The 56,277-nt window shown below is 66.4% G+C and carries 62 protein-coding genes (2 of these 62 only partly in view); 57 read left to right on the forward strand and 5 right to left on the reverse strand.

Annotated features, from left to right (window positions below; translation table 11 throughout):
* From IH45_RS1000000144970 to IH45_RS0103155, 6 genes are all read left to right on the forward strand, one after another.
* Window positions 1–89, forward strand: the end of a protein-coding gene (locus tag IH45_RS1000000144970; protein ID WP_050514485.1) for a tyrosine-type recombinase/integrase. Its footprint begins 901 nt before the window's first position; only the last 89 of its 990 coding nucleotides appear in the window; its start codon lies beyond the left edge, outside the window; its stop codon occupies window positions 87–89.
* A 117-nt stretch (window positions 90–206) separates the two neighbouring features.
* On the forward strand, window positions 207–650 hold the full coding sequence (locus IH45_RS0103125; protein WP_032916691.1) for a pyrophosphohydrolase domain-containing protein: 444 nt from the start codon (window positions 207–209) through the stop codon (window positions 648–650).
* A 327-nt stretch (window positions 651–977) separates the two neighbouring features.
* Window positions 978–1,415 carry a KTSC domain-containing protein gene (locus tag IH45_RS0103135; RefSeq protein ID WP_050514486.1) on the forward strand — a complete coding sequence of 146 codons (438 nt, stop codon included), beginning with the start codon at window positions 978–980 and terminating at the stop codon, window positions 1,413–1,415.
* 7 nt (window positions 1,416–1,422) lie between these two features.
* Entirely contained in the window at window positions 1,423–1,713 is a 291-nt protein-coding gene (locus IH45_RS0103140) for a hypothetical protein (RefSeq protein WP_030660869.1), read from the forward strand.
* Window positions 1,714–1,747: 34 nt separating this feature from the next.
* A complete protein-coding gene (locus IH45_RS0103145) occupies window positions 1,748–1,978 on the forward strand; it encodes a hypothetical protein (RefSeq protein ID WP_158812893.1) in 231 nt (76 codons plus the stop codon).
* 105 nt (window positions 1,979–2,083) lie between these two features.
* Window positions 2,084–2,362, forward strand: a complete 279-nt coding sequence (locus IH45_RS0103155) for a hypothetical protein (protein ID WP_158812894.1) — start codon at window positions 2,084–2,086, stop codon at window positions 2,360–2,362.
* Here the strand turns inward: IH45_RS0103155 and IH45_RS0103160 are convergent.
* Window positions 2,346–2,933 (reverse strand): hypothetical protein, encoded by a 588-nt coding sequence (locus IH45_RS0103160; RefSeq protein ID WP_030660875.1) that lies wholly within the window; start codon window positions 2,931–2,933, stop codon window positions 2,346–2,348. The genes IH45_RS0103155 and IH45_RS0103160 overlap by 17 nt on opposite strands.
* A 182-nt stretch (window positions 2,934–3,115) precedes the next feature.
* On the opposite strand from IH45_RS0103160, the gene IH45_RS0103165 reads away from it, so the two are divergent.
* From IH45_RS0103165 to IH45_RS0103210, 9 genes are all read left to right on the forward strand, one after another.
* Window positions 3,116–4,657, forward strand: coding sequence for a phage terminase large subunit family protein (locus IH45_RS0103165; protein ID WP_050514487.1), 1,542 nt, complete (start codon window positions 3,116–3,118; stop codon window positions 4,655–4,657).
* Window positions 4,658–4,705: 48 nt separating this feature from the next.
* Window positions 4,706–5,248 carry a coiled-coil domain-containing protein gene (locus IH45_RS0103170; RefSeq protein ID WP_030660879.1) on the forward strand — a complete coding sequence of 181 codons (543 nt, stop codon included), beginning with the start codon at window positions 4,706–4,708 and terminating at the stop codon, window positions 5,246–5,248.
* Window positions 5,249–5,252: 4 nt separating this feature from the next.
* Complete coding sequence (locus tag IH45_RS0103175) at window positions 5,253–5,762, forward strand: hypothetical protein (protein WP_030660883.1); 510 nt, start codon at window positions 5,253–5,255, stop codon at window positions 5,760–5,762.
* Between the two features lie 32 nt (window positions 5,763–5,794).
* A complete protein-coding gene (locus IH45_RS0103180; RefSeq protein ID WP_030660891.1) occupies window positions 5,795–6,409 on the forward strand; it encodes a GNAT family N-acetyltransferase in 615 nt (204 codons plus the stop codon).
* Between the two features lie 66 nt (window positions 6,410–6,475).
* Window positions 6,476–6,877 (forward strand): hypothetical protein, encoded by a 402-nt coding sequence (locus IH45_RS0103185; RefSeq protein ID WP_030660893.1) that lies wholly within the window; start codon window positions 6,476–6,478, stop codon window positions 6,875–6,877.
* Window positions 6,878–7,121: 244 nt separating this feature from the next.
* On the forward strand, window positions 7,122–8,723 hold the full coding sequence (locus tag IH45_RS0103195) for a phage portal protein (RefSeq protein ID WP_267885123.1): 1,602 nt from the start codon (window positions 7,122–7,124) through the stop codon (window positions 8,721–8,723).
* Window positions 8,713–9,495, forward strand: coding sequence for a hypothetical protein (locus IH45_RS0103200; RefSeq protein ID WP_030660898.1), 783 nt, complete (start codon window positions 8,713–8,715; stop codon window positions 9,493–9,495). The genes IH45_RS0103195 and IH45_RS0103200 overlap by 11 nt, the downstream gene beginning before the upstream one ends.
* A gap of 168 nt (window positions 9,496–9,663) precedes the next feature.
* Window positions 9,664–9,822 carry a hypothetical protein gene (locus IH45_RS1000000147680; RefSeq protein WP_199810609.1) on the forward strand — a complete coding sequence of 53 codons (159 nt, stop codon included), beginning with the start codon at window positions 9,664–9,666 and terminating at the stop codon, window positions 9,820–9,822.
* 312 nt (window positions 9,823–10,134) lie between these two features.
* Window positions 10,135–10,929, forward strand: coding sequence for a N4-gp56 family major capsid protein (locus IH45_RS0103210; RefSeq protein WP_199810610.1), 795 nt, complete (start codon window positions 10,135–10,137; stop codon window positions 10,927–10,929).
* 416 nt (window positions 10,930–11,345) lie between these two features.
* Here the strand turns inward: IH45_RS0103210 and IH45_RS0103215 are convergent, their stop codons facing one another.
* Complete coding sequence (locus IH45_RS0103215; protein ID WP_032916694.1) at window positions 11,346–12,218, reverse strand: methyltransferase domain-containing protein; 873 nt, start codon at window positions 12,216–12,218, stop codon at window positions 11,346–11,348.
* Window positions 12,219–12,399: 181 nt separating this feature from the next.
* Complete coding sequence (locus IH45_RS0103220) at window positions 12,400–13,686, reverse strand: helix-turn-helix domain-containing protein (protein ID WP_030660906.1); 1,287 nt, start codon at window positions 13,684–13,686, stop codon at window positions 12,400–12,402.
* Between the two features lie 192 nt (window positions 13,687–13,878).
* Here IH45_RS0103220 and IH45_RS0103225 point away from each other — a divergent pair, with 192 nt between their 5' ends.
* Both IH45_RS0103225 and IH45_RS0103230 read left to right on the forward strand, forming a co-directional pair.
* Entirely contained in the window at window positions 13,879–14,325 is a 447-nt protein-coding gene (locus IH45_RS0103225) for a glycine-rich domain-containing protein (protein WP_030660908.1), read from the forward strand.
* Between the two features lie 142 nt (window positions 14,326–14,467).
* On the forward strand, window positions 14,468–15,136 hold the full coding sequence (locus IH45_RS0103230; RefSeq protein ID WP_030660911.1) for a class I SAM-dependent methyltransferase: 669 nt from the start codon (window positions 14,468–14,470) through the stop codon (window positions 15,134–15,136).
* A gap of 63 nt (window positions 15,137–15,199) precedes the next feature.
* Here IH45_RS0103230 and IH45_RS0103235 read toward each other — a convergent pair whose 3' ends face one another.
* Together IH45_RS0103235 and IH45_RS0103240 are read right to left on the reverse strand one after the other, a co-directional pair.
* Complete coding sequence (locus IH45_RS0103235; protein WP_030660914.1) at window positions 15,200–16,039, reverse strand: DUF1932 domain-containing protein; 840 nt, start codon at window positions 16,037–16,039, stop codon at window positions 15,200–15,202.
* A complete protein-coding gene (locus IH45_RS0103240) occupies window positions 16,039–17,406 on the reverse strand; it encodes a tetratricopeptide repeat protein (RefSeq protein ID WP_030660916.1) in 1,368 nt (455 codons plus the stop codon). The genes IH45_RS0103235 and IH45_RS0103240 overlap by 1 nt, the downstream gene beginning before the upstream one ends.
* A gap of 277 nt (window positions 17,407–17,683) precedes the next feature.
* On the opposite strand from IH45_RS0103240, the gene IH45_RS1000000144975 reads away from it, so the two are divergent.
* The 40 genes from IH45_RS1000000144975 to IH45_RS01000000143075 form a co-directional block, all read left to right on the forward strand.
* Window positions 17,684–18,202 (forward strand): ATP-binding protein, encoded by a 519-nt coding sequence (locus tag IH45_RS1000000144975; protein ID WP_050514490.1) that lies wholly within the window; start codon window positions 17,684–17,686, stop codon window positions 18,200–18,202.
* Window positions 18,202–18,735, forward strand: a complete 534-nt coding sequence (locus tag IH45_RS0103250) for a hypothetical protein (protein WP_158812896.1) — start codon at window positions 18,202–18,204, stop codon at window positions 18,733–18,735. Before IH45_RS1000000144975 ends, IH45_RS0103250 begins: the two co-directional genes overlap by 1 nt.
* Window positions 18,732–19,184, forward strand: coding sequence for a hypothetical protein (locus IH45_RS0103255; protein ID WP_158812898.1), 453 nt, complete (start codon window positions 18,732–18,734; stop codon window positions 19,182–19,184). The genes IH45_RS0103250 and IH45_RS0103255 overlap by 4 nt, the downstream gene beginning before the upstream one ends.
* Window positions 19,185–19,257: 73 nt before the next feature.
* Entirely contained in the window at window positions 19,258–19,689 is a 432-nt protein-coding gene (locus tag IH45_RS0103260; protein WP_030660946.1) for a hypothetical protein, read from the forward strand.
* A 2-nt stretch (window positions 19,690–19,691) separates the two neighbouring features.
* A complete protein-coding gene (locus IH45_RS0103265; RefSeq protein ID WP_030660948.1) occupies window positions 19,692–20,306 on the forward strand; it encodes a hypothetical protein in 615 nt (204 codons plus the stop codon).
* 604 nt (window positions 20,307–20,910) lie between these two features.
* A complete protein-coding gene (locus IH45_RS0103270) occupies window positions 20,911–21,555 on the forward strand; it encodes a hypothetical protein (protein WP_050514491.1) in 645 nt (214 codons plus the stop codon).
* 60 nt (window positions 21,556–21,615) lie between these two features.
* Window positions 21,616–22,044, forward strand: coding sequence for a helix-turn-helix domain-containing protein (locus IH45_RS0103275; RefSeq protein ID WP_078897179.1), 429 nt, complete (start codon window positions 21,616–21,618; stop codon window positions 22,042–22,044).
* 336 nt (window positions 22,045–22,380) lie between these two features.
* Window positions 22,381–23,259, forward strand: a complete 879-nt coding sequence (locus IH45_RS0103280; protein WP_030660955.1) for a hypothetical protein — start codon at window positions 22,381–22,383, stop codon at window positions 23,257–23,259.
* Window positions 23,260–23,393: 134 nt separating this feature from the next.
* Window positions 23,394–24,065, forward strand: coding sequence for a hypothetical protein (locus tag IH45_RS1000000144980; protein ID WP_158812900.1), 672 nt, complete (start codon window positions 23,394–23,396; stop codon window positions 24,063–24,065).
* Window positions 24,066–24,167: 102 nt separating this feature from the next.
* Window positions 24,168–24,524, forward strand: a complete 357-nt coding sequence (locus IH45_RS0103290; RefSeq protein WP_030660963.1) for a hypothetical protein — start codon at window positions 24,168–24,170, stop codon at window positions 24,522–24,524.
* Window positions 24,525–24,607: 83 nt separating this feature from the next.
* The gene (locus tag IH45_RS0103295; RefSeq protein ID WP_030660965.1) at window positions 24,608–24,835 is read left to right on the forward strand and encodes a hypothetical protein; all 228 of its coding nucleotides are present in this window, start codon (window positions 24,608–24,610) and stop codon (window positions 24,833–24,835) included.
* The gene (locus IH45_RS0103300; protein WP_030660968.1) at window positions 24,832–25,437 is read left to right on the forward strand and encodes a hypothetical protein; all 606 of its coding nucleotides are present in this window, start codon (window positions 24,832–24,834) and stop codon (window positions 25,435–25,437) included. Before IH45_RS0103295 ends, IH45_RS0103300 begins: the two co-directional genes overlap by 4 nt.
* A complete protein-coding gene (locus tag IH45_RS0103305; protein ID WP_030660971.1) occupies window positions 25,437–26,255 on the forward strand; it encodes a hypothetical protein in 819 nt (272 codons plus the stop codon). Before IH45_RS0103300 ends, IH45_RS0103305 begins: the two co-directional genes overlap by 1 nt.
* Window positions 26,252–26,791 carry a hypothetical protein gene (locus IH45_RS1000000148550; RefSeq protein WP_158812902.1) on the forward strand — a complete coding sequence of 180 codons (540 nt, stop codon included), beginning with the start codon at window positions 26,252–26,254 and terminating at the stop codon, window positions 26,789–26,791. Before IH45_RS0103305 ends, IH45_RS1000000148550 begins: the two co-directional genes overlap by 4 nt.
* A gap of 64 nt (window positions 26,792–26,855) precedes the next feature.
* Window positions 26,856–27,464, forward strand: coding sequence for a hypothetical protein (locus tag IH45_RS01000000143060; protein WP_032916698.1), 609 nt, complete (start codon window positions 26,856–26,858; stop codon window positions 27,462–27,464).
* A gap of 8 nt (window positions 27,465–27,472) precedes the next feature.
* Complete coding sequence (locus IH45_RS0103320; RefSeq protein ID WP_030660978.1) at window positions 27,473–29,044, forward strand: phage tail sheath subtilisin-like domain-containing protein; 1,572 nt, start codon at window positions 27,473–27,475, stop codon at window positions 29,042–29,044.
* 12 nt (window positions 29,045–29,056) lie between these two features.
* Window positions 29,057–29,635, forward strand: a complete 579-nt coding sequence (locus tag IH45_RS0103325; RefSeq protein ID WP_030660981.1) for a phage tail protein — start codon at window positions 29,057–29,059, stop codon at window positions 29,633–29,635.
* Between the two features lie 9 nt (window positions 29,636–29,644).
* Entirely contained in the window at window positions 29,645–30,511 is an 867-nt protein-coding gene (locus IH45_RS0103330) for a T4 family baseplate hub assembly chaperone (protein WP_030660983.1), read from the forward strand.
* A gap of 34 nt (window positions 30,512–30,545) precedes the next feature.
* A complete protein-coding gene (locus IH45_RS1000000150575) occupies window positions 30,546–30,668 on the forward strand; it encodes a hypothetical protein (protein WP_267885122.1) in 123 nt (40 codons plus the stop codon).
* Window positions 30,655–33,834, forward strand: a complete 3,180-nt coding sequence (locus IH45_RS1000000150580) for an NlpC/P60 family protein (RefSeq protein WP_050514493.1) — start codon at window positions 30,655–30,657, stop codon at window positions 33,832–33,834. Before IH45_RS1000000150575 ends, IH45_RS1000000150580 begins: the two co-directional genes overlap by 14 nt.
* A gap of 1 nt (window position 33,835) precedes the next feature.
* Complete coding sequence (locus IH45_RS0103345) at window positions 33,836–34,549, forward strand: hypothetical protein (protein ID WP_030660989.1); 714 nt, start codon at window positions 33,836–33,838, stop codon at window positions 34,547–34,549.
* Window positions 34,550–34,556: 7 nt separating this feature from the next.
* Window positions 34,557–34,835: a LysM peptidoglycan-binding domain-containing protein gene (locus tag IH45_RS0103350; RefSeq protein WP_050514494.1), complete on the forward strand. Its 279-nt coding sequence runs from the start codon at window positions 34,557–34,559 to the stop codon at window positions 34,833–34,835.
* Complete coding sequence (locus IH45_RS0103355; protein WP_030660994.1) at window positions 34,825–36,003, forward strand: hypothetical protein; 1,179 nt, start codon at window positions 34,825–34,827, stop codon at window positions 36,001–36,003. Before IH45_RS0103350 ends, IH45_RS0103355 begins: the two co-directional genes overlap by 11 nt.
* The gene (locus tag IH45_RS01000000143065) at window positions 36,000–38,129 is read left to right on the forward strand and encodes a phage baseplate assembly protein V (protein ID WP_032916700.1); all 2,130 of its coding nucleotides are present in this window, start codon (window positions 36,000–36,002) and stop codon (window positions 38,127–38,129) included. Before IH45_RS0103355 ends, IH45_RS01000000143065 begins: the two co-directional genes overlap by 4 nt.
* Window positions 38,122–38,526, forward strand: a complete 405-nt coding sequence (locus tag IH45_RS0103365) for a GPW/gp25 family protein (protein WP_030660997.1) — start codon at window positions 38,122–38,124, stop codon at window positions 38,524–38,526. The genes IH45_RS01000000143065 and IH45_RS0103365 overlap by 8 nt, the downstream gene beginning before the upstream one ends.
* 66 nt (window positions 38,527–38,592) lie before the next feature.
* Window positions 38,593–40,107, forward strand: coding sequence for a baseplate J/gp47 family protein (locus tag IH45_RS0103370; protein WP_030661000.1), 1,515 nt, complete (start codon window positions 38,593–38,595; stop codon window positions 40,105–40,107).
* Window positions 40,108–40,932, forward strand: coding sequence for a hypothetical protein (locus IH45_RS0103375; protein WP_030661003.1), 825 nt, complete (start codon window positions 40,108–40,110; stop codon window positions 40,930–40,932).
* Between the two features lie 13 nt (window positions 40,933–40,945).
* A complete protein-coding gene (locus tag IH45_RS0103380; RefSeq protein ID WP_030661006.1) occupies window positions 40,946–43,666 on the forward strand; it encodes a hypothetical protein in 2,721 nt (906 codons plus the stop codon).
* Between the two features lie 2 nt (window positions 43,667–43,668).
* Window positions 43,669–45,375 (forward strand): hypothetical protein, encoded by a 1,707-nt coding sequence (locus IH45_RS0103385; protein WP_030661009.1) that lies wholly within the window; start codon window positions 43,669–43,671, stop codon window positions 45,373–45,375.
* Between the two features lie 63 nt (window positions 45,376–45,438).
* The gene (locus IH45_RS0103390) at window positions 45,439–46,452 is read left to right on the forward strand and encodes a hypothetical protein (protein WP_030661011.1); all 1,014 of its coding nucleotides are present in this window, start codon (window positions 45,439–45,441) and stop codon (window positions 46,450–46,452) included.
* 576 nt (window positions 46,453–47,028) lie between these two features.
* Window positions 47,029–47,556, forward strand: a complete 528-nt coding sequence (locus IH45_RS0103395; RefSeq protein ID WP_030661014.1) for a hypothetical protein — start codon at window positions 47,029–47,031, stop codon at window positions 47,554–47,556.
* Between the two features lie 32 nt (window positions 47,557–47,588).
* Entirely contained in the window at window positions 47,589–48,218 is a 630-nt protein-coding gene (locus tag IH45_RS0103400; protein WP_158812904.1) for a P-loop NTPase family protein, read from the forward strand.
* Between the two features lie 37 nt (window positions 48,219–48,255).
* Window positions 48,256–49,536 carry a DnaB-like helicase C-terminal domain-containing protein gene (locus IH45_RS01000000143070; RefSeq protein ID WP_032916702.1) on the forward strand — a complete coding sequence of 427 codons (1,281 nt, stop codon included), beginning with the start codon at window positions 48,256–48,258 and terminating at the stop codon, window positions 49,534–49,536.
* Window positions 49,490–50,497, forward strand: coding sequence for a toprim domain-containing protein (locus IH45_RS0103410; RefSeq protein ID WP_030661022.1), 1,008 nt, complete (start codon window positions 49,490–49,492; stop codon window positions 50,495–50,497). The genes IH45_RS01000000143070 and IH45_RS0103410 overlap by 47 nt, the downstream gene beginning before the upstream one ends.
* 16 nt (window positions 50,498–50,513) lie before the next feature.
* Window positions 50,514–52,148 (forward strand): DEAD/DEAH box helicase, encoded by a 1,635-nt coding sequence (locus IH45_RS0103415; protein ID WP_030661025.1) that lies wholly within the window; start codon window positions 50,514–50,516, stop codon window positions 52,146–52,148.
* 210 nt (window positions 52,149–52,358) lie between these two features.
* The gene (locus IH45_RS0103420; RefSeq protein WP_030661028.1) at window positions 52,359–52,820 is read left to right on the forward strand and encodes a hypothetical protein; all 462 of its coding nucleotides are present in this window, start codon (window positions 52,359–52,361) and stop codon (window positions 52,818–52,820) included.
* Between the two features lie 3 nt (window positions 52,821–52,823).
* Window positions 52,824–53,321 carry a MerR family transcriptional regulator gene (locus IH45_RS0103425; protein ID WP_030661031.1) on the forward strand — a complete coding sequence of 166 codons (498 nt, stop codon included), beginning with the start codon at window positions 52,824–52,826 and terminating at the stop codon, window positions 53,319–53,321.
* Window positions 53,318–53,554 (forward strand): hypothetical protein, encoded by a 237-nt coding sequence (locus tag IH45_RS0103430; protein WP_030661034.1) that lies wholly within the window; start codon window positions 53,318–53,320, stop codon window positions 53,552–53,554. Before IH45_RS0103425 ends, IH45_RS0103430 begins: the two co-directional genes overlap by 4 nt.
* A 2-nt stretch (window positions 53,555–53,556) precedes the next feature.
* Complete coding sequence (locus tag IH45_RS0103435) at window positions 53,557–54,474, forward strand: hypothetical protein (RefSeq protein ID WP_030661037.1); 918 nt, start codon at window positions 53,557–53,559, stop codon at window positions 54,472–54,474.
* 82 nt (window positions 54,475–54,556) lie between these two features.
* On the forward strand, window positions 54,557–56,277 hold the 5' portion of the coding sequence (locus IH45_RS01000000143075) for a DNA polymerase (protein WP_032916705.1). 271 nt of this gene lie beyond the right edge of the window; 1,721 of the gene's 1,992 nt are visible here — the first part of the coding sequence; its start codon is at window positions 54,557–54,559; the stop codon falls past the right edge of the window.

Here is a 56,277-nt window from a genome sequence, read left to right on the forward strand (position 1 = left end):
CTCCACTCCCCGCGCTATCGCGTGATTTCAACGCCGCGGTCCACCGCGATCCAGGCGAGCTGCGCCTGCTCCTGGACACAGCAGCTTGATGTACGCGGCGGCAGTCAGGTACAGGCGTACCTCGCCTATGCCGACCACCTGCGAGACGAGGCCGCCGCAGCTTCTCGGGGTAGACGAACTGACGACATAGACGACAGGAGAGCCGCATGACGTATGAACCCATGGCAATGGTCCGCGAGTTCCACGATGCTTTCGGCGTCGACCGCGAGACCGATGTGCCCTCGTCACAGCGGCCGGCGCTCGTCGAGCTGCGCCAGCGGCTCATCAAGGAGGAATGCCGGGAAGCTGCCGTGGAGCTGACTCGTCTGAGCCGACGCATCCAGTGGCCCCGATCAGGACGCTCGGCGCGGATCGCGCTGGCCAAGGAACTCGCCGACATCCTCTACGTCGTCTACGGCACCGCGGACGTCCTCAGCATCCCGCTGGAGGAGGTCTTCGAAGAAGTGCACCGCAGCAACATGAGCAAGCTGGGGCTCGACGGCCACCCCGTCCGGCGCCACGATGGCAAGGTGCTGAAAGGGCCGGGTTACCGTGAGGCTGATGTCGAAGCGATCGTTTTTCGGGATGAGGAGCGGAGGCGTGCTGCATGAAGCAGATTAAGCGGTTGGACCTATACACGAGCTACGCCGCGGCGGCGGATGACCTGCACGCATGGGCGAAGCGCGTCAAGGACTTGGGTATGACGCCTCGCTACGGCGTGCGTATCGGCAAGAAAGTTTTCGTGCGGAATCGGTGGCGGTACCCCATATACCTCTGCGATGAACAGCCGGATGAGATGCCCCGCCTCATTAAGCGCAGTGCCTAATTGACTAACCTTGCCAGCCCCTGTTCTCTGTGGAGCAGGGGCTCTTTGCTACCTGCCTCCGCTGGCGACTCCTTAAAATCGTGCTGTACACCTCAGCTCGTAAGGAGCCGTCATGGCGAAGAAGTATGCCAAGCCGAAGCCGCTCCCGCGGGCGGGAAAGAACTTCGAGAGCGCGAGTCCCTACACCAAGCGGGTCATTGACCGGCTTGGTGCTCAGTCCCGTAAGAACGCCAGCCCGAAGATGAAGGCCCGGCTGGACGCCTTTGAGGACAGCGGGGACGCATCGGCGCTGCTCACCTTCGCCACCTACCCGGACCACACGGTGAACCCGCGCCGGCCGCGCACGGTGGCTGCTGGGTACGACTACAAGACACACACGTTGCGACTCCAGTTCCGCAATGGCGAGGACGGCCGCGGCTCCCCCGGCGGGCCGGTGTACGAGTACTACCGCGTGTCCGAGAACCAGTGGAGGCATGTACGCAAGGCCACCTCGGAGGGCCGGTACATCAACTCCACCCTGAACGGCCACCCCTACCGCCGGATCGCCTAGGAGTCCCATGTCGCCCGAGATACTTGCCGCCTTCTTCGGTGGCGGTGGCATCGCGTCCCTGGCAACCTGGGCCACCGTGTGGCAGGCCCGCCGGTCGGCCGTTCAGCAGGAGCAGCGCGACCTCCGGCAGGAACAGGAAAACGCGCTCAACCAACTGCGGCGCTACGTGCGTGAGCTGGAGGAGCTGCTGCGCTTCTACCGCGAAAGCAGCATTGACTACTCCGTGCAGCTCCGCTCTCACGGTATCGAGCCGCAGACGACGGCGCGTATGCCATCTTCGCTGCTGAACCAGGAATAACAGCTTGGTCATGGCTCCAGCTAGCTTGCGGGGCATGACCAATTTCTTCTGTCGCATAGTCGGCGTGAATCGGGGGCAGAGGCCCTTCTTCACCACCTGGACCCAGGAAATGTCAGCGCCCTACCGGCGCAGCGACAGGACGTACGTCGTCCGCGTCGGCTTCCTCAAAGGTATTGCCGTCGGTCGGTACAACCGAATGCTGGCCGGCGAAGACGCCGCGATGCTGTCTGTCTTCCGGATGGAGGGCGCAGACGGTGGAGCCTGAGGAGGTCTACGAGATCATCACGGACACGGTGCGGCACATGGTCGCCGAGGCCGCAGTCGACATCGACGACGAGTGGCAGCTCCTCCAGATCCTGGGGGTGGAGCAGTGAAGCGAACCCGGAAGCGTCTACGGGAACTGCTCAACCGCCTGCGGGAACAGGTGCCTGGCCAGCGCCTCCAGGATCGCGTGGCCAGTCGCAGCGCGGCTTTGCCGACGCCGGATGTCGTCGAATGGGCCGACCAGGGCGTCACCCAGCTCTCCCGCGCCGTCAGCGAGCTGCGCAGGGCGGTGGACCAGGAGCAGCTCGACCAGGCCGTGGAGGGCCTGGTCGTGGTCGCTGCGACGGTAGAAGAGCTAACGCGTCGAGCTACCGGCCGGCGGTGACGCTGGAGATGTCCAGGCCGCGGTACAGGGCGTCAGCCAAGGCACCCTGATACATGCCGGTGTGAAGGCGGGGCCAGGGCACGAAACCGGTGGCCAGACACCCGACGGTGCCCCACGCGGCATACAGAGGTTGGGACATGGAGCGGGCCACGTACTCGGCGGCTGACTGGGACCGCGCCGCGGGGTCCTCCAGCATGGTGAGTGCCATGGCGCGTGCGATCAGGCGCCCGGTGCGCAGACTGACGACCAGGTAGAGGGGGGACGCCGCCAGGGCGGTGTAGACGCCGATCATCATGACGACACGAGCGCCGCTGCCTTCCTCGCCGCCGCCGGCGAGTGCGCCGATGAACCCGAAGGCGAACATGCCGAGGACGAGCACGTAGGAGAGCCGGGCCAGGGTCAGACGGGCGGGGGAGTAGGGGGAGTACTGCCGGGCCTGCTGCTCGGCGTCGCGACGTCTCCGGGCGACGGCCTCTGGGCCCTGCTCCTGTAAGTCCCGCCAGTAGTCGGCCTCCTTGGCGCCGATCTGCACCGCGGCTGACGCCCAGCTCGCTCTCTGAAGGTCGTCCATGGCCCCTCCCCGATCCCCTAGACACCCGAGTGTGTTCGGGCAGAATACCCCGCCGCATCCACACGGTCAGGTAATAACCGTCGCGCGCCAGTTGACCCGGTGCCGGCGGGCTGGCAGTAACTCTTTTTCTGGGCTCGCTCATAGCCTCAATTCCGGAAATCTGGAATTGAGGAGCGGGTCTTATGGGCATAGCCGTCGAAGAGCAGGACGAGTTGGCTGGCTATGTTCCTGAGACGTTCCAGAATGAGGTCAGCCAGGAAACCGTAGACCAGATCATCGACAAGATGCTGCTGGTGGTCGACGAGCTGTCCGGTCACCCGCTGAGGCACTACCAGGAGCCGCTGGCACGGCGAATCCTTGAGTCGATGATTCTCGGCGATGCCAAGACCATCACGTCCTGCATGGCCCGGCAGTCCGGCAAGACCGAGACCATTGTGAACACCATCGCGGCAGCGATGATCATGTTCCCGAAGCTCGCCCGAATCTTTCCCACCCTCATGGGCCGCTTCGCAGAGGGTGTATGGGTGGGAGCTTTCGCACCGGTCGACGACATGGCGGACAACCTGTATTCCCGGTTCGTCACCCGGCTCACGTCGGAGCGCGCCCAGGAAATCATGCAGGACCCCGAAGTCGACGACAAGGTCACAGGCAAGGGGCGCGAACTCAAGCTGGTCAAGTCCGGCTCCCTGGTGCGCAAACAGACGTGTCATCCGCGGGCACAGATCGAAGGCCGTACCTACCACGTCGTGTTGGTCGACGAGGCACAGGTCGCCGACGAGCGGGTCATCAACAAGTCGATCTCTCCGATGCTTTCCAGCACCCGAGGCACAATGGTGCTCACAGGAACACCCACGTATTCCAAGGGCATCTTCTACAAGATCATCCAGCAGAACAAGCGGATGGCCAACAAGCGGGGACAGCGGCAGAACCACTTCGAGGCCACCTGGAAAGACGTCGCCAAGGCTCATCCGGACTATGGCATCTACATCGAGGCCGAGAAGCTCAAGATCGGTGAGGACAGCGACGAATTCAAGCTGAGCTACAGGCTCATCTGGATGCTCGACCGCGGAATGCTCACCACCGGGGAAAAGTTCGAGGCGCTGTGCGACAGCTCCATGCAGGTGGTCAAGGCGTGGAATCACACCCCGGTCCTCGTGGGCATCGACCCAGCCCGGAAGCAGGACTCCACCATCGTCACCGTGACCTGGATCGACTGGGACCATCCCGATGAGTTCGGTACGTACGAGCACCGCGTCCTCAACTGGCTCGACTTGAGTGGGCTGGAGTGGGAGGAGCAGTACTACCGCATCGTCGACTGGCTCTCCGCGTACAACATCTGGGCCATCTGCATCGACGTCGGCGGTGTCGGCGACGTGGTCGCATCCCGCCTCAAGGTGCTCATGCCCCACGTCGAAATCGTGGAATGCAACTCCGACCTCGGCGCTCAGTCGAAGCGATGGAAGCACCTCATGGAGTTGATGCGGCAGGGCAAGATCGCCTGGCCGGGGCATTCGAAGGCTCGGCGCCTCAAGGTCTGGCAGCGGTTCCAGACGCAGATGGAAGACGCGGAGCTGCGCTTCCAGGGTCCAAACGTGATCGTCGAAGCACCCGACGAAACCGGCGCGCACGACGACTACGTGGACTCGCTCGCCCTGTCGGTATGGGCGTCGGCGGAGATGTCCATGCCGGAAATCCAGACGCAAGACAATTTCTTCTACCGATGAAGAAACGTTTCTGCGGATAATCCAAGAACCCGCAATCTTGGAGGACGCATGACCACACCGCCCGAGCCCACCGTCGAAGAACTCAAGCGTCGGATCGCCGAACTCACGGCAGAGAACACTCAACTGAAGACCGACAAGACCAAGCTGGCCGCGGAACGCGACAAGGCGCTGCTCGGATGGCGGCCGACCGACTTCTACGACCTCCAGGGCCGGGCGGCCGACGACCCGTTCCTCACCCGGAGCTGGCAGGCCCTGACGCCGGACACCCGGCCGCCGGCCTACCCCACGGTCTTCACCGGCACCTTCAACGGCACTCAGGCAGGCCCCACCCCGGCGATCACCTTCACCTGGAAGAAGCCCGCCGCCGGCGCCCCCGCTTCCTACGAGCTTCAGCGGCACGAGGGCGAGATCGACGTGAACCCGTCCGACCCCAGCCGGGTCTTCCTCTTCCAGCTCCCCGGCGACCTCACCACCTACAAGCTCGACCTCACCGGCCACAAGATCCGCGCAAGGCAGTACCGCTTCACCCTGACCGCCATCGACGCGAGCGGGCGCCGGTCGACGCCGGCCATCGCCGTCGTGGCGGCCTGAGCCGATGGGCTTCCCCTACGAGCACCCGCCGCGCGGCTGGGAGACCGAGCCCTGGTGGATACCCGGCTGGACGGCACAACGTCCCCTCGACCGCGACCAGGTCCCGCCAGACAGGCCCCGATTCCCTGAGCACATCGACCAGGTGAGGCTCGGGGCGACGTACCTGTGGGGGAGCGAGGCAGAGGTCTACCGGGCCAGCGTCCTGGTCCGCGCAGCAGCACCTCTGGTCGACACCGTCACCGGCACCCGCGTCCTGCCGCACACCACCCGTATCCCGATCCGCGGTGGCCAGCTCGCCCTCACCCTGCCCGCATCCACCGGACCGACCCTGGCGGCGCCCTTCTCCTACTCGGTGTGGGAGGTCATGCCGGGCGGCCGACGCTTCATGATCCGGGTGCCGGCCGGAGTGGGCGAGACGGTGCAGCAGCTGCACGCCCTGGAGGTCGACGAGCCCTACCAGCCCATCCCGGTACCGCGGCTGACCAGCCGCAACTACAACTGGATCTACCAGTAAGAGCCGCGAGGCCGGACCGTAAACTGCTGCGCATGAGGAGCATTCGTGTAGCAGCACCCGGCGACGGCCTGGCCGTCGCTCGCCTCATGTCGTACGTCGCGAACGACGAAGTGCGGCCTGACTCCCCGATGATTCGAGCGATCGAGAAGCGCGGGGGCGTCGTGCCGGTGCGCTACGGCCAGGTGGCTTGCCTGGTAGCTGAGGTCGAAGGGGAAGTCGTCGGGATGGTGCACACCGCTCCTCCGGTTGACTGGCTGGCGACCTTCCCCAAGAACCGCGCACGGGCCCTGGCGCAGCGCATCCTCCAAATCGAGCTGCTGGCGGTGGACCCCGAGCACCGCGGCCAAGGAGTGGGACAGGCGCTTCTTGAGTCCGCGGAGAACCGGCTGCTCGATCAGCGCGGACACTTGGTCTATGCGAAGGTCCGTGCCGGTGACTATCCGGTGATGCGTTGGTACCGGCGCCGTGGCTACACCATCGCCGCGCAGGGCCAATCAGTTCTCATAAATACGACGCAGGGCCTTACCGGAATCGAGGACTGCGGAGATGGCTACCAACTAGCCGCGAAAGCCGTGCAACCCGGCACCAAAATCGAGCGGTTCCAGGACCAGGGGAGCGAGCACCTTATCGCTGCCCGCAGTGCGTGACCTAACAGCGTTTATAGCTGCGGCTGGACCATGGGAGAAGTGCACTCTCATGAATGAGGTACCGATATGCCTTCCAGCCCGCTCGCCCCCGTCCCGCACAACCCGGAACGGGGCCGCCCCGAATACACTGCCAAGACCGGCTCCAACACTGCCCGCAAGGGCCGCCTCCGCTTCGAGGAGGGCGTCGGCACCGACACGGACGTACCGCGCGACTTCGGCGTTGGCGTCCTCTCCGGGTACGAGACCGCTCCCGGACGCCCGAATCACAACAAGGTCATCTGGAAGAAGCCGGCGGAGGAGACGCTGAAGGCTCGGGCGCATGTCGGGTCCGCTTCCTGGCCCGAGGCTCCTGAGTTCCTCCAGCCTTTCGCCGACGGCGCTGGCTCCGGCGCGGAGCTGAAATTCCAGATGGCTGTGAGGGATGGCGGTCACCAGTTCCGGCGCAACTACGCCAAGGTCACCGAGTAGCCGCGGCGCACAGAAATCCTCTCAGCTACCGTTCTCTGCGGAGCCGCTGAGAGGATTTCTGTGTAATTCGCAGTCGTGCTCCGAGGGTCGCCTCCTGCACGTAGCAGCATTGGAGGTGATGCCGGATGTCCGTCGCGTTCTACCCCCCGAGTATGCGCGCCGCCTCGTCAGACCTTGCCATATCCATCTCCCCTCTGGGGCTGGTTGAGCTGTCTGACGAGGAGTAGCTCCGCTTGAGTTTGAAATACACGGCCAGCGGTTGAGCCGGTATTCCACCAACTGGGCCTTCTACCTTGGCTACCACCACAGCTACCGTCGCGAAGCCGGTGAAACCCAGAACGCGATCAACTACACCGGCGCGCTCGCCCGGTACATCAACCACTTCGTGCTCGGCCGCGGCATCCACTTCGAGACGAAGAAGAAGTACGACCACATCATCCCAGCCCTGCTGCGTCGCGCATGGGAAGAGGACAACGACAAAAAGAGCCTCCTCTACGAGATCGGCGAGCACAGCGGCGTCACCGGGGACGCCTTCGTCAAGGTGGCGTACGAGAAGCCCTACCAGGACAAGGCCGGCCGCAACCACCCCGGTCGCGTACGCATCCTCCCGCTGTCGAGCGCCCACGTGTTCCCGGAGTTCCACCCCCATTCGCGCGACAAGCTCCAGCGCGTGAAAATCAAGTACAAGTTTTTCGGCACCAACACCGATGGAACGCGTCAGACCTACGTCTACACCGAGATCCTCACAGACGACCGGATCGCGGAGTACATCAACGACGACCTGGTGGACGAGCGCGACAATCCACTCGGGGTCATACCGGTCGTCCATATCAAGAACATCGCCGTGAGCGGTTCCCCATGGGGACTGAGCGACGTCAATGATGTCATCCCGCTGAACCGTGAGTACAACAACATCACGAACGACATCGCCGACATCATCGCGTACCACGCAGCCCCCGTCACTGTGGTGCAGGGGGCCAAAGCGACCAACCTTGAGAAGTCGCCCAAGAAGGTTTGGTCGGGCCTTCCCAAGGACTCCAAGGTGTACAACCTTGAGTCTGCCGTGAATCTCCAGGGGCCTTTGGAGTACCTGGCGATCCTCAAGAACTCCATGCACGAGCTGAGTGGCGTCCCCGAAACCGCTCTGGGTAAGACGCAGCCGGTCAGCAACACCAGCGGCGTTGCCCTCGCCATTCAGCACATGCCGCTGGTTCAGCGTGCCACCTTGAAGCAGATGCAGTACTCCATCGGGTTCAAGCGGATCAACGAGCTGGTTCTGCTGACACTGTACGTCCACGAGCCGAAGACGCTGATATACGACCCCGAATCCGAGGGCATCAAGAAGGACGACTCGCAGCCCGATGTCATCGACATCCAGGACCCCGAGGCATACCAGGCCGACGTGGTCTGGCCCAGCCCCCTGCCCGTCGACAACATCGTCAAGCTCAACGAAATCCAGCTCAAGATGGCCCTCGGCCTGGAGAGTAAGCGCTCTGCCCTCAACGAACTTGGCGAGGAGTTCGCCGACGAGAAGCTCGCTGAGATCGAGGAAGAGCAGAAGCAAGACGCTGTCGCCCAGGGAGCGCTGGACTTTATCAAGGCGAGCATCGACGCGGGTATTTTGAACGCCGTGGGAATGCCGCCGCAGGAATCCCATGCCGACAAGAAAACCACGCCGACGACAACCTCGGGGAAGGGCACCCCCGAATCGTCCGGCATGGCTCTGAAGCTCGGAATGGACACCAAGAAGATATTCGATCAGGTCGTCACGAAGGCGCACGGCACGAAATTGCCTCAGCGCTCCGTCGCCGCCGACACCACCGTAAGGACAGACAATGCCGACTGAAACTGAGACGCAGCAGCAGCCGACCGCTACGCCCCCTGCCGCGCCGCCGGCCGCTCCGGCTGAGACCCCTCCGACCGCCGCGCCGCCGACCACGGAGCAGCCGGCCACGACCACCAGCTCGAAGTCGACAGAGCAGGAAAGCCTCCTGCCGCGGCTGGAGTCCCAGCAGGAGGTGCTCGACCGCCTCCAGGCCGACCTGGACGCCCGCGAGGCTGAGCGGAAGGCCAAGGAGGAGGAAGAGGCAGAGGCCGCCGCCAAGGCCGCTGAGGAGAACGAGAAGCAGCGTCGTTCGACGCTCTCGGCCAAGGCCCTGCTTGCAGAGAAGGAGGCCGAATGGGAGGCGAAGCTGGCCGACCTTCAGCGTCAAATCGCTGAACGTGACGCGTTGGCGGCGAAGGAGAAGGAGTACGTCGAGCTTCAGCAGTACCAGGCGCAGGCCCTGGCCGCGGCGGCGGACGAGATAGCCCCCGAGCTGCACGACCTCGTCAAGGGCGGCAGCCGCGAGGAGATCGACGCCTCTGTAGCCGCGATGAAGCAGAAGTCCGCCGCGATCGTTGCCAGCCTCCAGGCCGCGCAGACGCAGGCCCGCGCCGCCATGCGTGGTACTGCCCCGACGGGTTATGGGATTGGGCCGGAGGGAGCGATGGGGGACGTGACCACGCTGACCCCTGAACAGATCGCTGACATGCCTATGTCCGAGTACGCGGCGTGGCGCATGAAGCAGGGACGGCCGGGCGCTCCGCGTCCACAGAACCGCGGCTTCATTAACTGATGTGAGGCCATGAGACCCCCGATTCACCATCGTGCAGTCGGGGGTTTTCTGTTGGGCAGTAACACTATTCCTGGTTGGTGAAGAGACTGGGGAGCAACGGCAAAAGTACGTACCGGCTTTCTGGTGCGTACGACCGCGGTCCCTGTCGTCACACCAGAAGGAATGCACATGCCCTCTGCTATCACCGGTACGGGGATGCTGTCCCCGACTCCGACCGCCTATCCAGGCACCAATACGCAGCTCACTCCGGCGATTCAGACCATCTGGTCGAAGGAGATCCTGTTCCAGTCCATGCCGATCCTCAGGTTCGAGCAGTTCGCGGTCTGACTTGGCCGCCTGCCGGAGTGATCTGGCAGTGATAATTCCGAGAATTGCTGGGATATCCTGCAAGACTCCAGCGCCACAGCGTAGCGGGAAACCGCAAGCGCGAAGGCTTGAAAAGCTGGAGGTAGGGACAATCAGCAGCCGAGCCCGCCTGGTGCAATCCGACGGGAAGGTTCAGAGACTATGTACGGGACACCCCACGCGGGTGAAGATATAGTCCGAACTGCGCGGAGACGCGTAGAGGCTGGCAGAAATGACCAGCCCGCCCTGGGATATTCCGGGGAGGTAACAGATTGCAAGAAGACTGAACTCGGGGTGGCCCCCGGACTTTCGATCAACTTCCTACGCTATAACAATCTGGAAGGTGCCAAGCAGCTCGTCGAAGGCGTCCGCATGGAAACTCAGGCGCTCTCGGCGTCTCAGTTCTCCATTACCGTCGCTGAACATGGGGCTGCCGTGGCCGTGTCGGAACTCCTGCTCAATGCGTCCTTCGACGACGTTATGGCGAGCGCCTCGCGGCTCCTCGGCCGCAACATGGCCATGTACCTGGATGGCCAGTGTCGATCAGTTCTCCTGGGCGCTACCAGCGTGCTGTACGGGTACGACAAGTTCGGCGCTAACGCCGTCTCGACTGATGGCAAGCCGGGTAACCCGATCACGCGCCTGAGCCCCTATGACAAGGGAGTGCCGGCGACCGGGCGGGACGCTCTGACCGAGCACTACCTAACGTCCGCGGTCATCAAAGACGGCGTGGAGACACTCGCGGCGAAGAACATTCCCCGCATTTCCGATACCTATGTGTGCTTCATACACCCACATCAGAGCCGCTGGCTTCGGGAAGACCCGAGTTGGATTGAAGCGACCAAATACGCGGCGCCAGGGAATTTCTCAATTGGGGAAATCGGTAGGATCGATGACGTGATCTTCGTGGAATCCACGCAGGTCCGCCCGATCGCGAACTCGACGAATAAGAAGGTCTACCAGGCGACCATGATCGGTGACAATGCGTACGGTCATGCGATCAGCCTTCCGGTGGAACTCCGCGACGGCGGTGTGCTCGATTTCGGTTTCTCTGCGAAGCGTCAGGACAGCTTCGCTCTGGCCGCCTGACGGAGCAATCCGTCAGTGAAAACCCCGAGAATTGCTGGGACATTCTGCAAGACTCCAGCGCCACAGCGTAGCGGGAAACCGCAAGCGCGAAGGCTTGAAAAGCTGGAGGTAGGGACAATCAGCAGCCGAGCCCGCCTGGCACAGGCCGACGGGAAGGTTCACAGACTAGGCACGGGGAGCCCCACGAGGGCTAAGGGATAGTCGGGTCTGCATGGAGACATGCAGAGGCTGGCAGAAATGACCAGCCCGCCCTGGGAAATCCGGGGAGGTAACAGAGCGCGTGAGCACGCACTTGCTTGGTACAGCATCTACGGAATGGGGATGATTACGGATCAGTCCGTGGTCACCCTGGAGACCAACTGAACGAAGACCCCCGGCGAGAGAATTCGCCGGGGGTCTCGTCTCTGCACCCAGAATCACGAAGTGTCGAATCGGGTACGCAGTCCTTCTGGGCTAACCGAGACCTCAATCTGGTTCCATTCGGGCCATCCGAGGTCGGCGTACCGGCGGCGCTCGCGTTGGCCGCGGAGCTTCATGAAGAGCAGGCCGTCGTGCAACCTCCCCTGGGCAGAGCCGCGGCCGTCACAGACGAGCCGGAGCAGGCCGTCACAGCCAAATGGTGTGTCGATCGGCGTGATGATCACTGTGCCTTCGTGGGCTTGGTGCAGCCACGCTTGTGGCACCTCCCGTACGGCCGCGGTGGAGATGATGCGGTCGTACGGGCCCCGATCCGCGTAGCCCTCTTCACCGTCTCCGGCCACGACGAGTGGGTGAAGGTCGAGTTGGTGCAGCTTGTCTCTCGCGGTTTGTGCGAGGCCCTCGTCGATCTCGATGCTGACTACGTTGCTCGCGCCGGCCCGGTGACACAGGAGGGCAGTGCTGTAGCCGGTGCCCGTACCGATCTCCAGCACCTGGCCCCCTGGCTGAGGCGCCAGGTAGTGGAGCATGTCGACGACGACGGCAGGGCAGGAGATCGAGGAGGTGAATATGTCTGCCTCGGTGACCTCGTCGCCAGGATGTACGCGACCGTCGGCGATCTGCGTGACGAGGAGCTGCTTCGAGCGGTAGACGGCCTGCAACCACTCCCGCGGCTGTTCAGCCCGATTCAGAACTGCGACTCTGTCCTCCTCCTCGATCCACACCTGAGCCGGCACGAAGTGTTCTCGTGGGACGTCGAGGAACGCTTCACGCAGCCATGGACAGTCGTTGAAGTGTCCGCGCGTGCGTTTGTCGATCCTCTTCGCACAGGCGTTACGTAGTGCCGATGCGTCCGGATCAGCTGTCGTCATCGTCTTGGGTGTCGTCGTCTTGATCGTCTTCGTTCTCGGGTGCCGGGTTCCCGGGGTCGCCGGGGGAGCTGAAGTCTCCGCCTACCTGCCCGTTGCCGTCTCGTCGGTGTCCCACGTCTGCCTCCTCAGCAGCTGAGTGGTGTCAGTGTGCTGAGCCGCAGGGCTTAATCACCAGCTCGCATCATGGCGAAAGGGTGACAGCGGCCGTCAGCTCGCGTACTCCGGCCGCGCGGGGGTGTTGCTGGGCCAGGTCGGTGACGATCTGGCGGATGGCGGGCCGGTCGCGGACTTCGCCGCGCGAGGCCCGTACGGCGTGCAGCAGGGCGTCGGCGGCCGGTTCGGGCTTGGCCATCTGCCACCACGCGCGCGCGAGGTCGGTGTGCATTCGGGCCTTGCGCTCGGGCGTGGGGAACTGACCCTCGCGCAGGTCCGTACCGGCTTCCAGGGCAGCGCCGGCGTCGCCCAGTGCCCAGTGGACGCCGACGGCGTACAGGGCGACGGCCGCCGGGGTCAGCGGGAACAGGCGCTCGGGCGGGGCCTGCTCGGGCAGGAGGCGGCCAGCACGCTGGGCTTCGCCGATCGCGGCCAGGGCCTGACCGCGGTCTCCTGCGCGGGCCGCGCTGTACGCCTGGGTGCAGAGCATCTGGGCGTACGCGGAGGTCTGAGGGCTGTTGGTGAGTCCGGTCGCTTCGACCTGGGCCGCGGCCTGGAGGATCAGGCGTTGGGCGGCGGCGGGCTGGTCCTGGTGACGCAGGACGATGCTCATCTCGCGCGCGGCGGCCGCGGCGGCGAGCGGAGAGCCGGACAGGTCCGCGTAAACGGTGGCGCGGTCGGCGGCCTGCCGGGACTGCTCGTAGCGGCCGATTTTCGTGAGGACTTGGGAGAGCAGGCTGTACGTGGTCGACAGGCGGGCCAGGGCCAGTTCCTGCCGGGAGCGGGCTGCCACGTGCGCGTCACCCAGCAGGCCGGGCAGCACCTCTAGGAGCCGGGCGTGCTGGCCGGCGTCGAACAGGCCGCGGGCGAGGCTCAGGCGCTGGTCGAGGGGGGCTGCGGAGCCGCTGGGATCGGGGACGCCCGCCAGCGCGGCATCGACGCCGATCAGGAACTGCGCGGGGGCCGCGAGTCCGGCGGCGGCGAGCAGGGTACGGCGGCGCATCGGGTCCTCCTCGACTCGTGGACCATCGAGCGCCACCCTAGTGGCCGGTGAGCCGCCGAGGGCGAGCGACGCCGTCAGAACATCCGTCGGGATACCCACCTCTTCGGCGGCGCGTCGCAGCAGACACAGGTCGGAGGGGCAGCGGCGGGCTTCGAGCCGGGAGACCGTGGAGGGCGAGCACCCCAGGCGCCCGCCAAGGTCCTCCTGGCGCCACCCCCGGGCGGTGCGTCCGATCTTGACGAGCCCGCCGGCGTGCCGGGCGGCGACGAGGGAGCGGACCTTGTCGGAGCACCACAGGGTGTCACCGGACATAGCGCCTCCCGTACGCCAGGGGCCGGGGCCCGTTCCACGGTAGTGACTTTCCGTGTGCGCGTCGATGCCGTGTGCAGCATCTGCAAACGGCGTGCACAGCGCGCAAGTTGACCTCCGGCCCGGCCCGCCCGGTGGTGTCGTGGTCGTACGGCCCACGGCGGGCCGGACAGTCGCAGCACGCGGGAGGACACGATGGTGACAGCGATCGAGACCAAGACGCAGGTCCGCGATCCGCGGGACTACGTGACGCGCGAGGTGTGGGACCGGGAGATCCAGCTGCTGATGCGGGATCACCCGGTGGACGAGGTGATGGCCAACCGGCTGTTCGGGGCCGCGGTCTCGTACCTGATCACCGCGATGGAGAAGTGGGGCCAGCACCTGGAGCTGTGCTGCGGCCGCCTCGTCGACCTGGCGGTCCACGTGTTCATCCTGGACACGAAGAACTACCGCGAGTTCTGCCACCGGCACTTCGGCGGCCGGTTCCTGGAACACATCCCGGAGATTGCGTTCAAGTACGACGGCAGTGTGGAGCGCACCGCCAAGGTGATCGCCGCCGCGGGCTTCGAGGTGGACTGGAAGCTGTGGGAGCGCGACTACGCGGCGTGCGGCCCGTGCCGCCCTGGGGAGGAGTGCCACTGACCGCCTGCACACCCTCGGCCCCGGGAGCGCTTGACGGTGTTCCTGGGGCCGAGGGCTGCTCGGGTGACTTCGCGGCAAACCGCCGCAGACGGCCGGGCGGGCCGGTACGGTGCCAGGTCCCGCCGTCCTCCCGAGGAGACGTATGCCCCGCGCGCCACAGACCCCGGCCGAATACTGGGACAAGTACAAGCCGCACCGGGGCGCCGGCCCGCAGCCTCGGCCCGAGACCGGCCGGTTCGAGTGGACCCAGTACCTTGGCCACGGCCCCGGGGCCGAACTCCTCGGCTCCCCCCACCGTGCCCTGGACCTCGGGGCGGCCGAGGGCAAGGAGGCCGCGCACCTTGCCGAGCGCGGCGTCCGGGTGACCGGCGTGGACCTCTCCGCCGTCCAGGTCACCCGCGCCCGCGCCTGGTGGCACGACATCGCGAACCTGGACTTCGTCCACGCCGAGGTGTGCGCCTACCTCTCCGACACCGAGGAGACATACGACGCGATCTACTCGGTGTGGGGCGCGGTCTGGTTCACCGACCCCGAGCAGCTCCTCCCACTCATCGCCGCCCGCCTGGCCCCGGGCGGCACGTTCGTGTTCTCCCAGGCCGAGCCGTCACCAGACGCCTACGGTCCGCAGGCCATGCGGGGCAAGTGGCTGGAAGGCCGCGAGCGCGAGCTGACCGTACCGCGGTGGCAGTACCCGCCCGAGACCTGGGCCGACCACCTCAAGCGAGCTGGCTTCGCCCACGTGAACGCGCGCGTCCTGCCAGCACCGAACGACGAACGGTTGGGCACGCTGCTGGTCGTCTCTCACCGTTAACTCGGCGGCAAGTCCTGTAGGAGTGCGGGGCTAATGCCAACGGTCCTCATCGCGAGGATCGGACTATGCCTTCTTTTTGAGGTGGGCGAGAACAGAATCGGGCGACTGATCATGTTGGTCCTTGTCCTGTTCCCAGAGGTGCATGACCGACGCTGCGGCTTCTGCGAAGTCCGTGGGCAACCCTGCCTCGCGCAGCGACTCGGCGACCTCTTTCATCTCGGGCCCCCAGCGCCAGGCACGCGCGGCGACGCTGGGCAGGTAGTCCCGGCCCGAGAGGATGTCGGTCGGCATGATCCGTGCCTCGGCGGTAAGAAGGTCGCCGACCCCGTGTTCCTCAGCGAGTGCGTGAGCGACTCCGGCCAAGGTGCGGGCCGCCTTCTGGAAGCTGGCGAAACTCATCTTCAGCGCCGAGGCACTGCCGAGTGGGCCGCTCGTGGTCTTCGTGTGAACGGCAGTTCTCTCGAACAGCGACTCGGCCAGGTCGATCGCCGGCTGCGGTCCGGCCAGGTAGAGGCGCGCTGTCCGGCCCTCACTGTTGGGCGGCGGGCCGATGATCGCACCGTCCAGCACCGTGCAGGTTGCGGGGAGAGCCTGGGCGATCTGCATCATGCGTTGCGGGCTGATCGCGTTGGCGTCCAGGTACACGCCGGAGTACGCGTGCTTCGCCGCCGCGGCGGCGACCTCGTCGGCGACTTGCGGAGGGCACACCGAGAGCACCATCTCGCTCGCGGCCAGAGCGTCACCGAGGGAAGACGCGAGGGTGAGGCCGGCTGCCTCGGCGCGTTGGCGTGAACGCTCGCTTCGGCCATGCGGTACCCAGAGCACCCGGTGGCCGGCTCCTACGGCTTGGGCCGCCAGGGCGCTGCCCATGGAACCGGGACTGAGCAGGGTGATGGTGAGCACTATTTGCCTCCGGAGGGGAGTTCGAGCCTCAGTCGCTCTTGGTGGGCGCTGACCGCCTCCTGGAGGCTGATAGCCACCGGTGACGTGGAGCTGGGGTGTCGGTCAAGAATTCTCGTGAAGTGCTCCAGGCGTTTCCGGACGCTGTCCGTACCTCGGCGGGCGCTGACCTGGAGCACGGCGTGCACCTGGGGAGCGGCCCCGTCGAGGTCGCCACGGCCAAGCCGTGCCACGGCCAGGTCCATGCGAGCGAGGGCCATCTCGCCGAGGCGCCGTTGGCCGGGGGGCACGGATTCGAACCTGTTCACGGCCTCGTCCGCAGCAGCTTCAGCGTCGCTCAGGTGTTCACTGCCGCCGAGCCAGAGGTGGGTCGTGCTCGTGTAGAACATTTGCTTTTCGATGGGGAACGCCATCATTCCGCCCGGCAGGTCATCAGCTGCTGTGAGCTGGTCCCGTAGGCGTTCGGCTTCGCGGAGCGAGGCGAGAGCATCGGCGGGCTGGTTGAGCTGGCCGTACGCGCGGGCTTTGATGCTGTGGAGGCGAATGAGGGAAGTGCCCTGTTCAGGGACGAATTCGGCGCCGCCCTCGGCCAGCCGGACCGCGTCCATGGGCCGCCCGTCCCAGTAGGCGATCAGCGCTTGCAGGCCCCGGACCCAGACCCGCAGACCGTTGTGCCGGGCCAGCTCGCCGCACATGAAGGCGGTACGCGCCTGCGTTTCTGCCGCCGGAAATTTGCCCAGGTCGAAGCTGGCATTCGCCAGTACACCGCACAGCACGCCGGCCGCAACGTACAAGTCGTGCGTCATGCCTGGTGGCTGCCGCCCCTCCAGCAGCTCGAAGGCTCGGTCTCGGAGCGCTCGAACTTCGTGGAAGACCGGCCATACGGGCCGGTTCGGGTAAGTCGTCACTATCCGGCGGATGTCGGCCTCCAACTGTTCCATCGTCGTGGGACCGCAGTTGCTGCTCTCCGCCCACGCCGCGAAGTCGGCTGATTCGCTCGCCGCTGCCATCACCACGTCCTCAGATAGGTCCCCATTCCCGCCGTTCGCCTGCGGTTCCCATTCTGGCGAGCTGGTGCCGATGGGAGCGGTCGGGGGGGTGCTCGGTGCAGGAGCGAAGAGGGTTTGAACCGAGGAAGGGCAGAACATCGCCTCCAAGATGCGGCGAGCCTCGTTGCGGGGAAGCCCCTTCATCTCGCCGTGAGCCCATCGCAGGAACTGCCGCTTCTCGATCGTCGCCGTTGCCAGCCCAGCAGGCCCTTCCGTGTCGGCGAGCTGCTGCGCTGTGGCCCGGTAGCGGTCACGGAACACCTCGTACTTCGTCCACTTGCGGTGCTGGATGAGCAACTGAAACAGGGTGATTGGACTCATCGGTGCCACGACTCCCTTTGGTCCTCGTCTGCGGTGCCACCCACGCTAAGGCGCTAACGCGGCGTGCGAACAGCGTTGTTGGCGCCAGTGCCCTAACAAGGGAAGAGAAGACATCAACAAGACATCACAAGGCAGTAGAAGACATCGTTAGGGCACTGGTTAAGACACATCTGCCCGTCCAAACTGCGGCCTCAGCGCCACCGGAAACTGTCGGCGCGTCGCTTCCTCCACCCACCCGCTGCCGTGGCTGACACCGTCAGATTCTGGAGACCAGCAGATGACCAGCGCCCACAGAGACCAGCAACCGTCCAGCCTCCTGCCGCTTACGGTGGCCGAGCGGGGCCTGTACACCCCCTGCACCAGGCTGCTCGTACGGCCGCTGTCCGGGGATGGCAAGGGACTGTCCCTGGACGAGCTCAGGGTGTGTGGCCGGGCGAGCGCGGAGGATGTCTGCCCGTACGTGCACGAGTACGGCGACGCGGCAGAACTGGTCACCTCGGAGCTGGTCACCAACGCCCTGACGCACGGGGCCAGAGGCGACGAGCCGGTGTACGTTGAGTTCCCCTCGTCTCCGTGGTCGTGGAAAATCCGGGTGCTGGACCCGTCCCCGGAGCCGCCCCGGGAAGTCGTTGCGTACGACGACGACACGAGCGGGCGTGGCCTGTTCCTCGTGCACTTCTTCGCTGGCCAGTACGACGGTCACCTGGACGTGGAGATCACCGGTGCTGGCAAGGCCGTCACCTGCACGCTCCCCATCCCCGCACCCAACCGCGTCGCCGATGAGGTGAGCGCGTGATGCTCGGCTTCACCTGGGGGCGCCCCTCAAGGGCTTCTCGCCGGGCTCGGCCCGCGGCCGAGGACCCGAACCGTACGGCGCCGCCGCCTGAGGCCCCGCCGGTGCAGGTCAGCGGGCGTGGCGTCAGCGTCGAGTGGGGCGAGCCGCTGGAGCTGCCCGATGGGGAGCGTCTGCTGACGTGGTGGGTGGGGTACGCGCAGTCGGCCTGCGGGTGGCCGGAGAGCTACCTGGACCGTGACGACGGCAAGGCGCAGCACGTGACGCACGCCGTGGACTGGCTGTACCAGTCGCTGCGTCGGCTCGACGTGTCCGGCGAGCATCCGCTGCACCTGGAGCTGGAGCACTTACGGCAGGCCCGTACCCGGCAGCAGTACGCCGAGCACCTGTCCGGCCGGCGCTCGTCCCTGACCATCAGCGTCGCCACCGGCGACGAGTACCACGTGTTCACGGTGCGGTGCCGCGCCGTCGCCCTCCCGGCCTCCGTCCCGAGCGCTGACACGCCCGAGGCTGTGCTCGTCGGAGGTGCGGTGTGAGGGGGCCGGAGGCGATTCGGCGCGGGCTGTGCTGGCTGGCCTGCAAACCGTCGAGCCCGCGTCCGCTGGTGTGGGCCGGAGTCGCCCGGTCCTGGGGCCAGACCGTGTCGCTGTACTCGTGCGAGCCGTGCCTGCGGCTGTGCATCCAGCGCGCCCTGGCGGGTGTCAGCGACGAACTGTGCTGGCTGTGGTGCGGCCGGCGCGACGTGCCCACCGATCCGGTCGGCGTGTTCGAGGTCGCGGTGCGGACCTGGCGCACCGTGCCCGGCCGGCCGCCGGTTCTGGTCTCGTGCTGGGAGTACCGGGCCACCCTGTACGGCTGCGCGATGTGCACCACCCCGTTCCAGCGTTTCGTCCGCAAGGGCCCGGTGGTGGAGCAACCGCCCGACGCCCTGGGTCCTCACCGCCCCCTCATCTCCCTCTCCGCCCTCGCGGCTGACGCCGCCTGACCTCTTGGAGATCCCTGTGGCTCCCCCCGCCACCTCTCTTCCCGCATCGCTGACCGTCTGTTCGGCTCTGGTCGTGAGCCGCACGCCGGACGGCACCCGGACCGCCCTGCTGGTGCGCACGCGGGACATGCCGAAGGGCCTGTACCGGCTGCCCGTCGGCCAGCCGAACCGCCACGGCATCGTCGATCATTTCGACCTGCGCGACGCCGTACGGTCCGGGACCGGACTGGGCGTCATCGTCGGCCGGGTGCTGGTCAGGGACCAGGTCTCGGGTGCCACCGGCGTCGTCCATCACTACGCGCGGCTGTGCTCGATCGACGGCGAGAACCAGACGGTCCGCCTCGGCGGCGCCCTGGCCGACTACCTGTGGGCCACCGAGGACGACTTGGTCCTGTGCGGGCCCGATCTGTCCCCGGTCGTCAAGGCGGCCCTGCGGGCCCTGAGCGAGGGCACCCGCGCCGAGCTTGCCGACGGCCAGCCTGCCGGCGCCTGCACGGGGGTGTGACGGTGTCCGACCTCCTCACCCTCCCCCAAGCGTGCAAGGCCGATGCCGCACCGCCACGCTACGTCGCCCGGCCCGCCGAGCGGGAAGCCGACGCGCAGAACATGATCCACCTCATCCAGGCCCACCGCGCATGGCGGGACCAGCACGGCGCCGCCGTGAACGAGCCGCCGGTGCCCGCAGTGCTGGGCCTGGTCGGCGAGATCGACCAGTTGGGGCACCCGATGTCGTGGGTGCTGTACGCGGGGGACCGGCTGCGGGCGTGCTATTTGCTGGCGGTCGACTGCGACCAGCGCAGGGTGCAGGCCGCCGACATCCACGTCAACCCCGACGCATCCCGGACGGGCGTCGGCCAGCCCGCGGCGAGGCTCGGCCTCACCCCCAGCACCCCGGTGATCGAGGTGCTGCTTACCTACTGGCTGGTGCACTACGCATTCGACGGCGGCGCGCGCGAAGCAGTCGTCACGATCGGCGACCGCAGCGAACCCTTTCCCCCCGCGCGCATCGCCTGGATGGACCAGACGGTGGACACCCGGATACCCGACGACGCGCACCTGGCCCGCTGCTGGGACCGGCAGCCCCGCCCGCGCGCCTCGCCAGAGTTTCCCCCGCCGGGCTGAGACCGCAGTCCCGGGGGAAGGCGCGGGCCCCGTGACCCGCGCCGGGTACGGCCGGCCGGGACCGGCCGTACCCACCGCCTTCCCTGCCATCGTGCCGCTCCCGCCCTTTCTCCTGCGGGGTGGAACGGCGCGGCGGGGAAGGCGCCGTGCGGCTGCTCTTCTCCGAGCGGAGTTCCGTGAGCAGCCGGGCCGACCGAGGGGGCGGCCTGTCGGCTCGCCGGGCGTTGGGCCTCACCCGGCGAGCCGCCACGGTGCCCCCGCACGCCATGCCCGTACAAGCCCTCCCGGCGGGGCGCTGGTTACCGAGTTGTCCAGCGCCCCGCCGGGAGATGCGGTGCCACGGCACCGCAACCGCGCGGCTCCTCCAGGGGCTGGTCCCCCTTGGAAGTCGGAGCCAGCCCGCACTCCAGCGGCCAGCAAAAGGGGCGGGTGCGCGGGGCCGCCGGGCCCGTCCCGTGGAGCCCGGCGGCCACACAATCCACTCCGGCCGTGGAGACAGCGGGTCCTGCGGCCGGAGTGCACGACCGATCCACGTCCGAAGTCCAACGCAGGCAGAGAGATGCTCACCAACACCACCGCCTCACCCCGTCTTCCTGGACACCGCGTGCACCAGGAGCCACGAGAGAAATCCGTCGTCCCGTACATCGCGCTGCGCGTCGGTGAAAGCCCGGTCGCCAAGCAATTGGACCTGGAACTGCGCGGCGGCCCCGGCACGTGGGGGCTGGCCTACGCCGATGAGGTCCCCGACGACCGCGACAGCCACGATGTCCTGTGGCAGCGCTATCACGAGACCCGCGACTGTGCGGGCAGGGTGACCGGCGCCCCGGTGGCCGGACGAGTGCACCCCGGCCGGCTCCGGGAGACGGTGAGCCGCCTTACCTGCCCGGTTTGCAACCACCCCGCCGACAAGACCGACGACGGTTACCTCTTCCTGGTGCCGCGCGCCAAGAGCCGCATCGAAGCACCGCTGACCACGTGGCCCCCGGTGTGCCGGGAACACGCCACCGTCCACGCCCGCGACCGCCCCGACCTGCGGGACGGGTACACCGCGATTCGGTCGGCCGACCCCACTCTGCACGGCGTGCGTGGACGCCAGTACCGCCGCGCCGGCACCGCCTTCGAGGTCGCCAGGCGCGATGCCCGCATGCCCTACGGGCACGCCCAACAGCGCTGGATCGTCGCTTATCGGCTCGTCCGCAGGCTGACACACCCGACCGTCGCGATCGAGGCCGCCGACGCCGCCCGGTGACCCGCGCCGCACGGCAGCGGCCTCACCGCCCTTCCGACCACAGCCTCCAAGGAGTGCTTCGTGCCCCTTCGCACCCGGTATGACCAGTTGACGGCCACTGAGGCCCGGTGTCTGACCTACCTCGCCGACGGTCTGAGCACGACCGACACGGCCGACAAGATGGGCACCAAGCCCCAAACGGTCCAAAGTCACCTGCGGCGCATTCGCATCAAGTTGGGGGACGGTCCGCGCGCGTTCGTGCTGCATCGCGCCTACGTCAAACGCCAACTCCCGCTTCCTTTGGCCGCCAAGGCGCCGGTCCGCTTCACCCACGAAGACCTGCGGATATGGAACCTGGTCGCCACCGGCAAGGTCCCTGCGGGGGCAGCCGGGACCACCACCCGGACCGCCATCAAAGCGCTCATGCAGAAGGCGGGAGCCGAGACCGAAACGCACCTGATCCAGCTCGGCCACACCTACCGGCTGCTGACCGGGCCCGAAGAGACCTGAGCCACCGGACACGTATCCAGCCCTGACCAGGCCGAGAGGCCCATGAGCAACACGCCAACCGCGCGGGCCCCGCCAGCCATCCCGCTCACACCGGCCACCGTCGACCCTCCCGTCCCGTAGAGAGAACCGGTTGACCAACCACTTCCTGCCACCGGCGCCAGCGGCCCACCGGTCGCTGCCCCGCCAGCCCGGCACCTACTACTGCGGGGACACCCACATACGCATCGACGGAACCACGGCATTCACCGTGCCCGTGCGCCTGTCCGTCCCCCCGCCTGGCCAAAAAGACCGCGTGCCGGCCCCCGGCACCTCCCCGCTGCCACCGGAGCACACCCCATGACCACGCCCGAGACCCCCGAGACCCCGATCTGCGAAGTACGGCAGGAAGCCGGCCGCGAGCACGACGCGCTCGGCGCCCGGATCGCGGCCCTCGCCGAAACCGCCGCTCCCGTTGTGGAAGCCGTCACCGGCCTTCCGCTGCCCGTCCGGCCGTTGCTCCGCCTCGTGACTGTCGAGGCCCTGATCGCCACCCGCCGGGAGCACACCGACGCGATGATGCACCGCCTGCGCGGTGAGGGCTACGGCCAGCAGTTGGTCGACGAGGCGGAGTTCGCCAGGGCGCGCGAGCGCTTCGACAACGGCGAGCGGGGCCTCGCCGCGAACTGGAAGAACATCCAGGCGATCAGCTACGAGGACGCCCGGATGCGCCCGCAGATCCTCATCATCGCGCGCTCCGTCGTCCACCATGGCCACGACGACGACCAGCTCCTGCGCACGATCGCCCACGAGCTGACCCACCTCGCCCAACACCGGGCCACCGGCGGACGTGCGCTCGATTTCGTCATGTCGCCCTACGGCTACGGCATGCGAATGCCCGGTACCAAGGAACTCGCCCACTGCGCGGCGCGGTTCCTGATCGAAGGCCACGCATCCTGGGCCGACCACCAGGTGACCACCCAACTCATCGGCCAGCCTCTGGGCTGGCACACCGACCCCACCACCGACGAGCAGCGCGCGACCAAGCGGCTCTACGACGACGGCTGCGCGTTCGTCGCAACCGCCATCGACCAGGTCGGCCTGGAGTCCTTCAACGCCACATGGCGCCATCTGCGCACCTCCTGCCCGGTCGAGACCGAGGTGGACGATGTCACCGGCTGGCTGCGCCGCAACTACATCCCCACCCCGACCATGGCCGCCAGCCCACCCCGTGAGTAACCGAGCCCGGTGACCTGCGCCCCGCCCCCACACCGGGCGCAGGCCGCCGACCGCACGGACTGCCCCACTCACCGGTGCCCGGCGGCCACGCCTCCCCGCACACCGCCGGGCACCTCCACCCCGGGAAGCACCTCATGGACACCACCCCCACCCCAGCCGGACGCCCCCTCGCCGTCTGGAAGGGACTAACCGTCTCGTACGTCACTCCCTGGGCCGGCGAACGCAACATCTCCCGCGACCACCTGCTCCTCGACAATGGCGGGCTGCGTTACAGCGACGAACACTCGGAAGACCGAGATCCGCGAGGCGGGCTGTGGGAACGCTGGGACGGCACCTACGGTGACGGCGCCCCCCAGTTCGGTCCGTTCAACTCCGAGCGCCAGCACACCGCGATGGAGCACCTGCTGTGCCAGGTGTGCGCCCGTCCCGCCGACCGAACCACCAAGGGCTACCTGTTCCTGGAGCCGGGGCGTGCGACCGTCAGCAAACTGGAAGGCAGCCGCACCGTGCAGCCGCCGCTGTGCCTGCCCTGCGCCCTCATCGCCCGCGCACAATGCCCCCGGCTGCGGAACTACGTTGCGCTGCGGGCACGCAAGCCCAGCGTGTGGGGACTGTACGGCACCGCATACGTCTCATGCCCCCGCCTCGCCCAGCGCCCCACCAGCTCACTCGCAGTGGACCGGGAGTGCTCGGTCGCGTACGGGACGCCGGAGCTGCCGTACGTGCTCGGCAACCAGCTCGTCCGGGAATATCGCCGTGTCACCATTGTCAACCTCGACGAGGAAGCAGCCCGACATACGGCCTAACCGTAGTCCTTACGAAAGGCCAGAAAGCTGGCTTCCCTAACGCCTCCGAAGAATCCCTTGTCAGTATCTGTGGCAAGGGATTCTTTTATTTGAGGAGTACGTATGCCGACTGCCGAGACGAGCCCGCGGGACACGACCGGCCGCGTGCAGCAGCAGCTCGTAAAGGACCGAGAAGTCGCCGAAAAGGAGGCTGCCAAGTCACAGCTCCGCGATGCGCAGGTAGCCGAGGCGGCTCGTGCCGAGCCGGTGGACCTCGCAGCTCCCCAGGTCGTAGAGGTCGAAGAGTCGCCCGTCGTCGTCAGCGAGAAGCTGTACGAAATGCGGGTCACCGAGGATCTCGAAGACGTCACCATCGGCTACGGAAACGTATACAACTTCGAGGCAGGTCGTACCTACAAGAACGTGCCCGGCCTGGTCTACAACCACCTCCGCGAAAAGGGCTACGTGTGGGGCGCCTGACATCGGTTGCAGCTGGCCGCCCGTATCAGCTCACGTCTCCCGAGGGGATCGGTGTCGGGTACGGGCGGCTGGAGCCAGGAAGCGTGGTCGATGTCCTTTCCGTGGCGTCGGCTGGTGTGACCTTCGCTCTTCCCGCCGGCCGTACTTCTCCGCCGCCGCGGCTCATCCGCTACCCCGAGCCCTTCTTCGAGGAGCACTTTGCGCCGTACACGCCGCCAGTGATCACGCCGCCCGACCCGGAGCCCGAGCCCAAGCCGCAACCGCCGGAGGAACTGCCCAGCCCGGATGAGATCGCACAGGAGGTGCAGTGACGGTGCCGTCCTACGTCCCCATCCAGACCAGCGCAGACCTGACGCGCGCCATGGTGGCCTCGCCGGACCTGCCGGCCACAGTGACGGACAGCCTGCACACAGCCTGGGCTGCTCGACCGGATCGTGCCTCGATGATGGGCCGTCTGCCGAAAGGTTTCCTCCAGGAGCTGGTGACTTCAGCCTCCACCCCAGAGGGTCTGGCAGCGCTGCGCACCGAGATTGAGGCGGTACCGGACCGTACGATCACCCGGCACGTGCATCTGCTGACCCGCGATCCCGGCCGAACGGTCACGCTGGCGACGTTGCCGCAGAGCGAGGTCAGCGCTGACGGCTACCTGCCACAGCTCATGGACCTGGGCGAGGCCGTGGTCGACGACCAGAACCGGGCGACCGTCTCGAACCTGTCGGAGGTCACTTTCGGGCCACTGCTGCCGGGCCCCGGCACTGCGGTCATCACCGTCACCCATGTCGCCGTCACGCTCACAGCATCGGACGGCACCGGCCGGGTCGTCAGCGTCATCGAGCTGGCCGACCGGCACGACATGCGAGCAGGGGAGTCGGTATCCATCCGTGCCGGAGCCCTGAGCTGCGGGGTGGGCTGATGGTTGACCAGACACACATGCTCGCCCGCGTCCGCTCCCTGCTCGGCGATTTCGGCACGGAGTTCCGCGACGTGCTGACCGGTACAGGCGACCTGTCCGAGTACGACCTCTCCCAGACGCGCGTCACGGTCACCAAGGCCCTGCTCGTCCAGGAAGGCCAGAGCCGCGAGCTGATCGCCGGCACGGACTACACCCTGCTCTCCCGAGAAGGCCGACTGCTCTTCCGAGAGCGCCTGGGCCCGCTGCCGCTGGGCGCCGTCGTGATCGTGGAAGGCCGCTCCGGCGGCATGGTCGACGACCAAGAGCTGGCCATCCACCTCCAGGACGCCGTGCTCCAGCACTGCTCGGACCGAGTCATCACAGTCCGCTACCGGTCCGCGGAGGGCTTCTACCGGTACGAGGACGAGCCGGTGACCCTGGCGACGCTGCCGGAGATCGAGGAACTGCCCCTCGCCATCCTGGCAGCCGTCAACTTTCTGTGGGCGGTAGCAACGGACGCCTCCATGGAACCCAACATTCATACGGCAGAGGGCACCCACATCGACCGCGGGCAGATATACGCCCAGGTCATGGCGCAGATCGAAAATCTTGAGGCGCGGTATCGGGACCTGTGTCAGCAGCTCAACGTGGGCCTGTACCGCATCGAAATGGCGACACTGCGCCGCGTCTCTCCGTACAACAACCGCCTCGTGCCCATCTTCACGCCGCGCGAGTACGACGACTCTGCCTACCCAACGCGCCAGCTCCCGCCCATCGACCGCCGCAACGAAGACCCCTCTGGCATCGCATCGCCCATCATCAGCGGGTTGACCGGATGAGGGCCGACTGGAAGCACGGGCGTTTCAGCACCGCCTATCACGCGGCCCGTATCGATGCTGGGCTGCGTGCCTGGCAGCACCGCAAGGGAGACGTCGTCACGTGGTTCCGGGCCGCGCCGGCGCAGTCCCACGCCCATGACGTATATGACGAGGGCGCAGCTGCTGGCGGCCGGGCCTACCATCCACCGATCACGGTGCCAGTGCTGGACGTCTCTCGCGACCAGGGCGCCGTCGAGCGCACCGCGCAGGGCCTGTACCAGGTGGCTCCGCTGTACGTGACGGCCGCGGCGCGCCAGCTCGCCCGCGTCGGCATCTCCCAGCCGGACATCGACACCCACCAGTACCTGCGGGACTGGATCGGCTACGACGGCCGCCTGCACCGCATCGACGAACTCCAGGCCCTGGGTCGGCTCCGCCGGCACGACTTCGTGGTCTCGCTGAAGCTCACGGAAATCAAGCCCGACGAAATCACCGCGGACACACAGCTCGACGAATACCGGCGCTTCGGCCTGCGCCACATACGCCAGCCACGGTGAGCTAACACCCTGCGCAATACCGGTGTGAATCTTGACCTGACGGAATTCCTGAGAGGTCGAATCCATGCCGTGGCTGCTGAATGAAGACGCCGCACTGCGGAAAAAGCTCCAGGGCCTCACCGTGAAAGATGGAGCCCTGGAGCTTCCCGTCGGCGTGCGCTTCTCCTACCCGGAAAGCGAACTGGCCGACCAGACATTCCCCCTCATCATCCTGGAACGCACGCGAGCCGTCCGTGACCCACGCCGGGAGGCCCGGGGCGTGGTGCAACTCGGGTACGCACCAGAAGGCCGCGCGTCTTGGCCTGGCATGGAAGACGGAACGGCCTCTCCGTACTACACGGACAACCCGATTCCGTACCGCATCGAGTACCAGGTCAACGTCCTGTGCCGGAAGCAGGCCCACCTCACCGACCTGGTGGCCCGGCTCAGCGCCGTCGACTTCCTGCCAGTGCGCTTCGGATACCTAGAGGTCCCGGAGGACGGCACGGTCCGCAGCCTCGAACTGGAAGGGCCCGAATTCCACACCGGGTGGGACGAGAATCAGAAGCGGCTCGTGACCGCGGTCTACCTCGTCAGCGTCACCTCCGAAGTGCTCGGGACGGTGTCCACGCCCACGCCGGTCAAGAAGGTCATCACCGACCTGCATGACACCCAACCCCAGTGGCCCGCATAAGGAGAAGCATGGCGACCACCACCTACAAGCGCCCAGGCATATTCGTCGACGAGACCCTCAACCCGATCGTGGTGAACGAGCCGCCGGCCGGGGAGTTCGTCGCGGCCTTCGTGGGGGCACACGATTTCGGGCCGTCCAAGCCGACTCTGATCCGGAGCTGGGCCGAATTCGTTTCCCTCTACGCCGGATTCAGCGGCGGCATGCTGCCCTTCGCGGTACACCAGTTTTTCAGCAACGGTGGCCGGGCCTGTTACATCGTGCGAGCCGTCGCGGCTGACGCGAAGACCGCGTCGCTTGTGCTGAAGGACCGCCAGGCCGGCACAGGCGAAAACTCTGGCGCTAAGGACGTGCTGCGACTCGTCGCCACTGCGGCGGGCACCTTCGCCAACACCATCGCCATCAGCGTGACCGACGCCGGCACCGGACCGGGACGTTTCAACCTGACGGTTAAGGCGGGCGGAGACACTGCTGGCGGCGCAGTCGAGCGCTACACCGACGTCAGCCTCGACCCCACCGACGCCCGCAATGCGGTCGCGCTCGTCAACGCGCCCCAATCCGGCTCCAAGTTCGTCACCCTCACCTACCTTGGCCCCACCACCTGGAAGATCGACAATACCCCCGCAGTGACGGTCGACCAGATGCTGGCCGGGGGCACCAACGGCGTTGCGGCCCCCGACCTTTCGGCGGCTGCCCAGTCGCTGGAATCCACCAACGTCGTCCTGAACATCAACCTTCCCGGAGTGTCCGATACCGCAGTCCTCAATCCGGTCATCGACTGGTGTGAGCGCTACGGCTATGCCTTCCTCGTCGTCGACAGCCCGCAGATCACCGAGGGCACGCCGACTGAAGTTGCGGTGTCGAAGCTCAAGGAAATGAGCCCGCTGGTCAACGGAGGAACCACGCCGGCGCCCCTGCGCGCTTCTTCCTACGCTGCCGTCTACGGCCCGTGGATTCAGACCGCCGATCCCGCAGTGGCGGCTGTTGGTGCGACGCGGCTCCTGCCGCCGGGTGGTGCCCTGCTGGGTCAGTTCGCAAGGTTCGACGTCGACCACGGCCCGCACCGTACGCCTGCCGGGCAGGACGCCGTTCTCCGAGGGGTGTACAGCGCGCAGTATCGATTCACCGACGCCCAGCTCGACGAGCTGAATGTGGCAGGCATCAACGTCATCAGATTCGTACCGAACGCAGGCTATTGCCCGATGGGCGGGCGGACCGTCAAGGCCGGTTACCCGGACCGGTACATCGCCGTACGCCGCTTCCTCATCCACGTGCGCAAGCTGCTGGTCGAGTCGACCAACTACGCCGTTTTCCAGCCCAACACCCCGGACCTGTGGGCGTCGCTGACTGCGGTTGTCACTCAGCGGCTTACCGAGATGACGCAGGCGGGACAGCTCAAGGGCGGCAGCCCTGAGACGGCTTTCCGGGTGGTGTGCAACGAGACCAACAACTCTGCGCAGAGCGTCGCCAACGGCGAAGTCCACCTCGACATCGGCCTTGCGTTGATGCGTCCGGCTGAGTTCATCGCCATCCACATCGGTCAGTGGGAGGGCGGCAGCTCGTCCTCTGAGGCCCTTCAGTAAAGGAGTTGGGGCATGGCAGGTAAGACTAGGGCGACGGTTGAGCAGAAGTCCAGCCTCGCCTCGATAGCAACAGATCCTCTTCGCTCGTTCAAGTTTCACGTCCAGATATCCGGCCCGCAGGGGCTTCAGGGTGCCTATCCGAAGCTCGGCTTCATGGCGGTTTCCGGGTTGAGCATGACCACGGATGTTATCGCGTACCGGACCGGTGGAATGAATGTCTCGACCCAGAAGCTCCCGGGGCAGAGTGACTTCAGTCCCATCACGCTGTCCAAGGGGCTGTGCCCAGGAGATCAGCAGCTTCTTGACTGGATGGGTCAGCTCTTCAATGTGATGCAGGGCGTCGGTAAGACTTACGACACCAATACCGATTTCCGGGCCACGGTCGACATCATGCTGATTGAGCATCCGGTCACCAAGTCCACGGCCAAGGTTCAGGCGGTGTGGCGGCTGTACAACGCTTGGCCCACCTCCGTTGCCTTCGGTGATTTGGACGCCGGCCAGAACATGTACGCCGTCCATCAGATGACCCTCGCGCACGAGGGATTCGATTTCAAGGTCGCCCCGAACGCTAAGTCCAGCGTCACACTCTAAGGAAACGCTATGACCACCGAAAACCTCGCCTACGACTGGACTTACGACCAGGCCGCCGCTCCGGCCATCGACCCTGCCTCCGACACCGCAGCAGCCAACCGTGCAATGCAGCAGGTTCTGGCGGACAGTACGGGGCCGGCACCGAAGCCGCCTTTCCCCGGCAGTACGGCAGTTGTGCTCCCGGTGGACCTGGACATCGACGGGCAGTCCGTGACCAGCGCCCGCGTACGGGAGCTGACCGGCGCCGACGAAGAAGCCCTCGCCGCAGTGCCACGCGCCTCGCTGGAGTTCTTCGACACCATCCTGCGCCGCGGAGTCACCGAGCTGGGCTCTGCCGCCCCTACCGAGCAGCAGCTCCAGGACATGCTCGTCGGCGACCGCGACAGCCTGCTCCTGGCCGTGCGCTGCGCAACCTTCGGGCCCAGCCTGGAGCTGCACGGCGTGAGTTGTCCCGGCTGTGACGAGCGCATGGACGTCACTATCGACCTGTCCACGGTCGAGTGCCGCGGCCTGCCGGAGGGCGAGCACACCGTGCGGCTGCGGGACGGTCGAATCGTGCACCTACGGTTTCCGACTGGCGCGGATCAGAAGTACATCCTCGCGGAGAAGAACGCCAGTCCGGCGCGCGTGAATTCCAGGCTTCTGGAGCGCTGCATGCGCTATATCAGCACCACTGAGCAGGCCCCGGCGGCGCTGGTGGAGGACGGCGCTGCCCTCGCCCAGAGCCTGGGGATTGCCGATCGCCGCACGCTGCTGATGTACCTCGCCGACCATGCTCCCGGCCCGCAGCTTGCCGACCTGTCAGTGGAGCACGACGGATGCGGGGAGGAGGTTCCGCTGCCGCTCTCGGTGGCGGACATCTTTCTCGATCTCTGATATCGAAGCGACGCTCCTCGACACGGAATCGCTCGTGTTCGCCTATCGCTGGCCACCGAGCGAAATCAAGGCCCTGACCGTCCGGGAGCGGCAGTACTGGCGCGACCTCGCGCTCTGGAACAAGGAACGAAAGGAGGCACTGAATGGCGTCCAGTGAACGCAGCGAACCGAACATCGCTGGACGCCTGCTTGGCGTATCCAGGCTGGAGCACGAGGTCGATGACCTGGAGCGCCAGATCAGAGTGCTCGGCCAGAACGTGAGCCGGTTGAACCGGGCCTTCGGTGCACTGCCGACCGGGCTGGGTTCAGGCATGGGGGTCGCCGGGGCTTTTCCCGCGGCCAACCGGCCGACACCGGCCGGGACGGCACAAGCCACCTCCAATCCCAGCGGCACTGGCACTGCCGTTCAGCAGGCGGCAGCCATCATGCGGCAGCGCATGGAGGCGCGGCGAGCCCAGCAGAACGAAGCGGTCACTCGCGCCGCGGAGCAGCGTCGCCAGCAGGAGGAGGAGCGACGCCGGCAACGGGACCAGGCCCAGCGTGACCGCCAGGAGGCCAATGCCCGTCACGCTGCCGCCGCCGAGGCTCAGCAGCAGGCAATGCGTGAGGCGCAGGAACGGGCACGGCAGGATCGGGAGCGCGCAGATGCCAGTGCCCGCGCCCGGATCACCGCTCGGCTGGGCGGAGCCGGCGGGGTTCCGCCGCGGCCTACGGTTCCGCCGACCGTAGGAGCGGGCCAGCCCGGCCGCGGCGGCCGAGTCATTGACGGGGAGCGGCTGGCGTTTGGAGCGGGGCAGCTCGCCAGTCGAGCGGTTTCGTGGGGCGCTGGAAAGGTCCGGTCGCGCGTCGACCACATGACGGACCAGGCGTACGAGATGGATCGCTACGCCGCGTTCGCCTACAGCTCCTGGGCTGACCCGAAGGCTGGCTACTGGTCGCAGAAGAATCGTTTCCGCAACGACGCGATGCAGTCCTCTACCGCGCTCTCGACGGAGGACCTGAACACCGGTCTGTTCGAGGTCGACCGGCGACTCGGTATGGGCCGCAGCGAGGCTGAGCGAAGGCTGCTGCACCAGCAGGCATCGGGGTACGCGCTGCTCGATCCGACGATGGGTGTCGCTGATTCCGCGCGGATGATGACGGCGATGTACACGCCGCAGGCGTCCATGCTCTACCAGGCGATGGGCCTCGGCCCGACCATCGGTGCCGGCGGCAAGCGGATATCACAGGGCCAGCTCAACCAGAACCTTCTGGACCGGGTTTTCCAGCGCGGCTACCGGCTGAAAAATGTGCTGGCTGCCTCCGAGCAGGGCGGGTCGCTGCGAACCACGCTGGAGGGGCAGGCCCGGCAGCTCGGCATGGGCCAGGACTGGGTGGAAAACCGGCTGACCCAGATCCAATCCCAGGCCCGGTGGCGCGAGCAGACCGGCGGTTCGGTCGACGAGTACGAGCGGCTGCTGCGCGATGCCGGCGGCACGGGGGAGAAAGCGGAGCAGGCCCGCGAGAGGCTGCAAAAGGGCGGCCTCGACGTCGACAACCTCCTCAATCAGAAGAAGCGCCGGGAGGGCGAGGAGCGCCGTCACGACAGCCAGATGATGGATGCCTTCGCCCCGGCAATGCAGGCCGCCACCGATGTCGTCATTGATTTCAAAGAGGCGCTGAACGCCATTTTGGAGCTGCCCGGCGTCAAGCACGTTGTCGGCGGCTACCAGGGAGTGGATGCAGGTACCGGGGGACGACTGACGGGTGCGCTGAAGGGCGCGGGGGTCGGTGCGCTGACCGGCCTGGCGGCAGGCAGCGTTATCCCCGGCATTGGCAATGGCGTTGGCGCCTTGGCCGGCGGCATCATCGGCGGTATCGGCGGCCTGATCGGCGGAGGCGCGGCTGGTGGTGGCTCGATCGGTGGGGGAGCGGCCGGAGGTTCGGGCGGCTCGAAGACGCGGGCGAACTTGCATCAGGGCAGTGCCAACTCCGCTATCAAGGCGGCGCTGTCCCAGATCGGTGTCGACTACTCGTGGGGCGGCGGCGGGCCGGAAGGCCCATCCCGTGGCTTTGCGCAGGGCGCGAGAACGGTTGGCTTCGACTGCTCCAGCCTGATGCAGTACGCCTTCAGCAAGGTCGGGGTCCGGCTGGGGCGTACGACTTACGAGCAGCTGAAGGCGGGAAAGGGCGTAGCGTACAAGGACCGCCGTCCTGGGGACTTGATGTTCCCCAACAGCGGGCATGTGGTGATGTACCTCGGCAACGGCAAAATTGTCCACGCGCCGCGCACCGGGCAGAAAATCCGTGTCGACTCGGAAGACCATTTCGGGAAGTACATGGCGGTCCGCCGAGTGGTCGCCGGCGGAGGGGACACTTTCTCGTCGGACGAGCCGGGATCGACCTCCTCGGAGGCGGGCGCAGGAAACGACAACTCCGCGGCGACCGGAGCCAGTACGACCGGCACCATCACCAATGCGTACGGCTCCGTGAACGAGGTGGAGGCGCTGGCTGCCGCTCTTTCCGCAGGAGGCCGGGGAGCGGCCGGGGCAGGCGGAGGCAGCAAGAAGAGCGGCGAGGATGGCAGGGATGACCCAGCCGGTGCTGATGTGGACACCGGCGGATATTCCTGGGGCGCTATCAACGGCCGTTACACGAAGGTGCCGGCGCCGCCCGGCTGGGTCAAGGCCGCGATTCAGCGTGGCATGGCGGCGAAGGGCGTCTCGGGTGCTGCCTGGGCGCGGGGCCTGACCACCATCGCCTACCGGGAATCGGGCTACCGTCGCGACGCTCGAAACGACTGGGACTCCAATGCCAAGAACGGCGATCCGTCGGTGGGCCTGTTCCAGGTGATCGGCTCGACGTTTAAGGCGTACCGGGCGAAGTCGCTGCCCAATGACCAAACGGACCCGGCAGCATCGGCGGCTGCCGCTATCGGCTGGATCAAGGCCCGCTACGGAAGCATCGGCAAGGTCCAGCAGGCTGACCCCAATAAGCCCAGCAAGGGCTATGAGATCGGCGCTTGGGACCTGCCGGAGGATGAGATCACGCAGGTCCACAAGGGCGAGATGATCGTGCCCAAGCGGACCGCGCAGACGATCCGCAACGCCCTGATGCAGGAATCCATCCCGGTCAAGTCCACGACGGCCGCAGCCCTGGAAGGCCCGAAACGTGCTTCGGCGGCCGGCGGCGGTGGGGGAGTGACGGTTCAGTTCGGGCAGGGTGCCATCAGCATTACTGTTCAGGGCGCGATGAGCAGCAGCGCTGCCATGCAGGCGGGCCGCCAGATCGTGGACGCTATCGCTGCGGACAAGCGGCTCAAAGAAATCGGAGCGGGGGTCTAAGGTGTTTTCGCGTCTTCACAAGGAGCTGGACGCTAGCCAGCACACTAACGGCCAGATCGACCCAAGGCAGCTTCCGGCCGGCGGCGTCGGCTGGTGGGGCGGCGGGATCGGTAGCGGCCAGGACGACCACCTCACTTTTCTCCAGGGCTACATCGTCAGCGACACCCGAGGATTGCCGAAGAAGGAGAAGCCGTACTACTTCAAATTCCATTACAACCCCTCCACCGTGAGTATGTCGCACGGACTGGATCAGGCGACCATGCAGCCGGCGCAGTGGCAGCGCGCCGAGGCCGACACGGGTACCGCTCTGCTGCCGATCAACAGCTCGTGCAGCTTCAGCCTGTTCTTCGACCGTACTTACGACATCCTGGCGCGAAAGAGCACGCCGCAGTCCAAGTACGGCGTGATGTACGACGTGAACGCCCTGTACAACCTGGTCGGCATCAACTCCACCTCTCGTACGGGCGGATCGACTGGAACCAGTACCGACCCGAACAGTGAGCCGTCCCCTGACGCAGCGGAGATTCCCGAGACGGTGACCGGGCCCATGCAGATGAGACCTTGCACCGTGTTTTTCGGCGGCCAGGACAGGGCCCTCTTCTATTACGGATTCATCAGCAGCGTCGAGACGCAATGGGTGCACTGGACGCAGGACATGACTACTCAACGCGTCTCGGTCAGCATTACGATGACAGGACTTCCCCAGCCGAAATAGGAGACGCATGATCAGCAGTGGCTCACGCTACGCCGACCACTCGGTGGAAATTGTCACCGACTCTGCGGGAGCCACGCGCCGGGTCCTGATTCCCGCAGCGCCGAAAACACTGCGCGTGCGCGCTGTTACCTATAGGTGGCAGGAGGGGGATCGCGTGGATACGGTCGCCACCGACTTCTACCGTGACCCCACTCAGTGGTGGCGCATCGCCGAAGTCAACCCAGAGATTCTGGACTGGACCGAGATAGCGCCCGGCACCGTCATCAGGATTCCCCATGCCGATTAAGCAATTCGCGCCGCACGCCCGCCTCGTCTACCCCGCCGTGCCCACGAGCCGCCACTACATCACCCACGTCGCCATACACCAGGCCGAAGCGGCACACGAAGTCGCCGAGGTCGCTGTGGCGTTCAGCGTGCCGCGTACGGACAGCGTTCGGTCTTGGGCCATGTCCTATGGTCTTCTGCTGCCTGAGCAAACACCGGTCCACCTGCGTTACGGCTCAGGGCCACACCAGGAAGCCGACTTCTACGGCTACGTGCACTCCTACCGCGTCACCACGAGCCAGGACGACGCCCGCCTCCAGCGGAACACCGAGGTCACCCTCACCTACACCCTGACGGGCGCGACCAGCAGCAGTATGCAGTCCCAGCGCAGCGCCGCCTGGAACCTGTCGAGCATCTCCGGCATTGCCCGCAGCATCTGCCGCAGCCACCGAATGGCCTGCGTCACCGAGCGCACGCCGACGAGACTGACCAAGATGCAGGCCAGCCAGTCCGATTTCGCTTTCCTGCGGGACGTGGCCGCGGAGTACGGGCTGCGACTGGTCGCCGACGGCACCACCGTTTACCTCACCTCCCCGCTGACGACGCTGCGACGAAGCCACGCCATCCCCTCCGCGCACATGACGAAGCTCCCGGGCCTGCACGACACGATCTACGAATTCGATGCTCTGAACGGGGCACTGGAGCCCGAGGGCGGGCGCCGCACCCGCGTGGAGGGCTACGCCTACAACCGCAGCACCCGGCACCTGGCGCGTACGGTCGCAGCCCGCACCTCGACCGCGGCGCACCGCACCTACGCCACCGCTCTACCTGCCGGCTCCCGCAGCGAGGCCGACGAGCGCGTAGGAGCCGCGGCAGCCAGCTCGGCCCTCTGGGTGGCGGCCACCGCCAGCGTGCGCGGCGACGCCCGGCTCAAGGTCGGCCACGAAATCTGGCTCCAGGGCTCAGGGCTCGGGCCCCACACGGTCGGCACCTGGATGATCCGTACGGCCAGCCACCACATGACCCTGCACCCCACTCAGCCCGCACAGAGCACCTACGTCACCGACCTGACCTTGGGCCGCAACCGGCCAGAGGGCCTGGACGCGCACCGCCTGTCTCTGCCCCAGCCTGCCGGCACCACGCTGTCCGCGCAGCGCTGGTGCGCCCAGCACATCGGAGGCCCTGCATGACCGGCACCTACCAGGCCGTGGTGGCGGGCACCACCGACCCGCAGCGCCGCGGCCGAGTCCGGCTCCAGGTGCCACAGGTCTCCGGAGGCGCCATGACCCTATGGGCCGAACCCGCGGTGCGCGGTCGCGTCCCGGCCGTGGGCGAAACGGTGTGGGTGACCTACGAGGGCGGGGACGAGTCCCGGCCGGTCTATCTCGTCGCTGACCCGGCGGTCGTCGAGCGGGACTACGAGCCGATCGAGCCGCTGGTTTCCGCGCAGCGCGGCGCGCCCCAGTGGGTGACGACACGTACATTCGTGCTCTGGGACGAAGCGGCGTGGCCGTCGATCGAGCTGGTGGTGCCGCAGTCCGGGGCTTTGTTCGTGTCGGTCTCGGGCAGGGTGTTTCCGGGGCGTACGCAGACGTCGGTTAGTGCGCTGTCCTGGGGCATTTACGACCTGGACACCCGCACCTATCTGTACGCGGATGCTGGACGCGTCAGCCTGCAACGGCAGGGCAGCAGGCCCGGGGCGCTGGGTGCGGGCACCGTGGCAGCCACGCGCCGGCACTTGGTACAGGGGCTGCCGCCGGGCCACCGCGTCAGTGTTCGGCCCGCCTACGCCTACAACGGCATCGACACCGCCGACCTGGAACGGCTGTTCACCGGCGGCCAGTTGGTGGTCGAACCGGTGCCCGCCTCCTCGATCCGTCCGCTGGCCACCACCCAGTCGCGTCAGCCCAAGTACCTCACGTCAAGTTTCACAGCATTCCCCGAGGACGACATGGCGGGCATCCGCGCCGTTGTACCGGCCTCCGGCAAGATGTGGATCACGATCTCCGGGAAGCTCTCGCCGCCGTCTGCGGCAGCCGGGAACGACATGTGGTACTCGTGGCTCCTGACCGGCAGCAGCAGCTGGAAGGACACCTGGATTCACCGGTACAAGCAGATCGACGTCTCCAACTTTTTGGCGGTCGGCTCGGCCAGCCGACGCACCCTGGTCACTGGCCTGACGCCAGGTGAGGTCGTGCGGGTCACCCCGGTCTACGGAACGGACAGCAGCACCAACGTCACCAGTTTCACCGCGCAGGACGGTCAGCTTGTCGTCGAGCCGGTGGTGGAGGGTGAGGACAGTCAGGTCCAGCACACCCTGCTGTCCTCCACCGTGCCCCGGTACGCGGCCACCAGCACCTGGACGGATTTCGCACCCTCGGACTGGGCGCCCATCACCACGAAAGTGCCAGCCACCGGCAGTCTGCTGGTCAGCGTCGGCGCCACGATGTGGAACGAATCCACGGACACGAGCGAAATGCGGCTGGGCTGGTCGGTCAGCGGAGACTACGCCTGGAGCGGCGACGGCCTCCAGCAGGCCCTGACCATCACCGGCCGCAGCTGGGCGACAGCCGCCACCAAACGATGCCTGCTCGCCGGACTGACACCGGGCTCCACCGTGACCATCACCCCGCGCTACTGGTGTGATGCCAACGGCACAGGCTCGGCCGGTCAGCAGCTCGCCGTCATCGAAGGGGGCCAGCTCGCGGTCGAGCCGGTCCGGCCAGGTAACCCCGCGCGTCCCGGCCCTACTGCGCAGCCCACCGCACACATCCGCAGCGCCGCCTCGCCGGCCGTACGCGACGCCCAGAACCCGAGTGACGGTGACCTCTACATCCTGGACGACCAGGAGATCGCACAGGTGCGGATCAACGGCAGGTGGATGACGGTGGCTGAGCGCCGCCCCTACATCGTCGTCCAGGCCGACAAATTCGCCTTGTCGCCGACATCAGATGTTGTCCCCTGGGAGTCGATTCTGGCGCAGACGGACACCGGGCTTTTCGCGCGTCAAGACCCTGTGGGCATTTACACCACCCGGGACGGGCTGTACGAGGTGAGTGTGAGCTGCCGCTGGGGGGACGCACTGACGAAGAATCGCATCTGGCTCAACGCGGGTGGTACCGAATTCAGGGTCTGGTCCCTGGAATCGGCGTCCTCGAACGCCCAAGGAGCAAGCGGTACCGTCATGATGTCCCTGAAAGCCGGATCACGCATCGTCCTGGCCATGCGCGCCGGCCAGACAGGCACTGCCACCCAGATCCGCATGGCCGTCGAATACAAGGGCCCCACGCTGGACGGGAAGTACGACAATGTCTGAGCAGCTCGCCATTCCCTTCGCCCTGGACGCCTCCGGACGGATCGCCACCGTCACCGACCCTGACCGGCAAACGCAGCAGCGGGTCCGCGCCGTGGTGGCCACCGCCCCGTCCGAGCGCGTCATGCAGCCCGAATTCGGCACCGACCTGAGGCCCTTCCTGTTCGCGCCGAACGACCCGGTCACGCGGGAAGCGCTGCGCCATGCGGTCCAGGACGCGGTCGCCCGGTGGGAGCCGGGAGCCGTGGTCACCATGGTGGAGCCGGTCATCGAGGACGAGGCCGAGGGCATCGCCGACGTGCTGGTGGACATCGGCCGCAGCAACGCACACCCGGAGGCCGCCGCGGCACACCTACAGGAAATCGTCGTACGCCCCGGCGGGCGTGTCGACATCTACTAATACAACGCCCCTGCGCTGACACAAAATAGGCATGATCCGAATGCCGACCAGCAGCAGGGAGTTTTCGTGGCGGACAGCACCAGCACAGCCATACCTGCTGTCATCGACTACACCGCACGGGATTTCACCAGCCTGCGCAAGGCAATGCTCGACCATGCGGCGCAGGTCTTCCCGCAGTGGACCGGCCGCAACACCTCTGATTTCGGTGTAGCGCTGATCGAGGAAATTGCTTACCTCGGAGACATCCTCTCCTACTACCTCGACACAGCCAGCCGCGAGGCATTCCTGCCGACGGCCACCCGACGAGAGTCGGTGATGGACCTGGCGCGAATGCTCGGCTACACCCCCGACGTGGCGACGGCTGCCGCCGGCACCGTGGTCCTGGCCACCGAGGCAAGCCAGGCCACGCCCGTCATCGTCCCAGCGGGCACCAAGATCACCACTGCTTTCATCGAGGCCCTCGACCGGCCCCTGGTCTACGAGACCACCGCCACTGTCACCCTGGCCGCGGCCGGCGGCTCCGCCAGCATCCCCGTCCTGGAAGGGCGGCGCGCCGGTACCACCCCGCTGCTGATCGCCCGCAACACCCCCCAGGAGCAGGAGATCCTCACCGAGGCTCTCGGCGCCTCCACCGGACGGCCCGAGCAGCGCCTGGTCCTGGCCGAGAGCCCGGCCCTGCACGAGAGCATCCGGCTGTACGTCTCCACGGCCCAGGACGCGGTGCCCTGGCGCCAGGTCGACAGCCTGCTGGACTGGGGGCCAAACGACCAGGTCTACGAGGTGCACACCGCGGCCGACGGCCGCACCACCCTGGTCCTGGGCGACGGCCTGGCTGGCGCCGTCCCCGCAGCAGGCCAAGCCTTGCACGCCGCATACCGCACCGGCGGCGGCACCGTCGGCAACATCAGCGCCGGACAGCTCGTCGACATCGCCGACGCCCTGCCGGGCGTGTACATCGTCACCAGCAGCGCCATGACCGGCGGCCGGGACGCCGAGGCCCTGGAGTCCATCCGCACCAACGCTACGAAGGCCCACCGCGCGCAGGACCGGGGCGTCTCCAGACGTGACTACGCCGACCTGGCTCTGGCCGTGCCCGGCATCGCCAAGGCGGTCGCGCTGGCCACGCAGACCACCTCCGTCAGTGTTCGCGTCGTCGGCGCCGCCAACGCGACCCCGGCCGCAGAGCTGCTGGACCGAGTGGAGCGCTATCTCCAGCAGCGGGCCACGGTCGGCGTACGCGTCACCGTCGCCCCCGGCGACCTGGTCCGCGTCAACATGGGCTCGGAATCAGCTCCGATCATCTTGGGCCTGTACCCCAATCACCGCGCTGCCGACATCGCGCGTGCGGGCCGGCGCGTGCTCCAGGAACTGCTCTCGGACGCGCGCAGTGGCTTCGGGCAGAAGGTCCCCATTTCCTACGTCTACCGAATACTCGACTCTCTGCCCGGCGTCGAATACGTGAAGATCCCGCTGTTCGCCAGAGCGGACAGCGTGCAAAGCGGCGCCCAGGACATCCTGTGCCGGGACTGGGAAATTCCCGTACCCGGTGACATCTACCTCGTCACCGACGGAGGCTACTAAATGCCCTCTCACTTCCCGAAGGCCGTTCGCCGGTGGCCCCAGCACGCCAACCAGCGCGACTACGTGATGGCGGAGCACGTCAACGAGATCCAAGACGAAATCGCCGGTATCAGCGCCACGCTCGGCGTCATGCCCACCGAATACCTGGACGCCAGCGGAAAGACTGTCTCCTACACCACCGTCGACTCCCGCCTGGACATCATCCAGCGGGAGCAGGAGCGCCTGAGGTACTACCAGGACGGCCTGCTCGATGCCGCGAAGACGGGCTGGAATTTGCCGATCTGCTCTCTGCGCAGCTCCGGCACCAGCATTCCGCAGACCGTCAACCAGTCCCAGCCCAACCATCCTGTCAACGACTGGCACCCCGTTCTGTTCGACAAGCCCGTCATCGATCCGCTGAACCTGGCGCCGAAGCCCACGCTTTCCTTGGTGTGCCCTCAGACCGGCTGGTGGGTGATCTCGTGCCGCACCATGATGTGGGTGCCCGGTCGCGGTCCGAAGACCCAGTCGACCGACCATAAAATGGACACCCGACTGCACATTCCCAACGTCTCCACGGATGCGGGCACCGACGGAGACTCCGCACCGCTGGGCACCTATGGCTTTCACCGCAACAACCCCTCCTACAGCGGCGCCTGGTACCAGGGCGAGAAACTTGCGGTGGAGGTCCGGCACATGGGCAACAAGCCGGTCACCAACGCTCCGGTCACCGACCCCATCGGCCCGCAGACCGTTTTCACGTGGATCGGTCTGACCTACATCCGGGCCCTGCCCAAGGACATGGTCACCCGGCCCGACTGGGATGCCGATCCCCTGACCCCCTGACCGGAGAGACCTGATGGCTCAGTACGGGCTCGATTTCTACGCCCAGTCCCGATACGGCGTCGATGTCCGCGTCGAATACAGCGTCGAGCCCGTCACCGCGGAATCCGTCGCACCCCGCCAGATCCAGATCACCTGGTCCCCATCCCGCGAGGACTCCTGGACCCGGCTGCGTCTGGTGCGCAACCGGTTCGGCGTGCCCGGCGACGCCAACGACGGCGACGTGCTCTTCGAGAGCGCGCACGAGGGCCTGGTCGCCACCTACCTCGACACCGACCTGCTGCCCGGCCGCCCGTACTACTACGCGGTGTTCGTCTCCGTGCCCTACCCGGCCTGGTCGGTGGCAGCGTCCTACCAGGTCGGTGACTGCGTCACCTACGGCGGCGCCACCTACCTGTGCCAGCGCCCCGACACCGGCAGCACACCCGGCCCGGCCTCCGAGGTCTGGCGCGCGAGCACCAGCACCCTGGAGTGGGTCCGGGCCGGAACAGCAGGCGGCCTGTCCGTCGGCGACCACCGCTACGCCCAGCGCCTGTACTCTCTCCTGCCAGCTGCCTACCGCACCGCACCCCGCGAGATCACCACCGACAACGCCGGCACCAACCAGAGCCTGACCAAGTTCCTGACTGTCCTCGGCCTGCCCCTGGACACCCTCAAGTCGCAGATCAACCTGCTGACACGGCTGCACAACCAGTCCACCACCGCCAGTACGCACACCGAGCGCGCCGCCGCCATGCTCGGCCTTGAACAGCCCCTGTCCTCCCGGCCGCAACTCCGCCGCGCTCGGGTCGCCCACGCCAGCCGCACCGACCGCGCCAAGGGCACCGAAGCCGGCCTGCAACAGCTCATTCGCGACCTGACCGGCTGGGACTGCGACATTCGCACCAGCACCAACCTGCTGCCGGACCAGGACCAGTCGGGCCCGTGGCACCCGGCACTGACGCCGTGGTCGGCCGGCGTGCGCTACGCGGCGGGGGAGTACGTCACCTACGGCGCCCGCACCTACCGCGCACGGTCCTCGGCCCGCCGCATCGCCGCCCCCTCACTGCTGCCGCCCTCAGCCGTCCAGTCCCAGGGCAGCGTCCTCGCCGAGACCGACAAGCTCGGCACACGCGTCCTCGGAAAGGATTTCAAGAACGGCGACTCTGTCAGCCTCAAGCTCATCGTCGACACGGCTGCCACCTACGACATCGCCGTCCTGTACACCACCGCACCGAACTACGGCACCTGGACCATCAGCCTCGACGGCGAAACGCTGCGCACCGTCGACGGCTACGCCCGCACCCAGTCGACCGCTACGGCCACCCTCGGCCGCCGCCAGCTGGGCCAGGGCGACCACATCGTCAGTTTCCGTAGCGTCGGCGCCAATGTCGCTTCCCGCGGCTGGCAGCTCGGTATCAACTCCTTCAGCCTCACCCCAACCGACCAGCGCCTGTCCTCGGTACCTCCGGCCGGGCATCCGGACAGCTCAACGTTCTGGGAGGAGGTCAGCGCGCCGCCGCGCGACTGGGGTCTGGAGACTACCCCCGCCACGCTCGATCCCTCCACCTGGTGGCTGCGAGCCGACGACACCGCGGCCCGGACACCTCCCGGCACCCTCGGCAGTCAGAGCGCCGTCACACCGGTCGACGGACCGCACAGCCAGTACGCCCAGGCCGCGCTCGCGGTCACCGCGCCACGCGCCGCCTCCTACACCCTTGCCTCCATCGCGCCGGCCCAGACCCGGCCGTGGGACGCTGCCACCGTCTACCGCGTCGGCCACCTGGTCACCCACCAGGGCAGCACCTGGGAGGCCCTGGCCACCTCCTCCGGGCAGACCCCGGGCCAGGCCAAGGATTTTTGGGCTCCCTCCCTGACCACTGCCGGCCAAGTGGTGCCCGACCCGGCGCTCGTCGCCTCCGGCGGCGTCCCCATCCCGCGTACCTACGCCTGGTCACCGGAACGCACCTACCAGCCCGGCGAGATCGTGTCCTACGGGCGCTCCCGCTTCGAGGCGATCACCACCACACAAGGCAACCGGCCGCCCAACGACCGACGAGACGCCGGAAGTTGGTCCTACGCCGGGCCGGATATAGAGCTGATCACTGCCTCGGCGCACGCCCGCTACGCCGACGGCACCAAAGTCAACAACGCGACCTGCGAGATTGCTTGGTACGACCAGGCCAGCCGCCCCCTGCCGCAGCTCACCGCCACGGCCGCCACCGCGGCAGTCGTCGTGCGTGACCGATTCGACGTGGGCCTCAGCACTTTGGCAGGCGCGGCCGTCGGTACATCCACCCAGCAATGGATCATCAGTGGCGGACAGTGGTCGGTCTCCGCCGGCGCACTGTACGCCACACCCACTCCTGCCGCCAACGGCACCTACCTGACCACTGCAATAACCACCGCGCCTCCCGGCCCCTTCAGCCTCTCAGCCACCGTCTTGTCCCGGCCCGCAGATCCAGGCGCCCTCCAAGGGCTCTGCTTCCACCAGAAAGCACCGCCCGGCGACTTCACCCTGGCCGCACGCGACGGGCTCTACCGCATCCGCACGACCAGCGGCTACCAAGCCGACCTGCTGGCCGCCTACCCAACCCTGGCCGACGGCGACCGGCTGACCGTCACCTGCGACGGCGCACGCACCCTCGTCATCAAGAAGGCCACAGCCGACGGCCTGACCACCACCGACCTTGCGCGCTACACCTACCCTGCCGACCCGGTAGGCGGCTACGTGGGCCTCGCAGAGATCAAGAGGTGACCATGACCAGCATCGTGATCAACGACGAGGCGCTGCTCCAGCCCCACGCCGCAGCCCGACTCGCCTCACACCCGCCCGCTTTAGAAGGCGCGCTCGCCGTACCCGTCAGCGGCTCGGCTCGTGTCGTCTCCGGCGGCCCCGGCGCCGCCTACGCCGATTTCGGGATCACGCCGTACAACACCACCGCCGACAGCACCCGCACGGCACGCATGGACCCGGCTGCTCTCCACGTCCTTTCCGCGGGCACCAGCGACGCCAACGCCGGCTGGCGCCGCAGTGAGATCACCACGACGGTCCCTACCGCGGCCCGCTATGCCGAGGTGCGCCTTCGCCTGCCCTTACTGGCCCAGGGCGCCCAGGTCCAGGCAGGCTCGGTGATGGTCACCCGGCACGCCTCTGTCAATCTGCTGCCGCGCAACGCCGCCTATCACCTGACCTCCTGCTCCTACGCCGGCCAGGCATGCCGAACCGCCCTGTCCGCCGACCGCTCCCTCGTCGGCGCCCGCAGCCTGAAATGCGAGCCGACCGGCACCGACACGTGGGCCGGCCCGCAGCCCACCGCAGCGGCTCTGGCGCGCTTGGAGACCACGAGCAACCCGCTCATCGTCACGGGCTCCGTCACCAACGCCGCGGCGCGGCCGGGCGAGCTGCTGGCGCACTTCTACGACACGGACCAGAAGCTGCTCGCCACGATGACAGCTGCCACTTTCACCACGGACGGGGCCTGGGCCTGGTCGTCGTACCAAGGCATCGTCTCCCCGCCCGCCGGCGCCATCTACGCAGCCGTCACCCCACGTCTTCAGACCACCGACGTCTTCTATTGCGACGCTTTCGGCCTGCGCTACCAGGCCCTGCGACCCACCCGACCCGCACAGCCGTACCAGGCAGCCAGGCACCTGACCCTCGACCTGCGGGCCACCCGCGTCAACCTCGCCCGCAACCCCAGCTTCACCAAGGACGCAGCGGGCTGGCTCACCTATGTACCCGGCACGCCTGACACCGCCGTCTCGGTCGGTTCCTCGGTCGGCCGCACCCGGCCAGGCGCCGCCGTCTTCTCCGCCAACGCAACCGCACCGGAAGCGCCTCCGGTCGGCACGCGCATCGGAATCGGCACCACCACCGGAACGCAGGAGACGGCCACCGCGCTGGAGATCGTCCGCCCCGGCCGACCGCACACCCTGTCGGTGTACGTCCGCGACGAGCCCACGAGCCTGCCCACGCGCCTGTACGTAGAAGTCACCAGCGACATCCCTGGCCAGGGCCTCGCCCGCACCCTGCTGCGCAGCGACACCACCACCGAGGTTCGGCAGACCCATCCCGAGCACACCGACGGCCCTTGGACGCGGCTTCACGTCACCTGGACTCCGCCGACCGGAGGCCACCGCTGGACGACTGCCTGGATCGGCCCGGAGCCCGAGTCCTGGCGTCAGGGGAGCAGCAGCTCCTTCGCAGTTGACGACCTGCTCCTGGAGGAGGGCCCGCTGCGGGAGTACTTCGACGGCGCAGGCCCCGGAGGCAGCCAGCACCCCGACTACCTGTGGGAAGAATGGCGCACGGACGAACACGCCCGCTCGCACTACTACCGAGAACGCCGCACGCTTCAGCGCCGTCTCGCCGAAATGCTGGCCGACCATATTCCGCTCGGAACGCCGTACGACCTGCGGTACGCAGCGCCACCCGGAAACACGGAAATCGGGGGAGAGCGTTGATTGTTGTGCGTCTGAGAGGCGACTAAAGTGTAAGCATCCACGAATACCACACTCAGGAGAATCATGGCGCAGCGCACCGTGCTCGTTGCAGGCACCGGAAGTATCAAGAGGGATGCGGTCTACGAGAACCTGGCTGACTGGCTCGGATACAAAAAGGAGGACGACGATGAGTACCAGCCGACCAGCCGGGCGACGCCGACAGAGTTCGTTTTCCTTGCGCATCCGGAGCTGACGACGAGAACGGTGCAGTACGTCTTCGACTGGACCGGTGCTGCGGAGATTGAATACGTCAGCTTCTACAGCGAAGCCGATGCCGATCACAAGAGCGTCGGGATCGTCAACAAGTACGCGCGCGCCAAATACCCTTGCGCCGACATCGACGACATGCATGCGCAGGCAAGTCCCTTCCTCTCACGCTGCGATGGGGAAACGATCCTTCTGGTGCTCACGGACCCGTCGGAGACTGAAGGCACGGACGCCGGGGTCGACCAGCTCATCGTCGATGTCGCCAAGCACGGCGTGACGGTGCTGGACCTGGGATGCGCTCTTCACGAATACCCGGTGCAAGCAGCCATGGACCGCCTCACCGAGGAAAACTCGGAGGAGGAGTGTGATGAAGAGCCGGCCGAGGTGGAAGGCGCGCCGCAGCCCGAGTCTCTCGACATTCAAGAAGACATCGCGGCGGCCCACCATGCTCAGTCGGCAACCAATGAGCCTTCCGCTCCGCTCCCCCTGGAACATCAGGTAGCCCGACTGGCGCGCACACTGGCTGAGTACATCAGCCTGACAGGGCCGACCTTCGGCGCTGACGAGGAACAGAGTGCCCTTGCCCTGCACGACATACAGGACACCTTGGCCTCCATCGAGAAGGACCTGGCCGCAGACACTCCTGATTCGAAGGAAGAACTCGCCGCGGTACCGGAGAAGCGAGCCGCCAAGGGAAGCGTCGTCAAGCGAGGTTGGTACGACGACGAGGAGAAGGAGTGGAAGCCTGTGAAGGGGCGTCCGCGCAGGAACGTACAGATAGCGGATATCACCTGGAACGATACCGAAGGTAAGTGGGAGCCCGCCGTCTGAGGCAAATGGAAGGCCCCACACCAGCAGTGGGAGAGGAATGCTGGTGCGGGGCCTGATGGGATTGCCGGTTGGAGCCAGGCCGAGCCATCCCGAACAGTATAGGCAGGCGCATATCGCGAAGGCAATACCCGAAATTCCCTCGTGAAGGAACAACTAAAACAGGGCAGTTGGTGTGGGCTCCGTCACGATTGCGGACGGAATGAAAACGGATCGCGGAATGTTTCTCTGGCCGTTACCCAACGCCTGGGTCACCGTTCCGGCAGGTCAGCCGTTTATCACGGCTGCGAAGCTGCCGTCTACTGCTCTATCGCTGAAGAACAACTCGCTATGAATAGTTGCTCCTGAGCTTGCGAAGGATGGGGCGAAGCCCCCGTCACCCACCGCCGTGCCGCAGGGGACGAAACTCTGTCGTCCGGCATCTTTCCGTCCACGGACGTGCCCGCCATCGCTGCGCCTTCGGCTTGCGAGCAAGTGAATACCAACAAAGCGAATGAGTTGGTGACGTCTTGGCGGGTGGGCCGGCGGGTGTTTACGTTTCCAAGGTCAGTTCCACTGCACCGGGAGAGACGGAAACCCATGACCTGGCAGCCACGGAGACTCGAACCCAAGCCGCGGCGCAAGCAGCGCACCAACACTGAGGACGAACTCAACCCTTTGCGGGCGGTGCAGGAACAACTGTGGGAGCAGCCGGAACCTGAGCCTGTCAAGAAGGAGAAGCCGGTAGAGGAATGGAAGGCCAACGACCTCGTCAACTACTGGTCGAGGTGCATCTCCCGAGCCCGCTGGGCTGACCACCTCATCGGCCACACCAATCGAGGCGGCCTCGGCAAGACCTTCCGCGAGGCCCTCGACGCCGGGCACAGCCCGGCCGCCCTCAAGGCCAGCATCGACACCTTCTTCGGCACTCCCCGCTACCACGCAGCAACAAGGCCCTGGACGCTGTACCGCTCGGTCATCAACGAGCTGCTGCCCAAGGCCCCCACGCAGAGCCCTGACCCGTGGGGCGGCGCCCAGCAGACCGAAGTGCCCCGCGAGATCACCGACAACTGGGCCGGGTACACGAAGAAGCCGGCCGACCCGTGGGCCGCGGCAGCGAATCGATGAGGACAGCCAATTCCGCATACCGCTGGCGCCGAATGGGGTTGCCCGGCCGCACTTGGGGAGTTGGGCTCCCTCAGCTCGAAGACCCGCTCGACGAGCTGGTCTCCTTCGTCCTGGACTGGGACTGCCGGTACGTGTCCCAGGCAACGCCCCTCGACGGTTTCCCTGCGGACAGGTCCCGCATTGGCCGCGGCGTGATGCTCTCCGGCGATCCCGGCCGCGGTAAGACCACGGAGGCGTGCGCAGCTCTGGTCAGCGTCTGCACCCGGTACAAGGTCGACGGGCATTTCATCCGCTTCAGCGACTACATCGAGGCGAAGACGCGGCACATCTCCACCTCGTCCAAGGTGGACAAGGGGCTCGGCGGCGAGCTGGCCCTGGCCGCGGTCGAGCGATTCGAGGAGCTGGAAGCCCGGCTGTACTCCGTGCCCCTGCTCGTCCTGGACGACGTCGGCAAGGAGCACCGAACGGCCAGCGGATACGCGACCGGGCAGTTCACCACGCTGCTGCGCCACCGCTACGACGCCATGCTGCCGACCATCGTCACCACCAATCTCCGCGGCGGGGAATGGGCGGCCGTCTACGACGAGTCAGCCGCCTCCTTCGCGATGGAGGCATTCGACATCGTCTACGTCCGCGGGCCCGATTACCGCGCCGTCGCCTGAACTCCTCGCCACTGCTTACCACATCGGATGGACACCCTTGGCGCACGTCGAGCACAAGCTCATATCCAAGATCATCACGAGTGGCGACCTGCGCAGCGCCATCGCCGCCGGCATCAAGCCTCGCCACTTCCACGACCCAGACCGCCGCAGCGTCTACGCCTCCCTCCTCGCCTACCAGCAGGAGTACGGATGCGCCCCCACAGCCGACGTCCTGCGCAAGGACTACCCCACTTTCAAGCTCCTCGATGTTGAAGAGCCGCTCGCCTACTTCATTGACTCCATCCGCGAGACGAAGAAACGTGCCCTCACAGAAAAGGGCCTGACCCTCGCCGCGGAAACGTGGGAAGAAGGCGACACCGAGGAAGCGCTGCGCCTGGTCCGCGAGATGCTCCAGACCATCGCGGACGACGTGCCGTCCGGCGTCGACTACGACCTGGCCCAGACCGGCGACGAGCGCCTGGAGCGCTACCAGCAGTACGCGGAACTCGACGGCGAACTCCGCGGCCTGCCCACCGGTTTCGACTCGCTGGACAAGGCGACCGGAGGGCTCCAGCCTGGGCAGCTTATTGTTCTCACGGGCCTCGCTAAATCCGGAAAGACGCAGCTCGCACTCACAGTGGCCCAGCACATCAACTCGCTGGGCTACACCGTCCTCGTCTTCTCCTTCGAAATGGTCGCCTCCGAGCTGAGCGAACGCGTCGACGCCATCGCGGCGAAGGTGTCTCTGACCAAGCTCCGGTCCGGCGAGCTGGACAAGCTCGAATTCAAACGGCTGGAGAAGGCCATCCGCAAGATGGAGGAGGCCGCGACGCCCTTCGTCATCTCCGAGGACGTCAAGGCCACCACCACGCTCGGCTCTATCCAGGCGAAGATCGACGAAGTCAAGCCCGACGTCGTCCTCATCGACGGCATCTACTTCCTCCGTGACGAAATCACGGGCGAGAAGATGACGAACGCGGCGCTCACCAACATCAGCCGAGGCAGCAAGCAACTCGCGCGGGCCTGCGCCATTCCCGTGATCGTCACCACGCAGTCCCTCCGGTCGAAGTTGGGGGCGGGCGGTCTGGCCGCCGGCAGTGTCGGCTACACCTCCGCCTTCGAGCAGGACTGCGATGGGCTGTTCGGCGTGGAAGCCACCGACGTACCAAAGGAGTCCAAACTCAAGATCATGGCCTCCCGGAACTGCCCCACCGATGAATTCCTCCTTGTATGGGATTACGAGACGTCGACCTTCCAGGAGGCCAAGGTCGACTTCGGCTACGGGCAGGGGGATGATGATGCCGCGGACGACGAGTGGTTCGACCGCCGGGCGGCGTGACGATCTCATCCCCGGAGACGTACTGTCCGCCCTGGCCGACCTCGACGTAGAGATCCTTGGTGACGACGGAGATAACGTCCGCATCCGCTGCCCCGCCCACCTGTCGCGTACAGGCAAGGTTGACCGCCGGCCTTCCTGCTACGTGCACACCGGAAGCGGCCAGTTCATCTGCTTCTCCTGCGAGTGGGCAGGCTCCTTCGCACGCTTCGTGGCATTCATGCAGAGCACCGATTCGGCACACGCGAACGCCTGGATCGCCTCGAAGGGCACCATCGGCCGCGCCCTTCGGCTGCTCAAGGGTGACGGCCGTCACCGCGAAGTTGAGCCGGGCGAGCCGGTGTCCGAGGCGCAGATGGTCCTGTTCACCACTCCGCCTGAAGCCGCTCGACGCAAGCGCGGCCTGACGCTCGAAGCCTGCGAGAAATTCGGGGTCCGATGGGACTTGACCCGCCGCTGCTGGATACTGCCCATCCGCACCGCGGAGGGCCAGTTGCTCGGGTGGCAGGAGAAGTCGAAGCGGCACTTCCGCAACTACCCCGATGGCGTCTCGAAGGGGGAGACACTCTTCGGTGCCCACATCGACTTCGACGGCCCTCTGGTGCTGGTGGAATCCCCTCTGGACGCCGTGCGGCTCTACTCCGCAGGAATCGAGGGTGGTAGAGCGACCTTCGGTGCTCACGTGTCGCGCGAGCAGATGAGCCTGGCTCTCGGTACGGCGGACACCATCGTCCTCGCCCAGGACAACGACGCGGCCGGCCGGTCCGCCCGCGCCAAGCTCTACTACGCCTACCGCTGCAAAGGCAGCGTGCTCAAGTATTGGCATTACTTGGACACGGGGGCGAAAGACCCAGGCGAGATGACCGACGAAGAGATCCGGGCCTGCTATGAAGCCTCATACACGCCCCTCCGCCGACGCCTCAAGCAATCCGCGGCATACCGAGTAACACAAGTCCAGAGCTAGGGGCGAGCCTTAGCGGGTGTTCACCGGCAAACTGCACCCGTATCAAGAGGTCGACTTCTCGCGAATAGTCGAGAGAGGCTCCATGCTGTGCGCCTACACCATGGGGCTCGGCAAGACCGTGCTGTCTATAGCCGTCATGGAGGAGTGGCTCGCTCAGGACGATGTCGAGACCTGCATGATCGTGGTACCCGCGTCTCTGAAGTGGCAGTGGGCCGAGGCGCTGGCCCGCTTCACCGACGTGCCCACCAAGCGGCGTCCGGTGGGGCGGGCTTTCGTCGTGGTCCCGGACGACTCCGCCTGTGTCGTGGTCGACGGCTCGAAGGCCCAGAAAGAGCGGCAGTACGAGCAGATCCTGGCGCAGCAGCCGGAGTACGTGATTCTCAGCTACGAGGCCGTCATCCACGACTGGCAGCGCGTACGGAAGATTCGGCCGGACGCAGTGGTTCTGGACGAGGCGAGTTTCATCAAGAGCTTCCGGGCACAGCGGTCGAAGAAGCTGAAGCGGCTCACGGCCAGCTACCGGCTCGGCCTGTCTGGCACCGTCATCGACAACGGCCAGCCCGAGGAACTGTTCTCCATCTTTGAATGGGTGGATCCCGAGGTGCTCGGCCGCTGGGACCTCTTCGACGCGGCCTTCATTCAACGCTCCCGCACCGGAATCCCACTGGCGTACAAGAACCTGCCGCTGCTGCACAAGAAGCTGCGGACGGCGATGATCCGCCGGACCTACCGAGATCCTGACGTGGCGCCTTTCATGCCGGCGGTCCGGGAGAAGGAGTTGCCGGTGCGGCTTGATGGCCAGACGCGGGCGGCCTACGCCCACATCGCCCGCGACCTCCTGGACGAGCTGGACAAGCTGGGTGGCGCTGGGCAGAGCCTGGACCTGGCCGCGTTGTACGCCGGGCGAGCAGACACCGGAACCGCTGTCCAGGGCCGGGTCATGGCTCGCCTCAGCGCCCTTCAGATGCTCTTGAACTACCCATCGCTGCTACTGGATTCGGCGGACGCCTACATGGCCGGGGAGGGCGGAAGCCAGTACGCCGCGCAGCTCATGGAGGCTGGCGTGCTCCAAGGACTGGGTTCCCCGAAGTTCGATGCCGTCACTCATTACCTCCGACGGCGCCTGCTGGCCGACGCGGACCTGAAGATCGTGCTCTTCGCCTTTCACAAGGGCGTGCTGCCGCGGCTGGCTCAGGCCCTGGAGCAGTGGGGGTCGGTGCAGTTCACCGGCGACATGAATGCCAGGCAGAAGGCAGAGTCCAAGGCCCTCTTCGCCCACGATCCAGCGGTACGGCTCTTCCTCGCCAGTGATGCCGGCGGGTATGGCTTGGACCTGCCGCAGGCCCGGTTGCTGATCAACTTCGATCAGCGGGACTCCGCCGGCGCCATGGACCAGCGCAACAGCAGACACGTGCGGGCCAGCTCCGAGTTCGCGGAGGTAGAGGTCGTTCACGTGCTGGCCGAGGACACGATCGAGGAGCGGCGAATGGAGCGGCTGACCGTGAAGCGGCGTACGACCGGCGCCATCCTCGATGGCCGCGGCGCTGATAAGGACGGGCGCGTGGTCAGCGATGCGGAATCGCTGCGTGTCCATCTGGAGCGCTTCCTCAGCGCTGACACGGCGAAGTTGGCGTCACATCTGGCGGCCTAAGCGCTCGGCAACAGTTGATACACGCAGGCGGTTTGCAAGCTGCAAGATGCACTTTGACCTGCATGTTCTCCGGTTAGTCGGTTTGGGTCTGACGGGCTCTGACACGCAAGCGTGCAACTTATGTGCTCCTATTGTGCAGGTGCACAGTTCATGTAATGTGCTCCTGCCGCTGGTCAAGCGGAACGGCATTCAGCAAGCCAGAGGAGACCCATGCAGTTCAGCGACGCCCCCGTTACCCGCACCGCCGCCACGTCCGAAACCGACCTGGAACGCCTGGCTGCCGCGTACACGTACATCCGCAACCGCGTCGAGCCTCAGACGGCGGAGCTGAACCAGCTGAAGAAGAAGTTGAGCGCCATGACGCAGCAGCTCGGCGTCCGCGACGAAAACGGCTCCTACACCGTCGCCCTCCAGCGCTCCTACGACGTGGGCGACAAGCGGGTCTCCGGACTGAAGTGGCAGCGCTCAGTGACGAGGATCGCTGACGAGGAGGCCGCAGAGCGCATCGCCAAGAAGAAGAAGTGCACCGGCCGCCTCTTCCCCCGCCAGCCCGTCTTCGACCCGCAGGAGGTCTACGTCCTCTTCCAGGAAGGGCGCCTCACCGAAGAGGAAGTCGACGAGATATTCCCCGAGAAGGAGACCTTCTCCTTCGTCCTCGTGAAGGAGCAGTAGGAGATGCGCGACTGGGAGCGAGAATTCGCTGTCATCGCGGGCGGCCAGAAACAGAACGCCCCCGCCTACTACCCCGGGTCCAACCGACGCATCCGAAGCGTCAACCCGGCCACCATGCGCCTGGTCACACCCGAACCCGAGCCGGAAGTCACCTGGGATGCCAAGCCACGCATCTACCGACTCGGCGGTGAACTGAAGGAATTCTTCTCCATCGGGCACCTTGCTCTCGCGCTCAACCGCCGCCCGGTCACCATCCGCAAGTGGGAGCGCCTCGGCATCATCCCCGCCCCCACCTTCGTTGTCCGCGGCAAGTCGCCCCGAGGCGACCGGCGACTCTACACCCGCGCCCAGGTCGAAGGAATGATCCGCATCGCCACGGAAGAAAACATCCTCCACCACGAGGGCGAAGGTATCCACATTTCCACCACTAACTTCTCTACGCGCGTTGTCGCACTCTTTAAGGACCTGTCCGAAACGACTGAGGGAGATCGCGCTGCATGACCGTTGCCGTTAAGCGCCTGACCGAGCGATACAACATGGGCAGCTATGAGCACATCGAAGTAACCGCCGAAGTCGAATACGACCCCGAGGCCACGGACATCGTCGAAGTCGAAGACCAGCTCGACGTAATGCTCGCCCGCGAACGCCTCCTCGCCCGGCAGCACACCACCGAGGAGAACAGCCTCGCCCACGTCCACCCGGCCCTGACCAAGCCGCACACCAAGAGGAGCTAACCATGGCGCGCAGAGCGACGTTCGCCGATGACGATCTCGACGAGACCATTTCGGAGGAACGGCCCCGCCGCTCCAGGCATGCAGACGATGACGACCGGCCGCGGAAGCGTCCCCGCCGGCCCACCTTCGATGAGGACGATGAGGACGTGGAGGAGCGCCCCAAGCCGCGGCGCTCCCGTACTTCTGAGGACGACGAGTCCGAGCGTCCCAAGCGACGTCCGCGCGGCCGGCGGAGTGCTGATGACGAAGACGAGGGCCGGCCGACTGCCCGGAAGAACGCAGCACGGCAGGCCGCAGCTGGCGGCTGGGACAGCTTCGACGCACTGGGCAGCGGCGACAAGGGCGATTTCGAGGCCAAGAACGCCCTGCGGCTGAAGATCACAAATGATCCGACGCTGATCAAGCTGCTCGACTCGGCGCCCTTCGACAGCATGGGCGTGCACTGGGTGCAGGAGATCAAGTCAGGCAAGCGGAGTTTCCGGTGTCCCGGCGAGAACTGCTCCCTGTGCGACGACCTGGACCACTACGCCCGCAAGCTGGCCTACTTCAACGTGGCCGCCTTCGACGAGGACACCGAGCAGTGGGAAAACCGCGTCTGGGAAGTTGGCGTCAAGCTCGGCCGTAAGCTCAAGGCCCTGAATGAGGACAAGAAGCGCGGGCCCATCGACAAGCCTACGCTGTACTTCTCCATCTCCAAGACTGGCAAGGGTACCTCCACCGAGTACCACCTCGACGCTGTCAAGGCGCGCGACCTCGATGAGGACTGGGGTGTCGACGAGATCGACGAGAAGACCTACAAGGCTCTGAACGAGAATCGATTCACTGAGCAGTGGGAGCGCATCAGCAAGCCCGAGGAACTGCGCCGTGTCGTGAAGCGGCTGCTGGACGACTCTGAAGACGACGAGGACGACGACTACTAAGCCCCTTTCGCGTCCCTACCCGACCGGCCCGCCTCTGTGTCCCCCAGCAGGGAGGCGGGCCTTTCAGTGCCGAGAGCGGTTAATGAGTCACGTCATCCTCACCAAAGAAGACCTCACCGAAGCAGTCGAGTACTTCAAGCGCCAGGATGCCTACGCCTTCGATGTGGAGACCGTCGGAGAGCACCGCGGCGTCCCCAGTCAGAACCAGGTCACGTGGCTGTCCATGGCCACCTACGGAGCGACCGTCGTCATCCCGATGGGACATCCCAACGGCGACACGCTGATCTCCAAGGCCACCCGGAAGAAGAACAAGCAGACCGGGAAGTTCGATGCCATCCCCGCAGTTTGGGATGAGCCGCCGGCCCAGCTCCGGCCGAGTCAAGTCTTCGAGGCCCTGGAGCCACTTCTCTTCCAGGAGCGCTACCGAAAAATCGCGCAGGGGGCGGTATTCGACCTCGTCAGCGTCGCCAAGTACTACGACGAGCAGCCTCCCGTGCCTCGGTACGGCTGCACCCTCGTAGCGTCCTGGCTCCTGGACGAGAACCGGCTCAACGGTCTCAAACCCCGGGTGATCGAGGAGTACGGCCACAAGTACGACACGGAGAACGTCGGCAAACGCGTAGAAATCCACCCGTTCTCTAAGATCGCCCGCTACGCGTACCTCGACGCCCGCTACACCTGGCTGCTGTGGCAGAAGATGGTCCCGCTGCTCCAGGCCGAGGGCCTCTCCCGCGCCATGAGCATGGAGCTTCAAGTCCTTCAGGCCCTGCTCGACATGGCGCTCACCGGCGCACCGGTCGACATCGAGGCCCTGCGACGGCTGGACGTGGACCTGGCCCGCCAGCTCGAAGGGATCGTCGAGAGGGTCTACAAGGCCGCGGGCAAGGTCTTCAACATCAACTCCTCGCAGCAGAAGGCCGACATCCTCTTCGGTATGAAGTCGGCCGGCGGGCAGGGTATCAAGCCCCGCAAGCTGACCAAGGGCGGTAAGAAGAAGCGCCGCGACGGCGAGAAACCCACCCTCTACGACTACTCCACCGACGCCGAAGAGCTAAAGCGGCACAGCGACAATCCGGTCTGCGCCACGCTCCTCGAATACCAGGAAGTCAACAAGCTCCACGGCACGTATGTGCAGGGCTACCTGGGCAACGAAAAAGAAGGAAAGCCGTCGATCATCTTCGACGGAAGCATTTTCCCCACCTTCAAACAGTACGGGACCGTGACCGGCCGCTTCAGTGCCTCAGAGCCGAACCTCCAGAACGTCCCCAGACCCGGTACCGAGCTGGGCAAGGCCGTCCGCGGCCTGTTCATTGCCCCTCCGGGGAAGGCCCCGGTTCTCACAGACGCTGGGGCACGGGAGCTGGGCTGGAAGTTGCTGGTAGCGGATTACGGGCAGATTGAGCTGCGCGTCATCGCTCACTTCCTTGGCTATGGAGCTTGGTACGACGGCTTCCATGCAGGCATAGATGCGCACACCGCCACCGCCTCCGCCGTCTTCGGCGTAAGCCCCGAGAAAGTGACGACCGACCAGCGCAACCGATCCAAGACCCTCGCCTTCGCCGTACTGTTCGGGGCGGAAGCCGAAACGGTAGCCAAATCGATGGGAGCCTCTGTGGCAGAGGCGGAAGACTTCCTCGCCCTCCAGGCGCGCACCATGCCTGAGGTCGGGAAATTCAAGGCGTGGCTCATCAGAGACGCGCTGAGTCACGAGGTCCCACACATCCGCACGCTCATCGGACGCAAGCGCCGACTGCCGGACCTGGCCAGCTCGGTGCGATGGATTCGTGCTCGTGCAGAGCGGCA

The organism is Streptomyces rimosus subsp. rimosus (assembly GCF_000720725.1).
GTDB classification, from domain to species: domain Bacteria; phylum Actinomycetota; class Actinomycetes; order Streptomycetales; family Streptomycetaceae; genus Streptomyces; species Streptomyces rimosus_A.

What these genes read in the sequence shown, in the direction of transcription:
- IH45_RS0103305 (WP_030660971.1), top strand. Translation starts at nt 25,437, where the DNA reads ATGGTTGACCAGACACACATGCTCGCCCGCGTCCGCTCCCTGCTCGGC.
- IH45_RS01000000143060 (WP_032916698.1), top strand. Translation starts at nt 26,856, where the DNA reads ATGCCGTGGCTGCTGAATGAAGACGCCGCACTGCGGAAAAAGCTCCAG.
- IH45_RS0103125 (WP_032916691.1), top strand. Translation starts at nt 207, where the DNA reads ATGACGTATGAACCCATGGCAATGGTCCGCGAGTTCCACGATGCTTTC.
- IH45_RS0103160 (WP_030660875.1), bottom strand. Translation starts at nt 2,933, where the DNA reads ATGGACGACCTTCAGAGAGCGAGCTGGGCGTCAGCCGCGGTGCAGATC.
- IH45_RS1000000148550 (WP_158812902.1), top strand. Translation starts at nt 26,252, where the DNA reads ATGAGGGCCGACTGGAAGCACGGGCGTTTCAGCACCGCCTATCACGCG.
- IH45_RS0103135 (WP_050514486.1), top strand. Translation starts at nt 978, where the DNA reads ATGGCGAAGAAGTATGCCAAGCCGAAGCCGCTCCCGCGGGCGGGAAAG.
- IH45_RS1000000147680 (WP_199810609.1), top strand. Translation starts at nt 9,664, where the DNA reads ATGCCCTCTGCTATCACCGGTACGGGGATGCTGTCCCCGACTCCGACC.
- IH45_RS0103395 (WP_030661014.1), top strand. Translation starts at nt 47,029, where the DNA reads ATGACCTGGCAGCCACGGAGACTCGAACCCAAGCCGCGGCGCAAGCAG.
- IH45_RS0103385 (WP_030661009.1), top strand. Translation starts at nt 43,669, where the DNA reads ATGACCAGCATCGTGATCAACGACGAGGCGCTGCTCCAGCCCCACGCC.
- IH45_RS0103435 (WP_030661037.1), top strand. Translation starts at nt 53,557, where the DNA reads ATGGCGCGCAGAGCGACGTTCGCCGATGACGATCTCGACGAGACCATT.
- IH45_RS0103165 (WP_050514487.1), top strand. Translation starts at nt 3,116, where the DNA reads ATGGGCATAGCCGTCGAAGAGCAGGACGAGTTGGCTGGCTATGTTCCT.
- IH45_RS0103175 (WP_030660883.1), top strand. Translation starts at nt 5,253, where the DNA reads ATGGGCTTCCCCTACGAGCACCCGCCGCGCGGCTGGGAGACCGAGCCC.
- IH45_RS0103225 (WP_030660908.1), top strand. Translation starts at nt 13,879, where the DNA reads ATGGTGACAGCGATCGAGACCAAGACGCAGGTCCGCGATCCGCGGGAC.
- IH45_RS0103200 (WP_030660898.1), top strand. Translation starts at nt 8,713, where the DNA reads ATGCCGACTGAAACTGAGACGCAGCAGCAGCCGACCGCTACGCCCCCT.
- IH45_RS0103140 (WP_030660869.1), top strand. Translation starts at nt 1,423, where the DNA reads ATGTCGCCCGAGATACTTGCCGCCTTCTTCGGTGGCGGTGGCATCGCG.
- IH45_RS0103400 (WP_158812904.1), top strand. Translation starts at nt 47,589, where the DNA reads ATGGGGTTGCCCGGCCGCACTTGGGGAGTTGGGCTCCCTCAGCTCGAA.
- IH45_RS0103280 (WP_030660955.1), top strand. Translation starts at nt 22,381, where the DNA reads ATGACCACGCCCGAGACCCCCGAGACCCCGATCTGCGAAGTACGGCAG.
- IH45_RS0103290 (WP_030660963.1), top strand. Translation starts at nt 24,168, where the DNA reads ATGCCGACTGCCGAGACGAGCCCGCGGGACACGACCGGCCGCGTGCAG.
- IH45_RS0103390 (WP_030661011.1), top strand. Translation starts at nt 45,439, where the DNA reads ATGGCGCAGCGCACCGTGCTCGTTGCAGGCACCGGAAGTATCAAGAGG.
- IH45_RS0103410 (WP_030661022.1), top strand. Translation starts at nt 49,490, where the DNA reads ATGATGATGCCGCGGACGACGAGTGGTTCGACCGCCGGGCGGCGTGAC.
- IH45_RS0103350 (WP_050514494.1), top strand. Translation starts at nt 34,557, where the DNA reads ATGATCAGCAGTGGCTCACGCTACGCCGACCACTCGGTGGAAATTGTC.
- IH45_RS0103220 (WP_030660906.1), bottom strand. Translation starts at nt 13,686, where the DNA reads ATGTCCGGTGACACCCTGTGGTGCTCCGACAAGGTCCGCTCCCTCGTC.
- IH45_RS0103355 (WP_030660994.1), top strand. Translation starts at nt 34,825, where the DNA reads ATGCCGATTAAGCAATTCGCGCCGCACGCCCGCCTCGTCTACCCCGCC.
- IH45_RS1000000144980 (WP_158812900.1), top strand. Translation starts at nt 23,394, where the DNA reads ATGGACACCACCCCCACCCCAGCCGGACGCCCCCTCGCCGTCTGGAAG.
- IH45_RS0103185 (WP_030660893.1), top strand. Translation starts at nt 6,476, where the DNA reads ATGCCTTCCAGCCCGCTCGCCCCCGTCCCGCACAACCCGGAACGGGGC.
- IH45_RS0103215 (WP_032916694.1), bottom strand. Translation starts at nt 12,218, where the DNA reads ATGACGACAGCTGATCCGGACGCATCGGCACTACGTAACGCCTGTGCG.
- IH45_RS0103420 (WP_030661028.1), top strand. Translation starts at nt 52,359, where the DNA reads ATGCAGTTCAGCGACGCCCCCGTTACCCGCACCGCCGCCACGTCCGAA.
- IH45_RS0103425 (WP_030661031.1), top strand. Translation starts at nt 52,824, where the DNA reads ATGCGCGACTGGGAGCGAGAATTCGCTGTCATCGCGGGCGGCCAGAAA.
- IH45_RS0103145 (WP_158812893.1), top strand. Translation starts at nt 1,748, where the DNA reads ATGACCAATTTCTTCTGTCGCATAGTCGGCGTGAATCGGGGGCAGAGG.
- IH45_RS1000000150580 (WP_050514493.1), top strand. Translation starts at nt 30,655, where the DNA reads ATGGCGTCCAGTGAACGCAGCGAACCGAACATCGCTGGACGCCTGCTT.
- IH45_RS0103240 (WP_030660916.1), bottom strand. Translation starts at nt 17,406, where the DNA reads ATGAGTCCAATCACCCTGTTTCAGTTGCTCATCCAGCACCGCAAGTGG.
- IH45_RS0103430 (WP_030661034.1), top strand. Translation starts at nt 53,318, where the DNA reads ATGACCGTTGCCGTTAAGCGCCTGACCGAGCGATACAACATGGGCAGC.
- IH45_RS0103375 (WP_030661003.1), top strand. Translation starts at nt 40,108, where the DNA reads ATGCCCTCTCACTTCCCGAAGGCCGTTCGCCGGTGGCCCCAGCACGCC.
- IH45_RS0103250 (WP_158812896.1), top strand. Translation starts at nt 18,202, where the DNA reads ATGCTCGGCTTCACCTGGGGGCGCCCCTCAAGGGCTTCTCGCCGGGCT.
- IH45_RS0103180 (WP_030660891.1), top strand. Translation starts at nt 5,795, where the DNA reads ATGAGGAGCATTCGTGTAGCAGCACCCGGCGACGGCCTGGCCGTCGCT.
- IH45_RS0103365 (WP_030660997.1), top strand. Translation starts at nt 38,122, where the DNA reads ATGTCTGAGCAGCTCGCCATTCCCTTCGCCCTGGACGCCTCCGGACGG.
- IH45_RS01000000143065 (WP_032916700.1), top strand. Translation starts at nt 36,000, where the DNA reads ATGACCGGCACCTACCAGGCCGTGGTGGCGGGCACCACCGACCCGCAG.
- IH45_RS1000000144975 (WP_050514490.1), top strand. Translation starts at nt 17,684, where the DNA reads ATGACCAGCGCCCACAGAGACCAGCAACCGTCCAGCCTCCTGCCGCTT.
- IH45_RS0103380 (WP_030661006.1), top strand. Translation starts at nt 40,946, where the DNA reads ATGGCTCAGTACGGGCTCGATTTCTACGCCCAGTCCCGATACGGCGTC.
- IH45_RS0103230 (WP_030660911.1), top strand. Translation starts at nt 14,468, where the DNA reads ATGCCCCGCGCGCCACAGACCCCGGCCGAATACTGGGACAAGTACAAG.
- IH45_RS0103320 (WP_030660978.1), top strand. Translation starts at nt 27,473, where the DNA reads ATGGCGACCACCACCTACAAGCGCCCAGGCATATTCGTCGACGAGACC.
- IH45_RS0103170 (WP_030660879.1), top strand. Translation starts at nt 4,706, where the DNA reads ATGACCACACCGCCCGAGCCCACCGTCGAAGAACTCAAGCGTCGGATC.
- IH45_RS0103330 (WP_030660983.1), top strand. Translation starts at nt 29,645, where the DNA reads ATGACCACCGAAAACCTCGCCTACGACTGGACTTACGACCAGGCCGCC.
- IH45_RS0103325 (WP_030660981.1), top strand. Translation starts at nt 29,057, where the DNA reads ATGGCAGGTAAGACTAGGGCGACGGTTGAGCAGAAGTCCAGCCTCGCC.